At 61.5% G+C, this 53,570-nt stretch carries 40 protein-coding genes and 1 tRNA gene; 9 read left to right on the top strand and 32 right to left on the bottom strand.

Annotated features, from left to right (window positions below):
* Positions 1 to 117: 117 nt before the first annotated feature.
* Positions 118 to 194, bottom strand: a tRNA-Met gene (locus FGQ67_RS08080).
* A gap of 196 nt (positions 195 to 390) precedes the next feature.
* Between FGQ67_RS08080 and FGQ67_RS08085 the strand changes: the two genes are divergently transcribed.
* Positions 391 to 1,164, top strand: a complete 774-nt coding sequence (locus FGQ67_RS08085) for a type III pantothenate kinase (RefSeq protein ID WP_171025266.1) — start codon at positions 391 to 393, stop codon at positions 1,162 to 1,164.
* Between the two features lie 145 nt (positions 1,165 to 1,309).
* Here FGQ67_RS08085 and FGQ67_RS08090 read toward each other — a convergent pair whose 3' ends face one another.
* The 3 genes from FGQ67_RS08090 to FGQ67_RS08100 all read right to left on the bottom strand — a co-directional run bounded on the left by FGQ67_RS08090 (position 1,310) and on the right by FGQ67_RS08100 (position 4,602).
* Positions 1,310 to 2,011, bottom strand: a complete 702-nt coding sequence (locus FGQ67_RS08090) for a hypothetical protein (RefSeq protein WP_138341227.1) — start codon at positions 2,009 to 2,011, stop codon at positions 1,310 to 1,312.
* The gene (gene folP / locus FGQ67_RS08095; protein WP_138341229.1) at positions 2,012 to 3,754 is read right to left on the bottom strand and encodes a dihydropteroate synthase; all 1,743 of its coding nucleotides are present in this window, start codon (positions 3,752 to 3,754) and stop codon (positions 2,012 to 2,014) included. It lies immediately after the preceding gene.
* Positions 3,755 to 3,849: 95 nt separating this feature from the next.
* On the bottom strand, positions 3,850 to 4,602 hold the full coding sequence (locus FGQ67_RS08100) for an NAD-dependent protein deacylase (RefSeq protein ID WP_138341231.1): 753 nt from the start codon (positions 4,600 to 4,602) through the stop codon (positions 3,850 to 3,852).
* Positions 4,603 to 4,737: 135 nt separating this feature from the next.
* Here FGQ67_RS08100 and FGQ67_RS08105 point away from each other — a divergent pair, with 135 nt between their 5' ends.
* Positions 4,738 to 5,556: an exodeoxyribonuclease III gene (locus FGQ67_RS08105; RefSeq protein ID WP_138341233.1), complete on the top strand. Its 819-nt coding sequence runs from the start codon at positions 4,738 to 4,740 to the stop codon at positions 5,554 to 5,556.
* Between the two features lie 164 nt (positions 5,557 to 5,720).
* On the opposite strand, the gene FGQ67_RS08110 is transcribed toward FGQ67_RS08105, so the two are convergent.
* From FGQ67_RS08110 to FGQ67_RS08120, 3 genes are read right to left on the bottom strand one after another with little or no spacing between them, the layout of a single operon-like run.
* A complete protein-coding gene (locus FGQ67_RS08110; RefSeq protein WP_138341235.1) occupies positions 5,721 to 6,434 on the bottom strand; it encodes a DUF6580 family putative transport protein in 714 nt (237 codons plus the stop codon).
* 4 nt (positions 6,435 to 6,438) lie between these two features.
* A complete protein-coding gene (locus tag FGQ67_RS08115) occupies positions 6,439 to 8,082 on the bottom strand; it encodes an ABC transporter ATP-binding protein (RefSeq protein ID WP_138341237.1) in 1,644 nt (547 codons plus the stop codon).
* Positions 8,082 to 8,969 carry an energy-coupling factor transporter transmembrane component T gene (locus FGQ67_RS08120; RefSeq protein WP_249934431.1) on the bottom strand — a complete coding sequence of 296 codons (888 nt, stop codon included), beginning with the start codon at positions 8,967 to 8,969 and terminating at the stop codon, positions 8,082 to 8,084. Before FGQ67_RS08120 ends, FGQ67_RS08115 begins: the two co-directional genes overlap by 1 nt.
* Before the next feature lie 199 nt (positions 8,970 to 9,168).
* On the opposite strand from FGQ67_RS08120, the gene glmU reads away from it, so the two are divergent.
* The 6 genes from glmU to gltA all read left to right on the top strand — a co-directional run bounded on the left by glmU (position 9,169) and on the right by gltA (position 16,933).
* Complete coding sequence (glmU, locus tag FGQ67_RS08125) at positions 9,169 to 10,581, top strand: bifunctional UDP-N-acetylglucosamine diphosphorylase/glucosamine-1-phosphate N-acetyltransferase GlmU (protein WP_138341239.1); 1,413 nt, start codon at positions 9,169 to 9,171, stop codon at positions 10,579 to 10,581.
* A gap of 191 nt (positions 10,582 to 10,772) precedes the next feature.
* Positions 10,773 to 11,759, top strand: a complete 987-nt coding sequence (locus tag FGQ67_RS08130) for a ribose-phosphate diphosphokinase (protein WP_022094252.1) — start codon at positions 10,773 to 10,775, stop codon at positions 11,757 to 11,759.
* Between the two features lie 455 nt (positions 11,760 to 12,214).
* The gene (locus tag FGQ67_RS08135; protein ID WP_138341241.1) at positions 12,215 to 13,342 is read left to right on the top strand and encodes a PDDEXK family nuclease; all 1,128 of its coding nucleotides are present in this window, start codon (positions 12,215 to 12,217) and stop codon (positions 13,340 to 13,342) included.
* 348 nt (positions 13,343 to 13,690) lie between these two features.
* Positions 13,691 to 14,320, top strand: a complete 630-nt coding sequence (gene pth / locus FGQ67_RS08140; RefSeq protein ID WP_171025267.1) for an aminoacyl-tRNA hydrolase — start codon at positions 13,691 to 13,693, stop codon at positions 14,318 to 14,320.
* A 373-nt stretch (positions 14,321 to 14,693) separates the two neighbouring features.
* Positions 14,694 to 15,533 (top strand): sulfide/dihydroorotate dehydrogenase-like FAD/NAD-binding protein, encoded by an 840-nt coding sequence (locus FGQ67_RS08145; protein WP_006235793.1) that lies wholly within the window; start codon positions 14,694 to 14,696, stop codon positions 15,531 to 15,533.
* Positions 15,524 to 16,933, top strand: coding sequence for an NADPH-dependent glutamate synthase (gltA, locus tag FGQ67_RS08150; protein ID WP_022094914.1), 1,410 nt, complete (start codon positions 15,524 to 15,526; stop codon positions 16,931 to 16,933). Before FGQ67_RS08145 ends, gltA begins: the two co-directional genes overlap by 10 nt.
* Positions 16,934 to 17,060: 127 nt before the next feature.
* Here gltA and FGQ67_RS08155 read toward each other — a convergent pair whose 3' ends face one another.
* The 11 genes from FGQ67_RS08155 to purF form a co-directional block, all read right to left on the bottom strand.
* On the bottom strand, positions 17,061 to 17,684 hold the full coding sequence (locus FGQ67_RS08155; RefSeq protein WP_138341243.1) for a cytidylate kinase-like family protein: 624 nt from the start codon (positions 17,682 to 17,684) through the stop codon (positions 17,061 to 17,063).
* 48 nt (positions 17,685 to 17,732) lie between these two features.
* The gene (locus tag FGQ67_RS08160) at positions 17,733 to 18,371 is read right to left on the bottom strand and encodes an amino acid ABC transporter permease (protein WP_055285379.1); all 639 of its coding nucleotides are present in this window, start codon (positions 18,369 to 18,371) and stop codon (positions 17,733 to 17,735) included.
* A 3-nt stretch (positions 18,372 to 18,374) separates the two neighbouring features.
* Positions 18,375 to 19,121 (bottom strand): amino acid ABC transporter permease, encoded by a 747-nt coding sequence (locus tag FGQ67_RS08165; protein ID WP_035136546.1) that lies wholly within the window; start codon positions 19,119 to 19,121, stop codon positions 18,375 to 18,377.
* A 25-nt stretch (positions 19,122 to 19,146) separates the two neighbouring features.
* Positions 19,147 to 20,016, bottom strand: coding sequence for a transporter substrate-binding domain-containing protein (locus tag FGQ67_RS08170; protein WP_233540533.1), 870 nt, complete (start codon positions 20,014 to 20,016; stop codon positions 19,147 to 19,149).
* 15 nt (positions 20,017 to 20,031) lie between these two features.
* Positions 20,032 to 20,763 carry an amino acid ABC transporter ATP-binding protein gene (locus FGQ67_RS08175; protein WP_022094215.1) on the bottom strand — a complete coding sequence of 244 codons (732 nt, stop codon included), beginning with the start codon at positions 20,761 to 20,763 and terminating at the stop codon, positions 20,032 to 20,034.
* Positions 20,764 to 21,038: 275 nt separating this feature from the next.
* Positions 21,039 to 21,482 (bottom strand): GatB/YqeY domain-containing protein, encoded by a 444-nt coding sequence (locus FGQ67_RS08180; RefSeq protein WP_138341245.1) that lies wholly within the window; start codon positions 21,480 to 21,482, stop codon positions 21,039 to 21,041.
* A 54-nt stretch (positions 21,483 to 21,536) separates the two neighbouring features.
* On the bottom strand, positions 21,537 to 22,757 hold the full coding sequence (locus tag FGQ67_RS08185) for a peptidylprolyl isomerase (RefSeq protein WP_138341247.1): 1,221 nt from the start codon (positions 22,755 to 22,757) through the stop codon (positions 21,537 to 21,539).
* Positions 22,758 to 22,892: 135 nt separating this feature from the next.
* Complete coding sequence (locus tag FGQ67_RS08190; RefSeq protein ID WP_138341249.1) at positions 22,893 to 23,357, bottom strand: PTS sugar transporter subunit IIA; 465 nt, start codon at positions 23,355 to 23,357, stop codon at positions 22,893 to 22,895.
* A gap of 152 nt (positions 23,358 to 23,509) precedes the next feature.
* Positions 23,510 to 24,211: a phosphoribosylglycinamide formyltransferase gene (gene purN / locus FGQ67_RS08195; protein WP_138341251.1), complete on the bottom strand. Its 702-nt coding sequence runs from the start codon at positions 24,209 to 24,211 to the stop codon at positions 23,510 to 23,512.
* Positions 24,201 to 25,304 (bottom strand): phosphoribosylformylglycinamidine cyclo-ligase, encoded by a 1,104-nt coding sequence (gene purM, locus FGQ67_RS08200; protein WP_138341253.1) that lies wholly within the window; start codon positions 25,302 to 25,304, stop codon positions 24,201 to 24,203. The genes purN and purM overlap by 11 nt, the downstream gene beginning before the upstream one ends.
* A 156-nt stretch (positions 25,305 to 25,460) precedes the next feature.
* On the bottom strand, positions 25,461 to 27,131 hold the full coding sequence (gene purF / locus FGQ67_RS08205) for an amidophosphoribosyltransferase (protein WP_138341255.1): 1,671 nt from the start codon (positions 27,129 to 27,131) through the stop codon (positions 25,461 to 25,463).
* Between the two features lie 294 nt (positions 27,132 to 27,425).
* Between purF and FGQ67_RS08210 the strand changes: the two genes are divergently transcribed.
* Positions 27,426 to 28,655: a putative ABC transporter permease gene (locus tag FGQ67_RS08210; protein ID WP_138341257.1), complete on the top strand. Its 1,230-nt coding sequence runs from the start codon at positions 27,426 to 27,428 to the stop codon at positions 28,653 to 28,655.
* 92 nt (positions 28,656 to 28,747) lie between these two features.
* Here the strand turns inward: FGQ67_RS08210 and FGQ67_RS08215 are convergent, their stop codons facing one another.
* The 14 genes from FGQ67_RS08215 to dnaB form a co-directional block, all read right to left on the bottom strand.
* Complete coding sequence (locus FGQ67_RS08215) at positions 28,748 to 29,167, bottom strand: molybdenum cofactor biosynthesis protein MoaE (RefSeq protein ID WP_138341259.1); 420 nt, start codon at positions 29,165 to 29,167, stop codon at positions 28,748 to 28,750.
* A 60-nt stretch (positions 29,168 to 29,227) separates the two neighbouring features.
* Positions 29,228 to 30,226: a class B sortase gene (locus tag FGQ67_RS08220; protein ID WP_138341261.1), complete on the bottom strand. Its 999-nt coding sequence runs from the start codon at positions 30,224 to 30,226 to the stop codon at positions 29,228 to 29,230.
* Between the two features lie 35 nt (positions 30,227 to 30,261).
* The gene (gene purE / locus FGQ67_RS08225) at positions 30,262 to 30,726 is read right to left on the bottom strand and encodes a 5-(carboxyamino)imidazole ribonucleotide mutase (protein ID WP_006235810.1); all 465 of its coding nucleotides are present in this window, start codon (positions 30,724 to 30,726) and stop codon (positions 30,262 to 30,264) included.
* 273 nt (positions 30,727 to 30,999) lie between these two features.
* Positions 31,000 to 37,338 (bottom strand): discoidin domain-containing protein, encoded by a 6,339-nt coding sequence (locus tag FGQ67_RS08230; RefSeq protein ID WP_138341263.1) that lies wholly within the window; start codon positions 37,336 to 37,338, stop codon positions 31,000 to 31,002.
* Between the two features lie 595 nt (positions 37,339 to 37,933).
* Positions 37,934 to 39,253, bottom strand: a complete 1,320-nt coding sequence (locus FGQ67_RS08235) for an IS256 family transposase (RefSeq protein ID WP_249934432.1) — start codon at positions 39,251 to 39,253, stop codon at positions 37,934 to 37,936.
* A 211-nt stretch (positions 39,254 to 39,464) separates the two neighbouring features.
* Positions 39,465 to 39,935 carry an IS200/IS605 family transposase gene (gene tnpA, locus FGQ67_RS08240; RefSeq protein WP_138341265.1) on the bottom strand — a complete coding sequence of 157 codons (471 nt, stop codon included), beginning with the start codon at positions 39,933 to 39,935 and terminating at the stop codon, positions 39,465 to 39,467.
* Positions 39,936 to 40,629: 694 nt separating this feature from the next.
* Positions 40,630 to 43,944, bottom strand: a complete 3,315-nt coding sequence (gene carB / locus FGQ67_RS08245; RefSeq protein ID WP_138341267.1) for a carbamoyl-phosphate synthase large subunit — start codon at positions 43,942 to 43,944, stop codon at positions 40,630 to 40,632.
* Position 43,945: 1 nt separating this feature from the next.
* Positions 43,946 to 45,376, bottom strand: coding sequence for a glutamine-hydrolyzing carbamoyl-phosphate synthase small subunit (gene carA / locus FGQ67_RS08250; RefSeq protein WP_138341269.1), 1,431 nt, complete (start codon positions 45,374 to 45,376; stop codon positions 43,946 to 43,948).
* 208 nt (positions 45,377 to 45,584) lie between these two features.
* Positions 45,585 to 46,550 (bottom strand): hypothetical protein, encoded by a 966-nt coding sequence (locus FGQ67_RS08255; protein ID WP_138341271.1) that lies wholly within the window; start codon positions 46,548 to 46,550, stop codon positions 45,585 to 45,587.
* 19 nt (positions 46,551 to 46,569) lie between these two features.
* Positions 46,570 to 48,342: an ABC transporter ATP-binding protein gene (locus tag FGQ67_RS08260; protein WP_138341273.1), complete on the bottom strand. Its 1,773-nt coding sequence runs from the start codon at positions 48,340 to 48,342 to the stop codon at positions 46,570 to 46,572.
* Positions 48,343 to 48,424: 82 nt separating this feature from the next.
* Positions 48,425 to 49,120: an NUDIX domain-containing protein gene (locus FGQ67_RS08265; RefSeq protein ID WP_171025269.1), complete on the bottom strand. Its 696-nt coding sequence runs from the start codon at positions 49,118 to 49,120 to the stop codon at positions 48,425 to 48,427.
* A gap of 21 nt (positions 49,121 to 49,141) precedes the next feature.
* Positions 49,142 to 50,446: a phosphoribosylamine--glycine ligase gene (gene purD, locus FGQ67_RS08270; protein WP_138341275.1), complete on the bottom strand. Its 1,305-nt coding sequence runs from the start codon at positions 50,444 to 50,446 to the stop codon at positions 49,142 to 49,144.
* A 118-nt stretch (positions 50,447 to 50,564) separates the two neighbouring features.
* On the bottom strand, positions 50,565 to 51,851 hold the full coding sequence (locus FGQ67_RS08275) for an adenylosuccinate synthase (protein ID WP_138341277.1): 1,287 nt from the start codon (positions 51,849 to 51,851) through the stop codon (positions 50,565 to 50,567).
* A gap of 93 nt (positions 51,852 to 51,944) precedes the next feature.
* Positions 51,945 to 53,342 carry a replicative DNA helicase gene (gene dnaB / locus FGQ67_RS08280; RefSeq protein ID WP_006235827.1) on the bottom strand — a complete coding sequence of 466 codons (1,398 nt, stop codon included), beginning with the start codon at positions 53,340 to 53,342 and terminating at the stop codon, positions 51,945 to 51,947.
* Between the last annotated feature and the right edge of the window lie 228 nt (positions 53,343 to 53,570).

Here is a 53,570-nt window from a genome sequence, read left to right on the forward strand (position 1 = left end):
TAAAGCCGTTTGTCTCCACCCGCGTAGCGGGTGGTTTAAAGCTGGCCGCTGCGCGGCCAGCAGACTAAAGTCTTGAACAAAAAAGCTCGCCGGCTAGGCCGACGAGCTGCAAGTTCTTGGTCGCGGGGGCAGGATTTGAACCTACGACCTCCGGGTTATGAGCCCGGCGAGCTACCAGACTGCTCCACCCCGCAATGTCTGGGCGCCTCATGTGCGCAAGAAAGAATATTACGCGGGAGTTCGGTAAGCGGCAAGGAAAATCTCGTAGAGCATAATTCCTTCATATTTAAACCCCTCAGCCCCTATCACCGTAAACGAATCGCAGCCGAGCGCCGTCGACGGCACGTATACAATGGTGCGCGTCCTTTTATGCCGACACTGGGAGTAGACATGCTGCTCGCTATCGATATGGGAAATACGCAGACGGCCATGGGCCTGTTTGACGGAGACGAGCTGGTGCAGTCGTGGCGCATGCCCACCGACCGCTCCTATACCGCCGACGAGATCCACGTGCGCCTGATGGGCTTCTTTAAGATGTACGACCTCTCGCTCGGCGCGGTCGACGCGATCGCCTTTGCCGGCGTGGTGCCGCAGCTCTCGCGCGAATGGCACGCCGTGGCCGACCGCATTGCCGCGGACGCCATCGTCATCGGGCCGCAGACGGCCGCGGTGACCAAGCTGCGCGCGGCGCGTCCCCAAGCCGTAGGCGCCGATCGCGTCGCTAACGCCGTTGCGGCCGAAACTTTCTACGGCGCGCCGGCAATCGTGGTGGACTTTGGCACCGCGACCAATATCGACGTCATCGATGAGGACGGTTATTACATTGGCGGAGCGATCGCGCCGGGCATTCGCATCTCCATGGACGCGCTTGCCGCCCGTGCCGCCAAGCTCGCCAGCGTGCCGCTCGAGGCGCCCGAGCACGCCATCGGCCGCGATACCGAGGAGTGCATCAAGGTCGGCGCCGTAACGGGCGCCGCTGCCATGGCCGAGGGCCTGGTCGCGCGCATGAAGCGCGAGCTGGGCCGCGAGGATGCCACCGTTATCGCCACGGGCGGTCTCGCCAGCATCGTCGCCGATTCGACCGATGCCTTCGACGTGGTCGACGGACAGCTCACCATCAAGGGTATCTGCGAAATCTACCGCCGCATGCAGGAGCTGGGATAGAGCAGGGGCTTAAGTCAAGCACGCCCGATGCCACAGTCCCCGCAAACGTTCGCCAAGCCCATTCCCCAGACAGGCGAAACCCTCCCCGGCACAGGCCGAAGAGGGCTTCGTTGTCATCGTTATCTTTGAGCGCGGGCGCCTCGCGTTACAGTCCGCGAATGCGCACGGCCTCGGGCGGAAACTCCTGCTCGCCGGCATCGGTCTTAATGGTCGCGCGACCCCAGATGTCCAGGCCCGCAAACACACCGACCGCAAGCGGCAAGCCGTTGGGCGACACCGCCGCAACTTGGCGGCCCAGCAGCGGCACCATGTCGAAGTACTCGCCCAACACGGGGGCCAGCGGACCGGCAGCGCCCTGCGGCGTGTTGGCAACAACCGCCCAGGTGTCCACACGGGTCAGCACGGCGGCGGCCAACTCCTCGACCAGCGCTTCGTCAGCCACGTCCACACCAAGCTCGCTCAGCGCCGAACGCTCAATATCCACCGTCACGGCACCGAACATGCCTGCGGCACCGGCGCCACCGTTGACGGAGACGCGTGCAAACGACGTCTCAAACGCAGGCGCACCGCACACGATATCGCTCGGCCACTGGATACCCACCTTACCGGCAAGGCCCAACCCCGGCGTCGAAGCCGTGCCCACGAGCGCGTCCATCATGCCCATCGCGGCCACAAACGGCAGGCCGTGGAAGGCATGCATGTTCACATCCGGGCGCACGACCAGCGAAAACGTCAACGACGCCTCGCCCGCGCTCCAAGCGCACCAGCCCGCGGACGCACCCTCACGGCCCGCGTCACGCGCGGCGTCGAGCTCGGTACCGGCGGCAACAGCATTCATCTCGATCATCTACATACGCCCCAATTCGCCCACGATATGGCCCACGCGGTCCTCGGGCTCCTTGACCTCGACGCCGTTGTAGCGGAAGAACCGCGCCGGGTCGTGCATCAAGTCCTCAAGCGGCACCAGCACAAAATCGCGCTCGCCGATCAGTGGATGCGGCAGGCGCAGCTTTTTGCCGCCGTGGGTCTCGCCGTCCATCCACAGCAGGTCCAGGTCGATGGTGCGCGGACCGTTGGCCTTGGCCTTTTTGGAGCGGTCGCGCCCCAGCTCGGCCTCGATCTTCATGAGCTCGTCGAGCAGCACCAACGGCGCCAGCTCGGTCTTGATCTCGATGACGGCGTTGGCAAACGCGTCCTGGCGCGTCTCGTAGGCAGGCTCGCTCTCGTAGATCTTGGAGGAGTTGGACACGCAGGTGAGTGGAATCTCGGCGATCATCTCGCGTGCGGCGCGGATGTTGTCGCAGCGATGCCCCAGGTTGGAGCCCACGGCCACAAACGCGCGGCGCGGCTGTGGCTTGGCAACCGCCCAGTAGCCGTTCAGGAACTGCGCAAAACCCGCGGCGTCGTGCACGCGCACGATGTTGGCACCGGCCTGGATGGCGCCCAGGCACACGCCAAACGTAGCGGCATCGCGCTCGGCGGCCTCGGTCACGCCCGAGACGGCGCCCACAAAGCGCTTGCGCGACACGGCGCACATGAGCGGATAGCCCAGTGACGCCATCTTGGCAGTCTCGCGCTGGATGACGATGTCTTCGTTAGCCGACTTACCAAAGCCCGGGCCAGGATCGATGCAGATGCGGTCGCGCGACACGCCGGCATGGATGAGCGTGCGGGCCTGGTCGGACAGAAAGCCCATAACGCGGCGCATGATGGGCGCCGAATCGGGCAGGGTGAAGCGGCGGAGCTGCGAGGTGGGCACGTAGGCTTCCTCGCGGCGGGCGCTGCGGCGCATCATGGCGGCCAGGCGGTCATTGGACTCCGATGCGGCCTCGGTGGCTGCGGGCGCGGCCCCGGGCGCGGGCGCGACGGTCTCGGCGGCAGTAGCCTGCTCGGCGGCCGGCGTCTCCTGCTCGCTTGAAGGCTCGGACGTGGGCTCCGGTTCGCCAAACGGCAACGAGGGCTGCACCACGCCGCCCGGAAGCTTGGCCTCCGGCTTAGGCTCGCCTAGCAACTTGCCGCGACGGCGGCGAGCCGGCTTCTCGGCCTCACGCGCGGCCTCGGCAGCCGCCTCGCGCGCCTTCTCGGCAACAAACGCCGCTGCCGAGGTATCGAGCTGCACCGTTGCGTGCGTGCGTGCGGGCGCGGCGACCTCGCCGGCATGCATCACGATGACGCCGCAAGTGCTCGTCTTAACAAACTCGACCATCTTGGGATCGGTGAAGCCGGTCACGTCGTTGACGATCGAGGCGCCGCAGCGCACGGCCGCCTTGGCAACCGCCACATGACGCGTGTCGATCGAGACGATGGCGCCCTCCTTGGCCAGCGCGCGCACCACGGGCAGCACGCGGCGAGCTTCCTCGTCGGGGTTGACCGGGGTAAAACCAGGGCGCGTGGACTCACCGCCCACGTCGATGATGTCGGCGCCGGCATCGAGCATCGCCAGGCCGTACTCGATAGCGGCATCGGGGTCGAAGTGCTCCCCGCCGTCGCTAAACGAATCGGGCGTCACGTTGAGGACGCCCATGATGCGCGGACGGTCAAAGCTGAGCTCGTACTTTCCGCACCGCCATGTCTTGCTGTCGTTCGCCATGAACATCCTCCTAAAATACCCACGCCGCCGAGCTTGGGGAGCTGGCGGCGGGGTCGCTTTGCACTCAGTCTTTCTATTGTATCCGCGCGCGCGGGCTAGAACGCAAACGCGGCCGCGATGTCGCAAGAAATCAGCAGGTCGGCATTTGCATCCTGATCGGTGGGAGCAAGATTGCAAATGGCCAGCGTATCGCCGGTAAAGTATCGCGTGAGGCCTGCCGCCGGATACACCACGAGCGAGGTCCCGCCCACAATGAGGGCGTCGGCAGCGGCGATGGCGGCGACGGCGCCGGTCAGCACATGCTCGTCGAGCGGCTCTTCGTAGAGCACTACATCGGGCTTGATGCGACCGCCGCACGCGGGGCACGCGGGCACGCCTGCGGCATCTTCGTGCTCGCGCGAGCAAATCCACTCGGCGCTATAGACCGCGCCGCACGACTGGCAAATGTTGCGATGGACCGATCCGTGCAGCTCGAACACGCGCTGTGAGCCGGCCATCTGATGCAGGCCGTCGATATTTTGCGTCACTACGGCGTCGAGCTTGCCGGCGCGCTCCAGCTCGGCCAGCTTGGTGTGGCAGCGGTTGGGCTTAGCGTTAAGCGCGATCATCTTGGTGCGGTAAAAGTCGAAGAACTCCGCAGGATGCGCCTCGTAAAAGCTATGCGACAACATGGTCTCGGGCGGGTAGGCAAACCGCTGGTGATACAGGCCGTCCACGCTGCGGAAATCGGGGATGCCACTTGCCGTGGAAACACCAGCGCCGCCAAAGAAGACCACGCGCTTGTGGGTGTCAAACAGATCCGCCAGCGCGGCGGAGGCCTGCCTGGGGTCCGATATTGCCTGCGTCATATGAGTCCTCCGTCCTTGTTAGTCGGGCAGCGTTGGGCGACGTCCCAGCATGCGTCCTTTAAGTCAGCATGCGCGGAGCCCACCCCGCCCCTGTTGCGCTAATCTTAAGCCTGCCAACCCCGTCGAAAGGACACCATGCCTCAGACTTACACCTTTGCCTCGTGGAACGTCAACGGCCTGCGCGCCGTGCTCAAAAAGGACCCGAGCTTTATCCAGATCGCGCAAGAACTCGACGTCGATATCCTGGCGCTGCAAGAGACCAAGTTGCAAGAAGGCCAGGTCGATATTGACCTGCCCGGCTATCACCAAACCTGGAGCTACGCCGAGCGTAAAGGCTATTCGGGCACTGCGGTCTTTAGCCGCCAGGAACCGCTGCGCGTGCTGCACGCCGACGCGCTGCTACCCTACGCCGGCGAGGGCGAGGCGGCCGAGCTCGTCGCCCAAGCCGCAACCGAGGGCCGCGTCTGCGCGCTGGAGTTCGACAAGTTCTGGTTTGTGGATGTCTACACTCCCAACGCGCAAAACGAACTCGCCCGCATCGACGTGCGCATGGCCTGGGACGATGCCTACCGCGGCTTTTTGAACGCGCTCGAGCGCGAGACCGGCAAGCCCGTCGTAACCTGCGGCGACTTTAACGTGGCGCACGAGGAGATCGACCTTAAGAACCCCAAGTCCAACCGCGGCAACGCCGGCTTTTCGGACGAGGAGCGCGGCAAGTTCACCGAGCTGCTCAACGCCGGGTTTACCGATACCTGGCGCGCGGCAAACCCCGACGTCGGGGGCGTCTACAGCTGGTGGAGCTACCGCTTTAATGCCCGCAAGAACAACGCCGGCTGGCGCATCGATTATTTCCTGGTGAGCGACGCAATCGCCGGCAATGTGTGCGACGCCGGTATCCGCGACGACATCTTCGGCAGCGACCACTGCCCCGTCACCCTCACGCTAGAGCTCTAGCCCCAAGTAATTCCTCTAGGGGACAGAGGAAAACAGATCATGTGACCCCTCTCCCACTATAAGGTGCGGTGGATTAGTTCCTGTTTGGGCAGCAAATAGCCAAAAACGAGAACTATTCCACCGCAAGTTCGTGAGGGAACGCGAAATGCCTTACAGTAAATGCCCTACAGTCCGTATTTCACGACGACACGGTTAATGCGACGGCACCAAGGCTTGTACAAGGCGGCCAAAAACACGCAGGTCGCAAGGCCGTGCGTAATATCGAACGGCACTGCCGTGGCAAGACGAGCCACGGCACCCGCCCACGTGAGCGGCTGCACAAAACCGATGATGTCATAGGCGTTGATCACCACGCCGTACAGCAAACCCGAAGCAAAGCCGTAGGTCAGTAGCGCCGGCATGCGCACGGTGCCATCGGCGCGGTCGAATGCACCCGTATACGCCAGCGCACCGCCAACGTATCCCACGAGCCCCCAAGCATACATCTGCCACGGCGTCCACATGCCCTGCCCAAAAAAGAAATTGCTGGTCAGCGCTGCCAACGCGCCGACCATAAAACCATTGCGACGGCCAAGTGTCGCACCCGCGATAATGGCGATGGCGCTCACGGGCTTAAAGTCGGGAATGGGGCCAAACAGGATGCGCCCCGCCGCGGCCAGCGCCGCCAGCACCAGCGTGGGCATGATTTGGCGCAGGCCTGGACGTGATGTCTCATAGCCCGCAAAGAACAGTGCGAGCACGAGTGCCACAACAACCAGCATGGCAAGCGCCGCCTGCTCAATGCCCGCCAGTAACGCCGCAGTCATCACTGCCGGCACCGCCAGGAGCAGCGGAATCTCCATTTTTGTGAGTAGGCGCGAGGCGCGATGATCCGTCATCCCATCACGCCCTGTAGAACACGTTGTCGGCAAAGAAATCTGCCGGGGGCTCCATGCAGGCGATCTCGCCGTCGAACATCATGGCGACGTCGTCGGACACCTGCTCGGCAAAGTCCAAGTCGTGCGCGGCCATGATGACGGTGCCGCCGGCCTGCGCATGCTCGCGCAGGGCCCGGGCGATAATGCAGCGACTTGCCAGATCAAGGCCCTTGGTGGGCTCATCAAGCAGCAGCAGCTCCGGACCAATCAACAGCAGCTTTGCCAACGCAAGCAGCTGGCGCTGACCGCCCGAAAGATCGTACGGGTGACGCGCCTCCAAGCCGTCCAGTCCCAGTTGCGCCGCACGCTCCCGCGCCAAGTTCTCGTCATATCCGCAGGTCGAAGCCCATTCCATCAGCTCGTCACGCACCGTTTCGGCGACCAGCAATGCCTTGGGATTCTGTGGCAGCAGTGCCGCCGAGGCCGTCCCACGCACCATGCGGCCACGCTGCAGCTTAGCCGTCTTGGCCAGCACCGAGAGCATCGTCGACTTGCCGCAGCCGTTTCCGCCCACGACCGCATGCACCGCGCCGGCTGAAAACGTCACATCGAGCCCGCGCAGCACCCAACCGCCCGCGCGATCGTAGCGAAACCAGCCTTCCGACAGGGTGGTAGCCGACCCGCCGTGCATTTTTTGGAGTATTCTGCTTCCATCCGTGCGCGGGAAGGCTTCCGAGCCGTTCTTGAGCGACGTTTGCGCCACAAATTCGGACGATTTGTCCAATTCCGAACTTTTTTTCGCACTCGATACGTCCCTGGGCGGCTCGAGAGAGCCCAAATTGTCCTCACGCCTGCTGAATACTCCGTTTTTTACACATCGGATGGCACCCCACCCCAACATGTCATCGGAAAACAGCGATTCTCGGCGTCCCAAAGGAGCCATATCCGCCACGTCGCGCACGCGACCGTCCTCAATCCGGTACGCACACGTCGCATACTCGAGCATCGGCCGCGGTTGATGCGTAGCCACAACAACCGTGCAGCCCAGCTCACGGTTCACGCGAAACAGCGCGTGCAGAAAATTCTTCTCGGCAACGGGATCGAGCTGAGACGTGGGCTCGTCGAGTAGCAGCACACGCGGACGCAGCGCCAAGACGGCGGCAAGCGACAGCAGCTGCTTGCGGCCACCCGAAAGCGTATCGGTATCACGATGAAGCCAGTCCTCCAGACCAAAGAAATAGCTGGTCTCGGCAACACGGCGGCGCATCTCGTCGCGCGACACACCCAGATTCTCTAGGCCAAACGCCATCTCGTGCCACACAGTCTCGCACACAATCTGGTTCTCGGGATCCTGGAACACGTAGCCCACGCGCTCCGCAGACGCGCGCACGTCCATGTCGGCAACGTTCTCGCCCAGCACGCGCGCATCGCCAGTGCGCTCGCCCGCCGGAGCGATCTCGGGCTTGAGAAGCGACAGCAGCGTCGACTTGCCCGACCCGGTACCACCCACCAGCAGCGCAAATGCACCTTGGGGAACAGACCAGTCGAGCCCCTCGAGCACCGCAGCATCAGCCCCGGGGTAGGTAAAGCTCAGGCCCCGTACCTCAATCGCAGGCACATCGGAGCCGCACGCCCCGCCCGTTACCGAGCAGCTATCCAACCGAGCCATCAGCCGAACCTCTTCTCATCGATCGCATGCAACACGCAGGGCAGCATCATCCGGGCAGCGTACACGACATAGCCCAGCCACGGCGCCGGCACCGATAGTTGCGGGTAAAACGAATACTGCGTTGTCGCGGTCCATGCCACCGCCACCGCAGCGGCACCAAACACCGCAAGCCCAACCAGCGCGGCAACATCGCCGCGACCCAGCCGATACCGCGCGTACGTCGTGCGACGTGTCGCGGCGCCCCATCCACGGGAGCGCATGGCGTCCGCGCGCTCCAGCGAATCTTCCATGCCCCAGCCCATCAACACGCTCGATGCCCGTAGGCGCGAACGCACGGGATCGGCCGGCGCGCGACCCGGCACATCAATCGCATCCTGCACCGCCAGTACCGTACGACCGCGGCGTAAAAACTGCGGGATAAGCCGCATGCACATCGAGATCATGAGCGCGAGCACCGGCGCGGCGTTGCCCAAAAGCGCAAGTACCTTGTCGTATTCGAGCATCGACGCCGCGGCCTCAAACCACAGCACGCTCGCCACGAACAGCCCGCCCATGCACAGGCCGTAAACCATGCTCTCTAGATACACCGCACGCATGCCAATACGAAACAGCTCCGTCGAGCCCGATGCACTAAACAGCGGATTGAGCACCGCGATAATCAAAATCACCGGCAGCTGCCAGCGAAGCGCCCCCAACGTGCGCGCAGCACCGCGCGTCGCAAGCCCGTACGCCAGCCCGCCCGCAAGCGACAGCGCGATCAGCACCGGTTGCATCGAGAACATGGTGAGCCCCAGCGTCAGTACCATGTAGAGGGCCGGCACCGCCGGATGCGACATCGAGAATGCCGCGACGGGCTCGCCGCCAAACTCTTCTCGTATGTTGTCCACGGGCACCCCCGTCCCCTAGCTCAAACGACGGCTCCGTAGCACCGCCAACGCCGCACGCAAGCAGCGCAAACGCCACACCAGCGACGCAAGCCTCAACCGCCGCAAACCAATCGTTACGCGCTCATCATATGCCTGCGGTATCATATTGCGCCGTGTATCGTTTCCAAACACACGTCTCTATAACGTAACAGGAGATCACATGGACGCAACCGCAATTATCCTCGCTGCCGGCGAGGGCACCCGCATGAAGTCGAACCACTGCAAGGTTTCGCACAAGATCCTGGGCAAGCCCATGGTCCAGTGGATCGTCGACGCCACCATCAAGGCCGGCTGCAGCCGCGTCGTGGTCGTCATCGGCAGCCACGCCGACGAAATGCGCGCCCTGATCGACGGCGCCTACGCCAACAGCGCCACCAAGGTCGAGTGCGTCGAGCAGACCGAGCGCCTGGGCACCGGCCACGCCGTGAAGGTCGCACTCGAGGCCTGCGGCATCACGCAAGGCCCGGTCGTCGTGCTCAACGGCGACTTGCCGCTCATCACCGCCGACACCGTCGCCAAGTTCGCGCAAACCGTCGCCACCGGCGAGCTCGCCTGCACCGTCATGACCATGACCCCGCCCGATCCTTTCGGCTACGGCCGCATCAAGCTGGGCGCCGATGGTCAGATCGAGCGCATCATCGAGCAGAAGGACTGCACGCCCGAGCAGGCCGCCACGCTGCTGGAGTGCAACGCCGGCTGCTACGCCTTCGACGGCGCGCAGCTCGCCGCCCACATCGACGAGATCGGCAACGACAACGCGCAGTCCGAGTACTACCTGCCCGACATGCTCGAGATTCTCAAAGGCCACGGCCAGGCAGTCTCCATCTTCCACTGCGATGACTACCGCGACGGCCTGGGCGTCAACAGCCGCATCCAGCTCGCGCAGCTCACCGCCATCGCGCGCGACCGCATCAACGAGCACTGGATGGCCGAGGGCGTCACCTTCATCGATCCCACGCAGGCCTGGATCGGCCCCGATGCCGTCATCGGCCGAGACACCATCGTGTGGCCGCAGACGCACCTGATCGGCCACGTCACCGTGGGCGAGGAGTGCCAGCTCGGCCCCAACAGCCGCCTCACCGACACTACCGTCGGCAGCGGCTGCACCATCGATGAGACTATCGCCATCGAGGCCGTCATCGAGAACGGCGTCGACTGCGGCCCGCGCGCCTACCTGCGCCCGGGTACCCACATGCTCGACGGCTCCAAGGCCGGCACGCACGTGGAGATCAAGAAGTCCACGATCGGTGAGGGCTCCAAGGTGCCGCACCTGTCCTACATCGGCGACACCACCATGGGCTCCGGCGTCAACGTAGGCGCGGGCTCTATCACCTGCAACTACGACGGCGTCCACAAGCACAAGACCGTCATCGGCAAGGATGCCTTCATCGGTTCTGACACCATGATGGTCGCGCCCGCCCAGATTGGCGACGGTGCGCTCGTGGCCGCCGGCTCCGTCATCACCGAGCCGGTCCCGGCTGACGCACTCGGCCTGGGTCGTGCCCGTCAGGTAAACATTGAGGGCTGGGCTGCCGATTATCGCCGCCGTCTGCACGAGGACGACGAGGTATAACGTTTTACCAAGCATCTAAGGAGCTGTTCCCATGGGGGCGGCTCCTTTTTCTATCGTGACCTGCGCAACCGGATGAGTGGTCGGTTCGTGTCCGTTGACGGTAAAGACGTTATCAAGACCCGATAAACCCCGCCGCGCGGTTACAATGCAACAAGGCATCTATATGGCATTCGATATAAAGGAGAAGGGTAATGCCGATTAATGATCCCGAGAAGTCGGAGAATATGCGCAAGTCCATCCGCGTGTATTCCGGTTCCTCCAACCGTCCCCTCGCTCAGAAGATTGCTGAGTACCTTGGGGTCGAGCTTTCGGGCCTTACGCTAAAGCAGTTCGCCAATGGTGAGATTTACGCCCGCTACGACGAGACCGTCCGCGGCGCCGACGTCTTCCTGATTCAGTCCGTGGCCGGCGGCAACGTCAACGACATGCTCATGGAGCTGCTCATCGCCACCGACGCTGCCAAGCGCGCATCCGCCCGCTCCATCACCGCCGTTATCACCCACTACGGCTATGCCCGCCAGGACCGCAAGGCCGGCCCGCGCGAGCCCATCACCGCCCGCCTCGTCGCCAACCTACTCGAGCGCGCCGGCGTCAACCGCATCATTACCCTCGACCTGCACCAGGGTCAGATCCAGGGCTTCTTTGATATCCCGGTTAACCACCTGTCCGCGCTGCCGCTGTTTGGCCAGTACTACAACGACATGCACTTCGACACCGATAACCTGGTTGTCGTCTCCCCCGACGTGGGTCGTGCCAAGGCCGCCAAGAAGCTGTCCGACATGCTCGGCTGCGACCTGGCCATCGCCCACAAGGGCCGTCCGCGCCACAACGCCGCCGAGGTCATGGGCATCATCGGTGACATCAAGGGCAAGACCTGCATCATCAACGACGACATGATCGACACCGCTGGCACCCTGTGCGCCAACGTCAAGGAGCTCAAGGCTATGGGCGCTGGCGACATCTACGTCTGCGCCACCCACGGCATCTTCTCCGGTCCGGCCATCGAGCGTCTGAACGACGCCCCGATTGTCGAGTGCCTCGTCACCGACGCCATTCCCGTCGAGGTCGGCGGCAAGATCAAGACCATCTCGGTCGCCGAGGAGTTCGCTCAGGCCATCTCCGCCGTTTACCACGAGGAGCCCGTCTCCACGCTCGTCGGCGGCGACTTCGCGCTGTAATCCAGCGTGCATCTCATCATCTTTGGTGTTTTTAAAGGGTCGGAAGCTCGCTTCCGACCCTTTTTCTACCCCTCGACAACTTGCTATGGACAGTTAGTTCAGATTTGTATTTATTTAGGCATTCGTTTGGGTCATTTAATACGTCGAAAGCTCTCTTGCCGGCATAATTCCGCTCGATCCCTCCGCCTATGGATCTCTTCACCATGCCATTGGCCCCATTTTGCCCACCGATTCCTTCAACAACGGCAATACACCCCGGTCGCCTTATACAAATCTGAACTAACTGCCCAACACCCACCTCAGTAGATGCCTCCAAGGCCAGCACATCGCTCCATTCTCCACTTTTTCAAGGAATTCCACATGATCACGCTACCGCCCGCGGCGCGCGACACCCCTTTGAGCGAAAAGAACGATACGGCAATATCGTTTCGCCAACGGATTAGTACCTTATAGCTATGACGACCGTGATTTCACATCTCTCCGCCCTCCGCGCAATTCGCCGCGCTCGACGGGCGTACTCCGCCCTTCCCTGGGACGCCATCGATGACGAGCAACAGACACAAGCCCTCGAAGGTTGCGTTCCCAACAAGGACGCCATAGACTTTGCGGCCCTTGCAATACTTGACGCCTGGAGCGAAGACGACCCCGAGTGTCTAGATCTCTTTGTTGCGGGCGGCAACAACAGACGGCCCGACGGACGGCTCCTCCAGCACACCATCACCGCCCCTCTTCCCCAAGGTGCGATCATGCACATTGAATCCGACATCTACGCAACGTCTCCCGCCATGACGGCCATGCTTTGTTCCAAAAATGAATCAGTTGCCAAAACCTTAATGCTTCTCATGGAGCTGCTCGGAACCTACTCACTTCCGCCCGAGGCAACTTACCCCATCGCCTACGACGACACGTGGCCCAAGGCCAACAGCTTCGAAGCGATGGACGACCTCGATTGCCAGGGCGACCAACCGACACCCGAAAAGCCAGCCGAAACACGCTACGAACAGGCACACTATAGATGCGAACCCGCTACAACCATCGAAGAGCTCGAGGCAGTCGCACGGTTTGCCAAAAGTAGTTCCTACGCCTCGTTTCGTACGGCTGTCAAACTCGCCCGGGCCGGATCCGCATCCCCAGCGGAATCATTGATGTTCGCCGTCCTGGGCGCGCCCATGCGCTTTGGCGGATTCGGGTGTTGCAGTTTGCCCATGGGAGGCCTGCTGCTCAACTATCGTGTCGATTTCGACACCCTTGCGGTCAACATGTCCTCGGGCATCCCCTACGCCATCTGCGACTTATATTGCCCGGCCGCCGGAGTCGACAACGAATACAACGGAATTGGACATGAGTTTCAAAACGCCCGCATCCACGATGGCAATCGCAACAATGGCCTTAAAGCCATGGGTATCCACGTCCTGGTTATCAATCGTGACCAAATGAAGGACCTTGTTGCACTCGAAGCCTTCGCCCAGACGACGCATCGACTTGCGGGGGTTCGATTCCGCTACCGCATCAAGGGTTATCGCAAGCGTCAGGCTGCCTGGCTCAACGCCCTGCGGGCCGGAATCGGCCTCGCGCCGGTCTAAAAGACTTTTACCCAGTGTTACCTAGCATGGCTGGACAGTTAGTTCAGATTTGTATAAAAAGACGGCTAATATCGAGGTAGTTTGCCGCCATCCCGGCGCCAGTCACCTCATTTGAAGACTCGAAAGATCTGAAATAGCGCAAAATGTGCTCCCCAAAGCGCCGTGGCAGTTCCGCGGTCCCAATTTTGACAGTCAAAGACCTCTTGGTTTATACAAATCTGAACTAACTGTCCACCCCGGCTTCTGACGACTGCCTAAACGCCCTCATACAGCCTCAATCACCCGCCATTTGACAGCAGCAACGGGGTCGCTCACCATAGCAGGCGACAAATCAACGAAAGGATGAACATGGCAGCTGCACAGCCGCTTAAGATTCGCATGGTTGCCGGACTTGGCAACCCTGGCGATGAGTATGCCGAGACCCGCCACAACGCTGGCTTCAAAGCGATCGACGAGTTGGCCCGTCAGGCCGGCGTCACGTACTGGAAAAACCAGGCCGGCGCCGAGGTCGCGCTCATCAACATCAACGATCCCGAGGAAGAGGGCGGTAAGCGCCAGATTGTACTGGTCAAGCCGCAGTCGTATATGAATACCTCGGGTGGCCCCATCTCCAAGCTCTGCCGCGAGTACAAGATCAAGGCCGAGGAGCTGCTCGTAATCCACGACGAGCTCGACATTCCCGCCGGCGACGTACGTGTTAAGGTGGGCGGTGGCCACGCCGGTCACAACGGCCTGCGCTCCATCATCGACAAGATGGGCAGCCGCGACTTCAGCCGCATCCGCACCGGCATCGGCAACCCTCCCGGCAAGATGGCCGTCGCCGACTACGTGCTTAAGCAGCTGCGCGCCCGCGAGGCCGAGGATTTCCAGGACACCTGCGCCCGCGCCGCAGATGCCGCCGGTCTGGCAATCGTGCACGGCGTGATCTATGCCCGCGACCACGTCAACGGCGCCGCCTCCGCCAACGGCAAGCACTAAAACCTATCATTTAGGGATAGGTTTATTTTGGCAGGTTTTAACTGCGGAAACGCCGCAGCGGCCGCATCGCAATAAACCGCGCACCGCCATACACACATAGCACCCCAAAGGGGGCCGACCTCATTGCAACCCGAGGCTGGCCCCTTTGCCGTTTTACCCGATAAAACCTGCCAAAATAAACCTCTCCCCCTTTGGTAGGCCAAAGTGGATAAACCCTGCTCCCAACCGCCGAAGACACACGTAAGTGACATGTCCATGAGGGTATAATTTGCACCGTATGTCTGCACAACGCCTGTGCACGTACGGTTTTATTCGGGCTACCGTCCATTTCCGTGGAGGCACGGTTCGGCGGCCCTAACAAGAGAGGGGTTCTATGTATAAGATCCTGGAGAAGACGCAGTTCTCGGAGAAGGTGTTCAAGTTCCGCATCGAGGCGCCCGCAATCGCCAAGCATGCGCACGCTGGACAGTTCCTCATGGTCCGCGCCAACGAGACGGGCGAGCGCGTCCCGTTTACCCTGGCCGGCTGGAACGGTGACGAGGGCTGGGTCGAGTTCATCTTCATGGTGATCGGCAAGACCACCGAGATGCTTTCCACCTACGAGGCCGGCGAGTCGCTGCGCGACGTCGTGGGCCCGCTGGGCGTTCCCACCGAGATGGCCGAGGGCCCCTGCGCCGTCATTGGCGGCGGCGTCGGCCTGGCAATTGCCTTCCCGGTCGCCAAGCACCTGGTCGAGACCGGTCACGAAGTTCACGCCATCATGGGCGCCCGCACCAAGGACCTCCTGCTCATGGAGGACCAGTTCCGCGAGCTCCTCGACGAGGACCACATCCACATCACCACCGACGACGGCTCCTACGGCGAGCAGGGCGTTGTTACCGCTCCGCTGGAGCGCCTGCTGCAGGACAAGGCCGTGAGCCAGGTCTTCTGCGTCGGCCCCGTTCCGATGATGAAGTTCTCGACCCTCACTGCCCAGAAGTACGACACCCCCATCACCGCGTCCCTCAACCCCATCATGGTTGACGGCACCGGCATGTGCGGCTGCTGCCGCGTCGAGGTGGGCGGCGTGACCAAGTTCGCTTGCGTCGACGGCCCCGACTTCGATGCCACCCTGGTCGACTGGGATGACCTTCGTGCCCGCCAGGCCGCTTACCGTTCCGAAGAGGGCGAGTCCCTCAAGGCCTATGAGGAAAAGAGCTGCGCATGCCACTAGTTAACGGTCGTTTCGTTGCCGATATGAAGTCGCCCCGCACCCCCGATAACGAGGAGCCGGCTGCCGAGCGCGCCTGCGACTTCCGCCCCGTCGACAAGGGCTTCACCGAGGAGATGGCGCTGGCCGAGGCCGAGCGCTGCCTCAACTGCAAGAAGCCGTTCTGTGTTGAGGGCTGCCCCGTCAACATCAACATCCCCCGCTTTATCGAGCAGATCCGCGCGAAGGACTTCGGCGGCGCTCTCGATACCATCCGCGAGGACTCCATGCTTCCCGCCATCTGCGGCCGCGTCTGCCCGCAGGAGAACCAGTGCGAGGGTAAGTGCATCCGTGGTAAGAAGTCCGAGCCCGTGGCCATCGGCCAGCTCGAGCGCTTCCTGGGTGACCGCCCCGAGCTCGCCTCCACGCCCAAGATGGCCCCCAAGAACGGCAAGAAGGTCGCCGTCGTCGGTTCCGGCCCGTCCGGCATCACCTGCGCCGGCGAGCTCGCCCGCAACGGCTTTGACGTCACCGTCTTCGAGGCCTTCTTTACCGGCGGCGGCGTGCTGGTCTACGGCATCCCCGAGTTCCGCCTGCCCAAGGCAGTCGTCAAGCGCGAGATCGACGGCTTGGAGGACATGGGCGTCAAGTTTGAGTACAACTCCGTCGTGGGCAACATGGCCACGGCCGAGGAGCTGTTCGAGCAGGGCTTCGACGCCATCTACGTGGCGACCGGCGCTGGCCTGCCCAAGTTCCTCAACGTCCCCGGCGAGAACCTGCCCAACGTCTTCTTCGCGAACGAGTACCTCACCCGCGTGAACCTGATGAAGGCCAACAAGTTCCCCGAGTACGACACCCCCACCAAGCACGGCAAGAACGTCGTCGTCTTTGGCGGCGGCAACGTGGCTATGGACGCCGTCCGTACCGCCAAGCGCCTGGGCGCCGAGCATGCCATCATCGCCTACCGTCGTACCGAGGACGAGATGCCCTGCCGTCGCGCCGAGCTGCACCATGCTAAGGCCGAAGGCGTCGAGGTTCTGCCGCTCGTCTCCCCGCTCGAGTTTGTCGCTGGCGAGGACGGCTCCGTGTGCGCCGTCAAGGTCCAGAAGATGGAACTCGGCGAGCCTGACGAGTCCGGCCGTCGTCGCCCGGTGCCCATCGAGGGCGCCATCGAGGAGATCCCCTGCGACGTCGCAATCTCGGCTATCGGCACCAACGCCAACCCCTTCGCAAAGAAGATCGGCGGCAAGATGGAGCTCAACAAGTGGGGCTACATCGTCGCCGACGAGGAGACCGGCCAGACCACCGATCCCCGCATCTGGGCTGGCGGCGACATCGTCACCGGTGCCGCTACGGTCATTCTGGCGATGGGCGCCGGCAAGAAGGCCGCCGCTTCCATCACCAAGAGCCTGCTGGGCGAGTAGTCACCCTCAGCGTTAGCCATCAAACGGCAAAGTCCCCGTCGAGCACACGCCCGGCGGGGACTTTTTCTATGCCAGTCGACCGACCACCGCAAAGGTGCTTGTCCCCTTTGTGGTGGTTATTGATCGGCTAGCCTTCGAGCTGCGCTACCTTGTAGCGGTAGGCAGCGGCGATGACATCTTTGCAGCCCTCGCGGCCCAGCTTGGCGCGGTTGACGACGATGTCCTTGCCACTCGTCATCTTCCACTTTCCGGCGCTGTAGCGCTTATAGAACGCCTCGCGCGCCTTCTGCTGCTGCTTGACCAGCTTGGCGCCCTTCTTTTTGTTAAGGCCGCGCTTCTTGCGCACGATCTCGACGCGGTCCTCAAAGGGTGCGGTCACCAACACGGCAATGTGGTTGGGATTGTTACGCAGCAGGTAATCGGACAGACGGCCTTCGATAATGCAGCTCTCGGTCTCGCCCAGATCCAAAATCACCTGGCTCATCTTTTGGAACAACTTGTCCGAGTACGAACGCGCATCGTAGCGGTCGGGCAGAAACGCCATGTTCTCCACAGCCAGGCGCTCGTCATAGGCGGCCATCTTATCGAGCGACTCACCCGCGCGCAGCGACGCACGCACCAGCAGCTCGTTATCGTACAGCGGAATCCCCAACTCGTTGGCAAGCATGCGACCAATCTCGTGCCCCTCGGCGCCAAAGTCGCGCGCGATGGTAATGACCACAGGATTCTTCTTGTTCTCCAGATCGCTCATCGCGATTCCTTTCTCTATGTGGCAAAGGGGCTGTCCCTTTGCCACATTCTACGCTGCCACAATACGACGTTGATAAGCTCGGACCAGCAACGAGATACCAAAGTTGAGCACAAAGTACATCGCAAATACCAGGCCGTAGAGCATAAGCACCTGCGAGAGGTCGATCGCATGGGCCATCACGACGTTTGCCGTGTACATGAGCTCGGCCACGTTAATGCCCGAAAGATACGAGCTGTCCTTAATGACGGTCGTGCACTGGCTAAACAGCGCCGGAATAATCGTCTTAAACGTCTGCGGCAGAATGATGTAGCGCATGGTGGCAAAGAAGCCGAAGCCCTGGCTCTGCGCTGCCTCAAACTGGCCGCGCGGAATCGAGTTGAGGCCGCCGCGCACAATCTCGGCCATAACAGCGCTGGTAAACAGCGTAAAGGCGATGGTCGAAATCACAATGTCCAAACCCTGCACCGTAAAGTAGATAAACAGGATCCACAGCAGGTTTGGCGTGCAACGGAACAGCTCGATATAGGCGCTCACCAAAATACGGAACGGGCGGGGCGCATAGCTTTTAACGAGCGCCAGCACCGTGCCAAAGATGAGCGAGAAAAAGATCGACAGCGCCGAGATCTCGATCGTCTTAACAAAGCCGCCCCAGATGTAGAGCAGGTTGGTCGCGTTGAAGATTTCCATGCGCTAGGCCTCCTCTACGTTATCGAGCCCCAGCTCGGCCAGGCTCACGCCGCGCGGACGCTCCTTGGAGCGGCGCTCGAGCCACTGCACCAGCATGGCGAGCGGAAAGCAGATGATGAAGTACATAAGGCAGCAGACGATGTATCCCTGCAGGTAACCGTACAGACTCACAAAGTTGTCGGAACGGTACATAAGGTCGCCGCCGGCCACAAGCGCCAGCACCGACGTGTTCTTAACCAGGTTGAGCGCCTGGTTACACAGCGGCGGCAGAATGATCTTGAATGTCTGGGGCAGCACGATGTACCAGTACGCCTGCGCACGGGTAAAGCCCTGGCTCTGGGCCGCCTCCATCTGACCGCGCGGAACCGCCTCGATGCCAGTGCGAATGACCTCCGAAATGTAGGCCGCGTGATACAGGCCCACACCCAAGAAGCCCAGCACGAACGGCGCGATACGCACCGGCTGATCGGCACCGGTTATGGCCTGCAAAAACTGCGGACCGGCCATGTACATAAAGAGCACCTGCACGGGCAACGGAGTGTTCTGGTAAAACTCCACATACACGCGGCTTATGGCGCGCAGCACACGCGAGCGAGTGGTAGAGAACACGCCCAGCAGCGTGCCCAGCACCAGCGACAGCAGCAGACCGGCAACGACCACTTGCAGCGTCACGCCAAAGCCCTCCCAGAAGGGCCCCATGTTTTGAAATGTCGTCGACCAACGGTCGGCGTCAAATAATCCTTCGAGCATTTGATTCCTTCCTTGGACGATGCGCCTATACAAGACCCCAGGTCTTGACCTCTTGGTCGAGCCAACCATCGGCCAGGCGATCGCAAATCACCTGGTCGACCACAGCCGAAAGGTCGCAGCCCTTCTTGGTCGCCACGCCGTAGCCCTGCTCGCCAAACTTGACCTCGGGCTGCAGCAGCTCAACGGTCTCGTTCATGTAACCGGCCAGCGTGGAGCGGTCCATGGCAAAGACGTCGATATTGCCGGCGTCGAGCGAACTCTTGATGATGGGGTAGCCGCTAAAGGCCCTAAACTCGGGCTTGCAGCTAAAGCCGTTGTCCTTGATCATCTGCTCAATCAGGCCCTGCGTGGTGGCACCCTGGCTCACGCCGATGACCTTGCCGTCCAGGTCCTCAATCGAGGTAAAGCCCGAACGCTTCTTGACCATGAGTCCCACGTAGTCGGTGCGGTACGGCGTCGAGAAATCCCAGCTCTTCTTGCGCTCGTCGGTGATGGTGTAGGTCGCCGCGACCACGTCGAGCTGGCCGTTATCGATCAGCGGGCCGCGCGTCTTGGGCGTTACGTCGGTAAACTCGACAAGCTCCTGGGCGCGGGCCTCCTTGTAGCTCACACCAAAGACGGCAGCGGCGATCTGGTAGCACAGGTCGACCTCCATGCCCTCAAAGCGGCCCTTGGCGGTATCGTAATAGCCGTAGCCGGGAACGTCCTTCTTGACGCCGGCGTTCAGGTGGCCGCGCGATTTGATGGCCGCGAGCTTGGAACCCTTATCGGAGCCCTCGCCGCTGGTGGAGTTGCCGCAGCCGGTGAGCGCGGTGCCCGTCAATGCGAGCATGCCGGCCCCCGCCAGCTGCAAAAAGTGACGGCGCGATACGGCCGCCCTCGTCATATCCGTCATGTCCATCACCCGCGCCTAGTGCAGAATCTTGGACAGGAACTCGCGGCAGCGCGGGTTCTCGGGGTTATCGAAGAAGTGCTCGGGCGTACCCTCCTCCAGGATGCGGCCGTCCTCCATAAAGATGACGCGGTCGGCCACCTGGCGCGCAAAGCCCATCTCGTGCGTCACGCAGATCATGGTGATATCCTCCTGCGCGAGCTCAATCATAACGTCCAGGACTTCCTGGACCATCTCGGGGTCGAGCGCCGAGGTCGGCTCGTCAAACAGGATGATGGGCTGCTTGGTGCACAGGGCACGGGCGATGGCGATGCGCTGCTGCTGACCGCCCGAGAGATTCTGCGGATACTCGCCGGCCTTATGTGCCATGCCGACGCGCTTGAGCGCGGCGATGGCAATCTCGGTCGCCTCCTCCTTGCTCTTCTTTTGCAGCTTGATGGGCGCGAGCGTCAGGTTGCCCAGCACCGTCATGTTGGGATACAGGTTGAACTGCTGAAACACCATGGAGCTGTACTTGCGAGCCATCTCCAGGTGGTTCTTTTTGGTGAGTGGCGTACCGTCGATGACAACCTCGCCCGACGTGGGCTCCTCAAGATAATCGACACAGCGGATGAGCGTCGACTTACCCGAGCCGGAAGGCCCGATCATTACGAGCTTCTCGCCGCGCTTGACGGTGAGGTTGATATCTTTGAGCACATGCAGGTCGCCAAAGTACTTGTTGAGATGCTTAATCTCGATCATGTCTGCCATGAATGTCCCTTCCCTGCGTTTACACGAGTTGCACTATTGTACGGAAAGAAGCACGTTTCCGCAGCCCACACTACATTCCCGTAAAGAACCCGCAACCTTCCACCCACTCATTGGGGACAGGCTTAAATGAGTACCTGCTCATTGGGCACTCATTTAAGCCTGTCCCCAATGAGCGCCCAATGACCAGCCAGGGGAGGCGCCCTTCATCGGCCGACAAAAAAGGGCGCGACCGCAATGGTCACGCCCCTCAGCATCGGCTATGTGTCGGTCAGCCCTTAAGACAGCTTTGCTCCGACGATCTTTGCCGCGGCCGGCTTATCGAAGTTGCCGCCGGTGGCCTTGCCGAGTGCTCCCATGACCTGGCCCATCTGCTTCTTGGAAGTAGCGCCCAGCTCGGCGATAACCTGCTCGATCAGGGCCTCGAGCTCCTCGCCCGAAACCTGTGCGGGCAGCAGGCTCTCCAGAATCTTGACCTGCTCGGTCAGGTTGTCGGTACGCTCCTGGTCGGTGCCGGCCTTGATGGACATCTCCAACGTCTCGCTCGTCTGCTTGATCAGACGCTTGATCATGCTGTTGACGTCTTCCTCGGTCACATCGCGGCGCTCGTTAACCTCGATATTCTTCACCTCGGCCTTGACCTGGCGAATGATGGACAGGCGAACCTTGTCCTTGGCCTTCATGGCCGCGATCATTTCCTTCTGCAGCTCTTCGTTGGTCATCTGCAAATCCTCTCTGATAGCGTGGGCGGCACTCGCGCGAGCACCGCCCCATGATTACTCAGTCGTCGACGAATCGTCGGTCGAGCTCTTGGTGACGCCCTTCAGGCTCACGTTATAGGGTACGTCCTTGGGCATGGGGTTGACGGTAATGTCGGCGTCCTTCTTGTACTGCTCCAGCCACTCGCTGTATGCAGTGCTGGCCGCCTGCGTCTTCACCACATTAGAAACGTACTTCTTGATGTCCTTGGGTACCTGGTTGATGTCATCAACCTGATTATCGACATGGAAGTAGTCGGTGCACTTGATGATGTGGTAGCCATAGGTCGACTCGACGACTTCGCTCACGTCGCCCTTGTTGAGCCCCTCGAGCGCCGTCTGGTAGCTGTCGACGAAAGTGGTGAGCTTATCCCAGCCCACATCGCCCTTCTTCTCCTTGGAACCGGTGTCCTCGGAGTACTGCTCAACGGCGTCCTCAAAGCTCAGCTCACCGGAGTTGATCTTGTCCAGGCACTCCTGTGCCTTGGCCTTGGCGGCAGCCTTGTCCTCGTCGGAAGCGTCGGAATCAACCTTGATCAGGATGTTCGACGAGCGGCGGGCGTCGTTGTAGCTGGACAGGTTCTCGTTGATGTAATAGACAATCTCGCTGTCCTTGGGCTTGCTCGTGGGCGCGACGGCATCCTTGAGTTTCTGTTGCGCCAGACTCTCCTTGAGCGAGTCCTTGTAGGTGTCCTCGGTATAGCCGTAGGTCTTGAGGGTCTTCTTAAAGGCCTTGGCACCGCCTGCGCTCTTGCACGCGTCCTTCCAAGCCTTCTCGACCTCCTCGTCCGACACCGTCACGCCGTTCTCCTTCTGTGCCTGTTGAAGCAGAATCTGCTGCGTGTAGGAGTCGATGAGTTGCTTGCGGTACTTCTTGGGCGTGAGGTCGTTGTCAACCAGATACTGCGCCCAATCCTTATCCTTGGTGTAGCCGTAGGACGTGCGCATGCTCATGATCTGCTTGGTCACGGTGTCCTCGGTGAGGTTGGTGCCGTTGATAGTTGCAGCAACACCGCCGGTCAGCTTGTAGCCCGAGGTGTCCTCGGCCTGCGACATAAGGCCGGAGCACGCCATCGCCGAGACGGAAAGCAGCATCGCCAGCACGCCGATGACCACCAGGACGATCTTGACGGTCTTAGACACGTACGTCTTGCGCTGCTTCTTGCGAGAGCTGGAGGCAGCGCGGGCCTGCTGCTCGGGCGTCGGCGCGGCCTCGGAGTTCTTTTTCTTATTTGCCATAGTTGGCCTTTCGCATAACGAATCGAACAAACGCCATTGTGTCACAACGCGGACCCCGCGGCACACCTGGCACATGGGGGACAAGTTAATCTGCACCATTTTGGTGCAAAGGGGACAGCTCTGGCAGCCGGCACCTTAGAAGTGGCGGCGGATGGCGTCGACCATGCCCTGGGGCGTGATCTGGCCGAGCACGTCGGCTGCGTCATCGGCGTCCATAAAGATGTTCATGAGCGCCTGCAGGGCCTCGACCTGGCCGCCCGGCTCGGCAATACCCAAATTGATGACGATCTGCGCCGGCACCGGAGCGCCCATGCCAGCCATAGCGTTAAATGTCACGGGCGTGGCGGGCTTCACCACCGCGATATAGGGCTTGGCCACAAAACCCGGGTCGGTATGCGGAATGGCCATGTTTGCCGCCGGCATGGCAAGGCCCGTGGGATAGGCATCCTCGCGCGTGCGAACGGCGTCGAGCCAACCGGACGCAATGTAGCCGCGCGGGGCAAGCTCGCCCTCAAGCCGCGCGAATACCTCATCCGGCGTCGCACACTCCCAATCAAAAAACACCAGCTCAGGCGTAAACAGCGCTTCGTTATCCGCCATGCGCTCACCTCTCTCATCTAGTCACCTGCGACGTTCTTGAATGGCCAGTCGTTAAAGAACGTCCCCAATGACTACCTAAAACAAAAGGTGGCCACGCGCGCCTTGGCGCCAATGACCACCCTGACTACTCGGCTAAATTGTACTGTGCACCGCTAGCCGCGGGGTGCATCAATTGCGACCTTGCCGCTCTCCAGCACGTGGACACGGCCGTCGGCGAGCATCTGAACAACCTCGGGATACAGCACGTGCTCAATCGCGTGGATGTGCTCCTCGAGCGTGTCGACATCCCAACCTTCCTCGACAGCCAGCGCGCGCTGGGCGATGATGGGACCGTTGTCGTAGATCTCGTTGGCAAAATGCACGGTCACGCCAGTTACCTTGACGCCGCGCGCAAAGGCGTCGTCAATCGCATGCGCACCGGTAAAGCTCGGCAGCAGCGCCGGATGCAAGTTGACCACGCGGTTGGGAAACGCCGCCAGCAGCGGCGTGTGCACCATGCGCATGTAGCCGGCCATGACCACATACTCGCAGCCGCGCTCGAGAAGCTCGTGCGCGATGATCTCGTCGGCGGCAATAGGGTCGGCATAGACATCCTTGGACAGTGTGAGCGTCTGGATGCCCGCGCGCTCAGCGCGCTGCAAACCCTTAGCCGAAGGACGGCTCGACACCACAAGCTCAATCGAAGCGTTGAGCTTGCCGGCAGCGATCAGATCGATCAGCGCCTGCAGGTTGGTACCCGAACCGCTGATGAGCACACCGATCTTGAGCGGCTCGGCCGTATCGGTGCCAGTCGGACGGGTATAGGGCACAAAATCCAGGCCCTCGGCAGCAGTCATCTGCTCGTTAGCGCTCATCGGAGTACACGACCTTACCGGAACCCTCGACGCACTCGCCCACGCGGAACGGCTTCTCGCCCAGCGCGACCAGAGCCTCGGTCACCGCGGCCTCGTCCTCGGGGGCGACGATCAGGCACAGGCCAACGCCCATGTTGAAGGTCTTGCATGCCTCGTTGGGCGCGAGCTCGGCCTGGCGCGACACGTAGGTGATGACGGGCGGAACGTCCCAACCCATCTCGGCGCCGTTGCGGGTGACCACGGCGTCGACGTCGTCGGCAAGCGCGCGGTTGAGGTTCTCGGTAATACCGCCGCCAGTGATGTGGGCGATAGCGTGCACGTTGGCACCACCGCGGAGCAGCTCCAGAATCGGCTTGACGTAGATGCGCGTGGGAGCCAGCAGGGCGTCGGCCAGCGAAGCACCGCCGAGCTCCTCGAGCGGACGGCTCAGCTCCTCGGCCTTAGCGGCGGCCTCGGGCGTGCCCGGCTTAATGCCGTCGACGCCGATGACCTTGCGCACGAGCGAGTAGCCGTTGGAATGCACGCCGGTGGAGGGCAGGCCCAGAATCACGTCGCCGGGACAGACATTCGCGGGATCGAGCATCTTGGGACGGTCGACGACGCCCACGGTAAAGCCGGCAAGGTCGTAGTCGGCCGGAGCCATGACGCCCGGGTGCTCGGCCATCTCGCCGCCCACGAGCGCGCAGCCCGCGAGCTTGCAGCCATCGGCCACACCCTTGATGATCTTTGCCATGTGCTCGGCCTCAATGTGGCCGATGGCAACGTAGTCCAGGAAGAACAGCGGCTCGGCGCCCGAAGCCAGAATATCGTTGACGCACATGGCGACCAGGTCCTGGCCCACCGTCTCGTGACGGTCCATGATCTGAGCGAGCACGAGTTTGGTGCCCACGCCGTCGGTACCGCTGATCAGAATCGGGTCTTCCATATCCTTAAGCGCGGCGGCCGAGAACAGGCCACCGAAGCCGCCGATACCGCCGATGACCTCGGGGCGGTTGGTGTCCTTGACCATCTGCTTAATGGCGTCGACGGCGCGGCCGCCCTCGGCGGTATCGACGCCGGCATCCTCATACGTCACATGCTTGCTGTCGCTCATCTGAGCCTTCCTCTCCCACTACCGTCCGCCGCGCGGGCGCCAAACGGTGCTCATAGTTGCGTTCATTTCGGCGTGTGCCATAACAGCACACGCCGTCATATCAACAAAACAGCAGGTAAAACCTACCAAAATAAACCTGTCCCTACATTGCAGGTTTTAGGCCTCGCCGTGCTCCTCTTCCCAGCTGCGGTCGTCGTATTTCTCGACCACGGCGTCGTCGTCAACGTGCAGCGGTTTGTCCAGGTTGCGAGGCTTAAAGCCCTCCATGAACTTGTCGCGGCCAAAGCTCTCGGGAATCGCCACGGGGTAGCGGCCGGTAAAGCACGCATCGCAGTAACCGCCCTTGGGCATGACCTTAAGCAGGCCCTCGACCGAAAGGAAAGCCAGCGAATCGGCGCCAATGTACTCGCAAATCTCGTCGACCGTTTTGTTGGCGCTGATAAGCTGCGACTGCACGTCAGTATCGATACCGTAGAAGCACGGCCAGATGACCTCGGGCGAGTTGATGCGGATATGAATCTCCTTGGCGCCAGCGTTGCGCAGCATCTTGACGAGCTGCACCATGGTGGTGCCGCGCACGATGGAGTCGTCGATGACGACCAGGCGCTTGCCCTCGATGTTGTCGCGCAGCGGGTTAAGCTTCATGCGCACGCCCATGGCGCGCAACTCCTGCGTAGGCTCGATAAACGTACGGCCCACGTAACGGTTCTTGATGAGGCCCTCGCCAAAGGGAATGCCGCTCTCGTGCGAATAGCCCTCCGCAGGCGGCAGGCCGGAGTCGGGCACGCCGATGACCAGGTCGGCCTCGACGGGCTCTTCGTGTGCCAGCTGACGACCCATGTCGTAACGGCAGGCATAGACGCTCTTGCCGTTCATGATGGAGTCGGGGCGGGCAAAGTAGACCTGCTCAAAGATGCAGTTTGCGGGCTCTTCGGCTGCAGGCACGCCCTGCTCGGATACCAGACCCTCGGCGCTGATGCGCAAGATCTCGCCGGGACGGACGTCACGGACGTACTCGGCACCCACGATGTCGAGTGCGCAGGTCTCGGAAGCAACGACCCAGCCGCCGGCGCGCGTGACATGGACGGCGGAGTCGACCGTCGTGGCGCCGTCTTGCGAGGGCAGCTGCGAAACGGATGCGGCATCGGCCTGGTCCAGACCCTCGTCCACCAGCTTGCCCAGCACGAGCGGGCGAATGCCGTGCGGATCGCGGAATGCGTAGAGCGCCTGCTCGTTGATGAGCGTCATGGCGTAGCCGCCGCGCACAAGCTCCATGGTCTTGCGAATGCCCTCGCGCAGGTGGCCCGTACGATGGGTAAAGTAGCCGATAAGCTTGGTCGCGACCTCGGAATCCGAATTGGAGAGGAACGGCACGCCCAGCTCGATCAGCTGGCGGCGCAGCTCGTCGGTGTTGACCAGAGTGCCGTTGTGAGCAAGCGCGATAATGACGCTGTTGATGGTGGAGAGATGCGGCTGCGAGGCTTCCCAGCTCTTGGCACCGGCAGTGCCATAGCGCACGTGGCCCACGGCCAGCTGGCCGGAGAGCGTCGACAGGTCGGCGTTGGAGAACACGCGGTCGAGCAGGCCCAGATCCTTGCGGACCATAACCGTGCCGCCATCACCCACGGCGATTCCCGCCGATTCCTGGCCGCGATGCTGCAGCGCGCGCAGACCAAAGTACGTCAGTCGAGCCACATCGCGATCGGGTGCCCACACACCAAAAATGCCGCATTCCTCATGCAGCTGGTCGGAGTCCGGATCATAAGTCGACATGGTCTTCACCTGTCCCGCGGCACGCTCGGCCGCGCGGATGGTTTCTTGAGACATGGCATCCCCTCAGAGCCTCGTTATTTGGCGTTACCTGCCCTATTATACGCACGGCAAGACAAGCACTCCCGCGCATGAACAGCGCTTTTTAAAAGCCCACCGAGCTTATAATCCGTTTTGCAGCCAAACATTTTATTGGGCAACCGCCTCGGGGCCGACGATCCCGCATACTTCCGTTGCGACGCGTCTCGCCCGCCGTTGGGGCTTGCATTGTTGCAATTGGGACGTTCGTCCTGTCTTTTGGCAGGTCGGCGGCGTATCCTTGTACCTACAGCAAAACGAGAAAGGTTATGTATGGATCGAAACGAACTCGACCCCAGCGTCCCCAGCGCCACGGAGGTCAAGAAGATCCCACTCATCATTAAGGTATACGCCGTCCTATGCATCCTGTCCGGCGTGGGCACGCTCCCTTCGGTCGGCGCCTTTATGTGGCAGGTCATCACCGCGCTCATCAACGGCAACGCCGCCGCCAAGCTCGGCGACAACACGCTCGTCGCGGTCGGCCTTATCGTCGCCGGCATCATGCTCTCTGCGGCAAGCGCCGTCATCCTGATCATCTTTGGCCTGGACCTTATCAAAAACCAGCGCCGCAACGCCGCTCGCCTGTCCTACATCCTTATTGCATTCACCGTCGTCGAGCTTTTGGTTGACGTGATGCTCCAGGGCATCGGGCCCTTCTTGCTTCGCCCTGCCATCCAGCTCGGCATCCTCGTCGCGCTTTCGGCCACCGTCGACCCCACGCTGCGCCAGGAGCGCGAGCTGCAGCGCCGCCTGCAGGAGATGCTCGATCGCGACGCCGCAGCCGAGGGCATGCTCGGGCGCGATGAAACCGGCGAAGGCTACATCAAGCTCAACTACTTCAACCTGTTCTGGGTATTCTTTGTCTGCTGCATACTCGGCCTGATCGCCGAGGACATCTGGCACATGACGGTCGACGACCCGGGCGTCTTCCAGAACCGCGCCGGCATGCTGTTTGGCCCCTTCAGCCCCATCTACGGATTTGGCGCCGTACTCATGACCATGGTGCTCAACCGCTTCTACAAAAAGAACCCCATCATTATCTTTTTGGTGAGCGCGCTGCTCGGTGCAAGCTTTGAGGTGTTCGTGGGCTGGTTTATGCAGACCTCGTTTGGCGTGGTCTCGTGGAGCTACTCGCATATGAAGCTCTTTGGCATGCCCGATCCGCTCGCCGTCCTTACCGGCGGACGTACCTGCACGGGCTTCGCCTGCCTGTGGGGCCTGGGTGGCCTCATCTGGATCAAGCTGCTGCTGCCGAGGCTGCTCAAGCTCATCAACATGATTCCGTGGAAGAGTCGCTACTCGGCTACCGTCATCTTCACCATCATTATGCTGGTCGACGGCGTCATGACGCTGCAATCGCTCGATTATTGGTACCAGCGCGTCAACGGCACGGAGCCGGATATTCCCGTCGCGCAGTTCTACGGCAAGTATTTCGATAACGACTACATGGAGAACCGCTTCCAGAGCATGACCATGAGCCCCAAGGATGCGACGCGCGTGTAGCGTCCACCGCACCCAAAACGCAAAATGCCCCCCCCGGTATCACACGTACCGGCGGGCATTTTTATAAACGAGTCTTCTATCGACGCAAGCCTCTACGCCTCGTGCTCGACCTCACTCACGCATTCGTTCTTGATGGTGCCAACGAGCGCCTGCAGCGCATCGACCACGTGCGGGCGAATGTCCCCGCCGATGAGCACGAGCATGATGTCGTCGCCTACGGCAAGCTCACCGCTCGCCAGCCACACGCGCACATAGCCGATACCCGGCATCGCGCGCGTGGCCTCGATAGCAGCCTGCACCTTGCTGGCGTCGTAGCCAAACACCATGCCGCCCACCTTGTGGCCCGGCGCCACGCCATCGGTCTCGACACCGCGCGCCTCGGCCTTGGGCGTCGCGCGCACCACACCGTTATGTGTCAGATACATACCGCACGCAGGTGCCGACGAATCGGCCTTGGCCTCGCGCAGCCAAGCATCAATCGAAGGCATCGTTTTGCCGTTCTCAAGCATCATTTCTCCCTCTACTGTCAGCGAGTAGCCAATTTAGGACGGGTTTTGCTACCCCTGGATAATCTATTCCTCAACCGGCGTGAGCACCATGACGGCACGCGTGTTGCTCAGCGATAGCGAACGACAGGTCACAAGCGTTACGACCTTAGTTGCCGAGGCGGCGCGGTCGCCCGCATCGCTTGCCACTGCCGATGCCCCGTCGAGCATTTCGGACAGATAACTCGTCAGCCCATCGTCGCCCTCAAAATTGGTCGCGCGCGCCTTGGCATACGTGTCCTCGACAACTTTGGTCGCCAGTGGTCGCAGCTTATACGTCGCATCGCGCGTGATGTAGTACACATATTCAATGCTATCGAACGTCGCCTGATCAGTAGTGTCCGAAATCACGTTGAACATCGACCCGTCATTCATGTGGTGGCCGTAGATCGTGGTCTGCTGGTCAACCATTCCCGGCGCGGTGTCATCGCTATCCAAGAAAATGGCACCGGACGCGTTAGATGTACCGTCAAACAGCGTGTTGAGGTACTTGGAGTTGTTGTTGGTCTGCACCACGGGATAGTTGATGTTGGTGCCGGGCGCGTAAATCCAACCCACAACCTCGGGATTCGTCTGGACAAGTGCATCAAAGTCGATAATCGGCACGCCGCTGGCGTCCTTGTCGCTTATATATTGCTTCTCGATTTTCTGATACGAATCGCTCGCCTGCTTATAGCCAATCTGAGCATTAATAAAGATAGCGGCGGCAGCGACAATCAGACCGATGCCCACGATGATGAGCAGAATGGGAATAATGGAGCGGCGCTTTTTGCGCGGCGGCTCGGTGTAATCCGACGGCGCGGCATGCGATGAAGACCGGGGCGGTTTTTTAGCGGTGCTATAAGACGAAGGACGATATGCGGCCGGCGCGTCCTGTCGACGATGCGTCGCCGGTGTCACGGGACGCGGCACGCGCTGCTGCTGAGGAGAGGATGTCCGACCCTGCTGTGCCGCACGGGCAGCACCCGGCTTCGACGGATCGGGAATCTGAGAAGCCTTGAATCGTTTTCCCTGATAGTCGGACATGGCTCTCCTTATACTGCGGTGAAACGGCGGAACGCCTAGGCGTCGGCCATCTCCTGCTTCATCTTCTCGATAACCTTGCGGTACTCGGGGTCGCATGCGCCCAGAATCTGCGTGGCGTAAATGGCGGCGTTCTTGGCGCCATTGATGGCAACGCAGGCCACGGGCACACCCGAAGGCATCTGCACCATCGACAGCAGCGAATCCATGCCGCCCAGGTCACTCGTCTTCATAGGCACGCCGATGACCGGCAGCGGCGTAAAGGCAGCCACGACACCACCCAGGTGAGCGGCCTTGCCGGCGGCGGCGATAATCACTTTGATACCGCGATCGGCAGCAGTCGAGGCCCACTCGTGAACCTTCGCCGGCGTGCGGTGTGCACTCGCGATCACGAGCTCATAGGGCACGCCCAGTGCCTCGAGCTCGGCGGTGCAACCTTCCATAACGCCCAGATCGGACTTGGAGCCCATGATGATCCCGACAACCGGCTTTTGATCTGCCATAAACAAAGACCTCCTGTTGAGAACGGCGACGCGGCGGATCCGCGACCCTTAACTACTGAGAGTAGTATAGCTGCTCCCGTCCCTGCGGTCTTTGTGGCGGCGGCTGAGCCTTTCCCTCGGGAACTGGGCTTCGCGAAGTTTCCCGAGGGAAAGGCTCAGCCGCCACCCTGCGACCTACCGGGGATTGCCATGACGTACGTTGGCTGAAATAAAAAAGCGTGCCCACCGTCCTTGGGTGGGACGGCGGGCACGTTTGCTTAGTTGTCGCTGGGACTACTCAGCCTTATTGCGACGGTGGAAGAAGGCACCGATCGCAGCGATGATGGCTCCAAGGCCACCGACAGTCGCGACAGTTGCCGCCGTTTGATCGCCAGTAACGGGGATCGCCGAACCGTTCTTCTTGCCGCCCTGGGCCTTGTCGCCTGCGGGCTTGCCCGCCTGGCTGCCGCCGTTCGAGCCATTGCCGGAACCCTGGTTGCCCGAACCGCCCTGGTTGCCGGAGTCGGCATCCTTAAGGCCCTCGATGGCCAGCTTGAGCTGGTCATAAGCCGCCTGGAGCTGGGTGTCGGAAGCATTCTCATCACCCAAGACATCCTCGGCGTAGGTAATGGCATCCGTCAGGGCCTTGACGGACTCGGCCGTCTTTCCCTTGGTGTCAGTCTCCTTCGCCTGCTTGACCAGGGCCTTGAGCTGTTTCTTGGTCGGGTTCTCAACTGGGGTCACCGGGGTCTTCTCGAGCGCGTCACGGGCATCCTCGAGCGCCTTGAGTGCCTGGTCGACCTCGTCCTGCGTGGCGTTCTCGTCGCTCAGGATGGCGCGGGCGCTCGCCAAGGCGTTCTGGAACGCGGTCCAGGAAGCCTCGGTGTAGTCACTGGCCTTAAGGTCGCCGGCTGCAACCTCGGCATCAACCTTTTCAATCGCGGCAGTGAGGTCGTCCTTCGCCACCGGATCGGGAACGGCCGCACCGTAGAACTTGAGTTCCGCCATGCTGCAGTAGGCGTCAACGCTGCCACCGCCGGCGTGGAGCACCTTGACGGTCACGTAGCGACCGCGCGCGGCACCAAAGCTCATCTGCTTCCAGTCGCCACGGTCGGTGAGCACGCGGCCGTCGTTGTCGAAGGTAAACGTACCCATCGACGCGGCGGTGCCCATCTCATAACCGTCGGCGGTGTCGGAGACCAGCACCTCGGCCTCAAAGATATCGCCGTTCGTGCCGCCGTCCTGGCGCGGCAGGAACGTGACGTCGGTGAGATCGTAGTCGCGGCCCAGGTCGACGGTCAGGTGCTGGGGCATACCGGTCTTATAAGCATAGTCGCTGTGCCAGAGCGTCTGCTCATCGCCGTCAAGAGCGTTGACGGCGTTGCTGCCCTCATAGTCGGCCTCGCTCGAGAAGCCGGTCACCTTGACGTTCTCGCGGTTCTCGGGCGTGTTGATGAGCTTCTTCTCATCAACGGGGCGCATCTTGAGGCCGTCGATTGCCTTTTCGATCTTGGTCGTAGCGTCTGCGACATCCTTCTTGCTATAGCTGCCCTGGCCGCCGTCGAGAAGCTTCTGAGCCGCCTCGACCGCAGCGGTGAGAGCTGCATAAGAATCCTTGGTGTAGACGGACTCGCTGTAGCCCGCGGCCTTGGAAAGCGCCGCCATGAGCGCAGAGGTGTCGACACCAGCCTTGACCTCGACCTCATAGGATGCGGTCTTGGAGGGGTCGAGCACTGACGCCACCGTGATCGTTGCCTTGCCGGCCTTGTTGGCACGCAAGTAGTAGTTCACGCTATCGCCGGCCTGAACAGCGGAGACGCTCACCACAGAGGAGTCGGAGCTCTCGACCGTCACATAGGGGTAGCCGGCGCTCTCGGGCGTGGCCTTAGCGTCGACGAGCGTAACGTCGCCCTCAAAGAACTCGGTCTGGTTCTTGCCCAGCTCGATACCCTCGATGGCCTCGACACCCTGCGTGTAGTTGAAGTTGATCTCGCGCAGTGTGAGCATCTGGTCACCCGATGCCTCAAGCGGCGTGATCTCGACCTTAGTCGCCTTCTTGCCCTTGTTCTCGGCAGAGAGGCCAAAGGCGTAGCGAGCCTGGAAGGAATCGTACTCCCCACCCGCGAACTCCTGGGTCGAGCCATCCTCGAACGTCACGACGGCCTTGATCTTCTGCACGGTGCCGTTACCGCCGTCGCGGTTGACGACCTCAACGGCATCGAGCTTCGATGGTGTCTTAAAGGCAAATGTCATCGTGGTGGGAAGCTTCACGTAACTCGGAAGCTTGCCCTCGCTGTCCCAGTTGCCGCTCCAGTTCCACAGGAACTCAAAGCCGTTGTCGCCCTCATCGTTATCGAACAGCGCGTTATAGCTCTTCTGCTGAATAAGCTTCTCGACGTTGGAACCGTCGTCGGTCGTGAGCTCGTCGTTGGTCATCGTGATGTTGAAGGCATCCTGACCGTACTCGGCAACCGTGGGCTGCGGAACGTCCGGCATCGTCACGGTACCGTCACTCGTAAACTCGAGCGCATCGCACGCCGGACCGATGAGCCAAGACGTCGAGGGCAGTTCAACCTTGCCGGCCGTCTTGGCCTTGAGTTTGAAGCTCGCCACCGCGCCAGTGCCGTTGTAGAGCTTGCCGTCGCCGCGGTTGGCAAAGGCGAGGTTGATGGTCTGTGTGCCGTCCGCGAACTGGACCTTCTCGCGCGACAGGTTCTCCATGCCGGCGGTCGAACCATCCTGCGAGATGCTCTCGGACACAAACTCAAACTGGTCACTCTTAAAGTTGACGAGCGCGCCCAGGGCGTTGACGTTCTTGGCGTCGGCCGCATAGACATCGACGGTGATCTCATCGCCGGCATCGACCTCGGTCTTGCTCGGAATCACCGCGAGCTTGCCGGCGACCTTGCCTTTCTGCTTGGTGCCGCCATCAAGCCCCGCCATGGTAAACGAGTAGTCGTAGACATCATAGACCCCGTTGCCGTTGAGATCGGCAAAGTGGTCGCGAATCTGCGAGTCGAACGTCGAGGTATCGGGCTCGCGGTTCTCGAGACCCAGATAATTCTTCATGTTGGAAAAGTCGCCATCGGAGATCGTTGCCTTGTTGAGGTTGGAACCCACAGCAAAGCCGTCCGTACCATCGGCCTTGTAGATGGCGATCTCGGACGCGGAGAAGAAGTTACCAACCGAAGCGAGCGGCGTCATACGCACGTAGCGTGCGGCCACGGCGCCGTCGAACGTCACCGTTTTGCAGGCGGCGGAGCGCTCCCAATCGACCTCCTGGCTCGTCCAATGGACACCGTCGAGACTCGTCTCGATGCGCATCTTGGTCACAGTGCCGTTGCCGGCGTCGGTACGCGGATAGTACTCGAGCTTGTCGAGCTTGTAGGCGCGGCCGTAGTCGACGGTGAGCGCCTTGCCCAGGTCGTTGCCGCCGGAGTGGAAGCCGCCGTCGCTCGTCTGGAACTCATGGTCGAAGGCGAGATCGGCCTTATGGCTGCCGTAGATCGAGCCCTCCCAGGTGATCTTCTCGGCCTCGGGCACGTTCCGCCATGGGTCGAGGGCGGAGTTCGCCGCGAGCACATCGCTCCAACGGGAGTAGCCCTCGGCGTTGCGCGAACGGATCTGGTAGGTGTGCTTGCTATTGTAGGCAAGATCGGTATGCGTGAATTCCGCTGCATCGCCCACGGCGAACACGGTGCCATCGACCTTAAGGTCGTAGGAGGTAGCACCATCGACCTTTCCCCAGGTGAGCTTAATGCTCGTGGGAGTCGTGGCGTCCTCGGGGGCAGCAAGGTTCGCTGGTGCGGAGAGGTTCTCGTTGAGGCGGTCGGCCGCGAGCGTGGCGTCGGCGTTCACGAAACCGCCCAGCTCGAGCGTCTGCTCCGCTGCAGCGACATCGGTCTTCGCAAACTTGACGTAGACCTTGGGGTTCGTGGTGATCTTAGTGTCGTTGAAGCTCTCGCCCTTCTCGGCCTCGGTGCTGTCCGCATCGCTGCCGTAGTGGTTGAGGTTGGGGCTTTCGTTGTAGAAGTAGACCGCTTGGCCAGCCTCGGGGGTCGCGGCGTCGAAAGCCTCCTGTGAGTCGACCTCGGTCACGTTGAGCGCAGTGCCGCCATTCTTGGCGATGACGCTCGCAGGCTTGGCGGACACGTTGGCCACAAAGGTCGTGGTACGGTTGGAATCGTAACCACTATAGCTGCCCTGGGACGCCGCAGCGGTAAAGGTTGCGGTGCCGCCCGTAGCCTTGGAGCTAAAGACGGTACTCACATGGTCACCGTAAGAGATATTGTCGATCGTGCCGTAGGCATTGTCCTCAGTCGTTTTGTTCTCGATGGAGGAGCCGTCGTCCTCGTACTGCGTGAAGCTGCCCTCACCCTCGGTGGCGAAGAACTCGACGATACGCTGGCTGCGGTCAGTGCCCTTGGTGTTGGTCTCGGTCACAGCCTCGGGGTTGTTGTTCTCGGCATACATCGGCACGATGGAATTGGCCTTTACAAAGAGCGGCAGCTTCCAGAGCGGAGCATCGTAGTTGTTGAGGACCTGGCCGCCGCGGTACTGCTTACCCGAGAAGTAGTCGATCCAGATGGTGGGATTATCATCGGTGCCGTAGTTGGGAAGGTAGATGCCGTTGCGAACGTCATTGCCCTTGTCATCTGCCTGGGTATCCTGATACACCGGCGCAACCAGGAAATTCTCACCGAACATATACTGGTACTGCGTCGAAGTGCTCGCGGCGTACTCGGAGTTGTCGGAGAGCAGCATGGCGCGGATCATGGGCAGGCCGGTATCGCCGTTACCCGTATCGATGTTGGCCGCCGAAGCCGCACTCGTGTAGATATAGGGCATGAGCTGCGCTTTGAGCTTGAGGTAGAAGCGCGAGATGCCCGTGTAGGGATCGCCGTGCGTCATGGGCGACTTGCGGTAGGTGCCCCAACCGTCCATGTCGAGCATAGAGGGCGTGAACGTCTTCCACTGGTAGTCGCGTGCCGAGATGATGGGGTCGCCGCCAAAGATGCCGTCCATGTCGGAGCCGATGTTGGGGTTGCCCGAAAGACTCTGACCGATATACGTGGGGATATGGAAGCGGATGTACTCCCAGTTGCCGCCGTACTGGTCGCCGGTCCAGATGCCGCCAAAGCGCTGCGTGCCGGCCCAACCATCGAGCGTAATGATGTTGGGGCGCTTGTTGGCGCCGGTCGTCACCGTGTCATAAGCCGTCTTGATGCCGTTAAGACCAAAAGAGTAGCCAGAGCCAACCCAGGCGACGTCGGTCTTGAGGGTAGTGATGCCTCCCGTCTTGACCTCGGCGTCGAAGTCGCGAAGCAGGTGCCACGGAGTCTCGGAGTTGCTATCGGGCTCAAGGTTGGACTGGGTCCACAGGCCCGTGCTCACGCCCTTGGAGTTAGCGTACTCGGTGAACTTCTTAAGGTTGTCGACGTTGGCGCGCACGGCGTTGAGGCGCTCGGCAGAACTCGTTCCGTCGGAGTTGACGCCGCCGGTCTTGTAGTAACCGTTCTGGCCATAGCCGGCACCGTAGCCGTCGTTCGGCAGGAACCAGCCGAGCGGCATGTCGTTGTCCTCGTAGTCATCGATAACCTGCCGGGCAGAGAACTGGCGGTCGAAATCGGTCGCCTTCATGTTCTCGGTATCGACCGTAGGACCTTCACCGTTGAGCGTCTCGGACGCAAGCGTGCCGTCGAGCTTGTAGCCCGTCGCCATGCCAGACTCGTACTTAACGTCGCCCTTCTCGCTCGAGGACTTGCTGCCCTTGGTCTCCCACTTCTTCTGACCCGAAGTCGTTGACCAGCCATCACGGTTATAGGCATTCAGATGACCCAGGTAGAAACCGTATTCGGGCAGCAGCACCGGATTACCGGTTACCTTGTAGTAGTCCTGCAGCATCTCGGTTGCCACGTTCGAGGCGCCATCGTTGGTCGCCACGAAGTAGTAGGCATCGAACTCATTCTCGCTGTGCGAAGTCGTGACCGTCGATGCATCCGTAGAACCGAAGTCGTAGGAACCTTCTGCGAACGTGTTTCGGAGCACGCCGTAGCCGTCACTCGTCCAATAGAACGGGTTGGGCGAAGCAACGCCGCCATCGGTCCAGTTGTTGGTGTTGGAGATGGCGATGGTCTGGTTGGTGTGCAGGAAGCGGCCGTTCTGAGTACCGCCGCCAAAGAAGTTCTCGGACTTCGCCTTGGCGAGCGTCTGGACGGTGCCCTTCTTATCAAGGTCGAGGGACGCGGACTCGGAGACCACGACACGGTCGCCCGACTTGATGCTCATCTTGCCAGTCGCCTTGTCCAGAATCACGGTCGCCTTTCCACCGGCGATCTCGATAGTGTCACCCTTGTCGACAACCGTCGCGCTCGGCTTGCTGTAGGTATCCGAGGTGTCGGGCTGGGCCTGAATCTTAGCCGTGTGGGACTTGCTACGCGGCGTGGCATACTCAGAGAACTCGCCTTTGGGGTCGACATTGTAACGGAAAATGCCGTCCTCTAGAAATGTGATACGGCCCTTGATGCCGTCGGCGAAATCGATGTCGACGACGTTCGAGGCGGACTGAGACACGGTCGCCGAATCGACGCCCTTAAGCGGCGTGGCAATCGCCTGCTGGGGGCTAGCGAACACGAGAGTCGCCGCTGTTGCGACGAGGACCGCGCTTCCCTTCACCCACCGTTTCGTAAAAATGGAATTCCTACGCACCTGGACTCCTTCCCTCCGACATGCGGAAGTGTCGCGGACGCGCGCCCCGCAGCATGGGCGAACGCATCAACGGGGGGGTGTTCGGTACATTCCGTACAATTGGCCCACCCGTTACCAAGGGGTCAACTGGTAGTAACCAGATAGCCACCTATAAGGTTGAATCAGCATACATGAGCAGTTGCGCAAATTAAGTTTGGAATTCTCCCAGCGGTATAAAAATGAACGTAGATGGCGAAGTGGGTCTAACCAACCATACCAATTGGTTCTCCAGCCAGATACCACTTAAGCATAGTTTTACTTGTTTAACTGGTATTACATAACCAATACCTTTCCTCGGAAAACGGGCTTCGCGAATTATCCTGAGGGAAAGTCGTATCAGCCACCCCGCGACCCACCGGGAATTACCATGACGTACTTTGGCTGTTTTTGGTTGGAATGGAAGGTTGACGGAGGGTGGTGGGGTCGCGCGCGCAGACGTGGTGTAAGAGTGTCCTGAGGTCCGTCGCTGCAAGTCCCGATGTTACTCCTTCTTGAGGCCGCGCTTCTCGACTATCTCGTCCACTATCTCCCTGGCGCGCCGCCCGAGCGCGCGGCGCCTCCCCTCTGTCGGGGCCGGCCTGTCCGCGGGCTCGGCGAAGCCCTCGGCGGCCGAGGCCTCGGAGAACACGCGCTGCTGGGACCACTGCCCCTCGGTCTCCATGAGGCTCGCGCACGTCAGGCGCAGCATCGACTCCCTCGAGGGGAAGGACTGCACGACCCTGTAGCGGCGCTTGATCTCGCGGTTGGCGCGCTCCTGGACGTTGTTGGTGCGGAGCTTGGCCCAGTGCGCCCTGGGGAAGGCCGTGAACGCCAGCGCGGAGTCCTCGGCCTGCTCGAAGACCTCGCCGGCCCTGGCGGACACCGACGCCACCCAGGGCGCCGCCTCGGCCCACACGCGGCGCGCGAGGTCGGGGTCGTCCTGGTAGACCGCGGCGTGCACGAGGTCCCTGACGGCCGCCTTGGAGTCCTCGGGCCTGCCCGAGCAGGCGCTCTGGAGGTTGCGCTGCAGGTGCGTCACGCAGCGCTGCCAGGCGCAGCCCTGGAACAGGCGCGAGACGGCGGCCACGAGCCCGGCGTGGCTGTCGGAGACCACGAGGCGGACGCCGGCCAGCCCGCGCTCGCGCAGCCCGCCGAGGAATGCCGCCCAGGAGTCCTCGCTCTCGGTGTCGACCACGTCGCAGCCCAGGAAGTGCTTGCGCCCGTCGGCGCCCAGCCCGATCGCGGTCACGACGCCCTGCGAGACGACCGACGAGCCGACCCTGCAGCTCATGTAGGTGGCGTCGAGCCACAGGTAGCGGCACGGCGTGCCCGACAGGTCGCGGCTGCGGAACTCCGCCACCTCGGCGTCGAGGTCGGAGCAGAGGCTCGAGACCTCCGAGCTCGACAGCGAGGATATGCCCAGCTTGGACGCCACGCGCTCGACCTTGCGGGTGGACACGCCGCACACGTACATCTCCTGCACGATGGCGGCCACCGAGGTGTCGACGCGCGACCATCGCGCGAGCATGCCCTCGGGGTAGTAGGTGCCGTGCCTGAGCTTGGGTATCTCGAGCTCCACGTCACCCACGGCGGTCTTGAGCGACCTGGGGCGGTAGCCGTTGCGGCTGTTCTCCCTGCCGTCGCTGCGCTCGTTGCGGCTCGCGCCGCACATCTGCTGGGCCTCGGAGTCCATCAGCGCGTTCATCACGCCGCCCAGCACCCTGCACGCGAACTCGCGCGCGTCGCCGCACTCCTGCCAAAGCCTCGCCGCCTCGAGGGCCTCGTCGCGGCCGAGGCGCAGTACACTCTCTTCTTGGGGCATCGCCTTTCCTTCCATTCGTCACCTTCATTACTCCAACGACGAATTCTAGGCGGTGTCCCCTCCCTTTCAAGAAATCAAAACCACCCCTAAAAGGGGTGGTTTGCTCTTAGGGTATAACCCTTGGATTTCCGGCACGCGTCTAAAGGCGCCGGCCCTCACGGGGTTCGGGCCGCACTGCAGATTGACCCGTGGCGGGCCGGTCAAACCGGCGCTATTTACGCCCCGGCCCCCTGCCGAAGGGGTCCTCGTACTCCTTGACGCTCAGCCGGTCGAGCGCGATGTCGGCCTTCTCCTGCTCCCGGATGTACTTCGCGATCGTGGCCTCGTTCAGGCCGACCGTGGACACGCAGTGGCCCTCGGCCCAGAACTTCCTGTTGCCGAACTTGTACTTCATGTTCGCGTGCCTGTCGAATACCATCAGCGAGCTCTTCCCCTTCAGGTAGCCCATCACGCTCGATACGCTGTACTTCGGCGGTATCGCCAGCAGCATGTGGACGTGGTCAGGCATCAGGTGCCCCTCGATGATCTCTATCCCCTTGTACTGGCAGAGCTTCCTGAAGATCTCCCCAAGGTCGGACCTTATTTGGTTGTAGATGACTTTGCGCCTATACTTCGGCGTGAACACGACGTGGTACTTGCACATCCACTTCGTGTGCGACAGGCTGTAGGCCTTCTGGGCCATACGCCACCACCGCCCTCTCGACTCGGATTCCTTGCGGCCTGAACAATCGCAAGTGTCCGGCGAGGGGGCGGCTTTGTAAAGCCGTTTGGCCCCACCCGCATAGCGGGTGGTTTCTGATGCGGCGCGCTGCGCGCCCCGCACAGGCTAAAGCCTCTAAGGGAAGAGGCGGGGCATGCCCCGCCTCTTACACCACATCTCTGCGCGCTACCGGTGGTGGACAGTTAGTTCAGATACGTATTATTTGGCCGTGCCAATTGGCATTAATGGATTGGTTTGGAGCCACTTTGGACCCAATAATGGGCTATTCTCGCCCTTGAGCGAGCGCCTCTGTCGGCCCAGAAGGCCAAAAACGGCTCATTTGACCCCAAATCGACCTTCGTCAGCCTTTAAAAAAATACGTATCTGAACTAACTGTCCAGGGACATGTCTCCCCCATAGCAAAAAGTCTCTTGGCGAATGAAAATTCGCCAAGAGACCCCATACAAAACGTGGGCTCTGTCGTTCGAATGAACGACAGAGCCCACGCTCACTTTTTATTCAGCCCTAGTCATCGCGCAAAGCCCCTTCGGCAGCACACGGTGCAGCCGAGTCACCGCAGACCGGGGCGGGAGGCGGACCTTTCTCTCGGAAAACTTCGCGAAGCCCAGTTTCCGAGAGAAAGCGTCCGATCCCGCCCCGGGCGACGGGATGAGTCTTACACCGTGTACTGCGGCAGGTCCTGCAGGGCGATGACGTCCATGCCCATGTCGTTGGCGCTGCCGTGACCCTGCTCGTCCTCGCGCACGGCCTCGATGGCACTCACGTATGTGTTGGCCGCGGACATCGCCGTCACGCAGGTCACGCCGCGACGCACCGCCTCGGTACGTAACAGATAGCCGTCGCCACGCGAACCCGGGCCGTACGGCGTGTTAATGATCACCGCAATCTTGCCATCGGCGATGAGGTCGCCGATGTTGGGGCACTCGCCGTCGTGCGGGCCGCTGATCTTCTCCACGACTTCGCACGTCACGTTGCCTCCGCGCAGCACGCGCGCCGTACCCTCGGTGGAGCAGATATCAAAGCCCAGGTAGCGCAGGATGCGGGCGACCGAAAGGATGTGACGCTTGTCGCGGTCGCACACGCTGATGAACACCTTGCCAGCGCTCGGGTCGGGCAGCTTGTAGTCGATCGCCAGCTGCGTCTTGGCATATGCCTCGGGATAGCTCTTGGCGATACCCATGACCTCGCCCGTCGACTTCATCTCGGGCCCCAGAATAACGTCGGCGCCCGGGAAACGGCCCCAGGGCATAACGGCTTCCTTCATGCAGAACCAGTCCAGCTGACGCTCGTCGCTCGGCAGGCCCAAGCTCGCGATGGAATCGCCCGCCATGATGCGCGCCGCGCACTTGGCCAGCGGCACGCCGGTGGCCTTGGAGATAAACGGCACGGTACGGCTGGCACGCGGGTTGGCCTCGATCACGTAGACGGTCTCGCCCTTGATGGCATACTGCACGTTAACCAGGCCGCGGACTCCCAGCGCCATCGCGATGCGGCGCGTAGTCTCGCGAAGCTTTGCCTGCAGGCTCTCGCTAAAGCTGAACGGCGGAATGCAGGTCGCAGAGTCGCCGGAGTGAATACCGGCCTCCTCGATATGCTCCAGAATGCCGCCGATGTAGACCTCTTCGCCATCGCACAGGGCGTCAACATCGGACTCAATCGCACCCTCCAAGAAGCGGTCCAGATACACCGGGTAGTCGGGGCTAATGCGCGCAGCCTCGGCCATGTAATCGCGCAGATGCTCGGCATCGTAGGCGATCATCATGCCGCGGCCGCCCAACACGTAGCTCGGACGCACCAGCAGCGGGTAGCCGATGTGCGCGGCAACGGCCTCGGCCTCCTCAAACGAGGTGGCCTGGCCCGCCGGCGGGTACATGATGCCCAGCTTGTCGAGCAGAGCGGCGAAGCGCTCGCGGTCCTCGGCAAAGTCGATGGCATCGGGCTTGGTGCCCATAATGTTCACGCCGCTCTCCTCGAGCATGCGCGCCAGCTTAAGCGGGGTCTGGCCGCCAAGCGTCACCACGACGCCATCGGGGCGCTCAACGTCGATAACATCCATGACGTCCTCGTAGGTGAGCGGCTCAAAGTACAGGCGGTCGGACGTGTCATAGTCGGTCGAGACGGTCTCGGGATTGCAGTTGACCATGATGGTCTCGAAGCCGCGGGCCGCCAGCGCGTAGCTCGCGTGCACGCAGCAGTAATCGAACTCGATACCCTGGCCAATGCGGTTGGGGCCGGCGCCCAGAATCATCGCCTTGGGCTTGTCCGCCGGCGTGGTCTCGTCGGGAGCCACGCACTTCTTGGCATCCGGGCTCGTGCGGTAGATGTTCTCGTACGTCTTGTAATGGTACTCCGTGGCGCTCGAGAACTCCGCAGCGCAGGTATCGACCGTCTTCATGCTGGGAACCACGCCCAGACCCTTGCGATAGGCGCGCACAAAGCGCTCGTCCGAGCCGGTCAGCGCGGCGATCTCGGCGTCGCTCGTGCCGTACTGCTTAAGCAGGCGCATCGCGTCGGCGTCGATATCCTCCACACGCAGGCCACGGATGCTCTCCTGGACCTGCACCATATCGTTGATACGGTTGAGGTACCACGGATCGATACCGCAGATGGCATGGATGCGAGCGATGTCCCAGCCACGGCGCAGGGCCTCGACCACAAAGAAGATGCGATGCTCGGTCGGGGTTGCCACGGCCTGAGCAAGCTCGTCGTCGCTCAGCTTATCGGCACCCTCTTTGCCACCGGCGCAAATGCCCTGGTGGCCATCCTCCAGCGAGCGCATAGCCTTGCCAAAGGCCTCCTCGAAGGTGCGGCCAATCGCCATAATCTCGCCCACGGCCTTCATGCGCGTGGTGAGCGTGGGGTCGGTACCCTTGAACTTCTCGAAGGCAAAGCGCGGCACCTTAACGACGCAGTAGTCGATCGTGGGCTCAAAGCAGGCGGGCGTGGCCTTGGTGATGTCGTTGACGATCTCGTCGAGCGTATAGCCCACAGCCAGGCGCGCGGCGGCCTTAGCGATGGGGAAACCCGTGGCCTTGGAGGCCAGCGCGGACGAGCGGCTCACGCGCGGATTCATCTCGATGACGATCAAGCGACCGGTGTTGGGGTTCACGGCAAACTGCACGTTGGAGCCACCGGTCTCGACGCCGATCTTCTCCAGAATGGCGAGCGAGGCCACGCGCATGCGCTGATACTCAAGGTCGGAGAGCGTCTGCGCCGGCGCCACGGTGATGGAGTCGCCGGTGTGTACGCCCATGGGGTCGAGATTCTCGATGGAGCACACGATAATGCCGTTGCCGGCGTGGTCGCGCATGACCTCCATCTCATACTCTTTCCAACCCTCGATGGACTCCTCGACCAGCACCTCGTGGGCGGGCGAGAGTTCCAGGCCCTGGCTCACGATGGAGACGAGCTCCTCGTGGGTGTGAGCGATGCCGCCGCCGGCGCCGCCGAGGGTAAAGCTCGGGCGCAGTACGCAGGGATAGCCCACGCGCTCGGCGATGGCCTCGGCGTCGGCCACGCTGTAGGCATAGCCCGAGCGCGCAACCTCCAGGCCGATCTCGGCCATGGCCTCGTTAAAGAGCTTGCGATCCTCACCGCGCTCAATGGCGGCAAGGTCGCAGCCGATCATCTCGACGCCATACTTGTCGAGCGTACCGTCCTTTGCCAGCTCAACGGCGGCGTTCAGGCCGGTCTGGCCGCCCAGCGTGGGCAGCAGCGCGTCCGGGCGCTCTTTCTTGATTACGCGCTCGATAAACTCGGCGGTGATGGGCTCGACATAGGTGCGATCGGCAAGACCCGGGTCGGTCATGATGGTCGCCGGGTTGGAGTTGACCAGGATGACCTCAAAGCCATCCTCCTTGAGCACCTTGCAGGCCTGGGCGCCAGAGTAGTCGAACTCACAGGCCTGGCCAATGACGATGGGGCCCGAACCAATAACGAGGATACGCTTGATGTCAGTACGTTTCGGCATGTTAGTTCTCCTCGGTCTCAGTCTCGGCGAAATTCCAGCCAGCCAGGCGGTCCTTCGCGGTGTCGATGTCCAGGTAGTTCTCCTCGCCGTCCATGAGTCGCGTAAAGGCGGTAAAGAGATAGTGGGCATCGGTGGGGCCAGGCGAGGCCTCGGGGTGATACTGGACCGAGAAGCACGGGGCGTCGAGCAGCTGGATGCCCTCGGCGGTGCCGTCGTTGAGGTTCACATGTGTTAGGCGAATGCGGCCAAAGCGCTTGTTCATCACGACCGGCGCGATTCCGCGGCGCACCCAGACCCGCAGATCTCCATCGGCCGCATGCTCGGTCTCGCCGCCGGAAAGCTCGGGGACAAGCTTGCCCAAGCTGGGGAACAGCAGGCCAAAGCCATGGTTTTGCGCGGTGATCTCCACGCGACGGCTTACCAGGTTCATGACCGGCTGGTTGCCACCGCGGTGACCGAACTTAAGCTTTTCCATCTGGGCACCGCAGGCCAGGCTGATCATCTGGTGACCAAGACAAATACCAAAGACCGGCACCTTGCAGATCAGCTGCTGCACCTGCTCGTAGGTCTCCACCACGGCGTCAGGGTCGCCGGGGCCGTTGGACAAAAAGACGCCATCGGGATTCATGTCGAGCACCTCACTCGCAGGCGTATCCCACGGCACGACAGTAAGGTCGCAGCCGGCGCGGACGAGGCCCTCCAGAATGCCGCGCTTGACGCCGCAGTCGTAGGCGACCACTTTGTGACGGGCAGGAGCGGCAACCGCAAGTGCAAAGTCATGCGTGGCAGGCAGGTCGGCGGCCACAAACTCGTGAGGCGCGGGGCAACTTACGGTCTTCACCAGGTTCTCGCCTACCAGCGTGGGCGCTGCGGCCAGACGCTCGGCAAGCTCGTCGACGTCGAAGATCTCGGTCGAGATAATGCCCATCTTGGAACCATTGTCGCGCAGATGGCGTACCAGAGCGCGGGTGTCGACACCCTCGATAGCGACGATGCCGTGAGCGCGCAGGTACTCCGGCACGCTGACGGCCGAGCGCCAGTTAGAAGGCGTGGCGCACATGTCGCGAACGATCATGCCGCGCATAGCCGGAGCGCTCGTAGGGCGCACGTCGTCGCCGGGGAAGGCCGACTGGACGTCGGTCTCGTCGATACCGTAGTTGCCGATCTGCGGATAGGTCATGGTTACGATTTGGCCGGCATAACTCGGGTCGGTCATGACCTCAAAGTAGCCCTCGAGCGAGGTGTTGAAGCAGACTTCGCCGGTCGCGGTGCCCTCGGCGCCGCATGCACGTCCATAAAAAATGGTCCCATCCTCAAGATACAGGATGCAGGGACCGCAGGTGCCCTTGCTGGTTTTGGCCAGCATGCGCTGGCAAAGCTCGCTGGGCGCGAAGGTGCGGGCGGCAGCGCCCGCGGTATGGTTGTTCGCCATAATTCTCCTTCCCGGTCTCACAGGACCGGCTTAAAGGTGTGTAGTTAGGCCTCGCGGTATTGTAACCGCAAGCATGCCTCATGGCGTTAATTTCATCGAAATGTTTACGAAATGATAATTATGACTTTCTATGCATAATGATTTTTTAATCCCCGTCCCAGAAAAATCATCCCGCGTGGGCTTGTGGCTCACGCGGGATGATGGCCTCTTACTTTTTCTTGTCCTGTTCCAGCAGATCGGACGGTGAGCGATCGGGCTTGCCGCCGCGGAAAATCTCGCGGCCATGCAGACGATGTTCCAGGTCACGTTCGTCCTTTTCCTCGTCAATCTTGGTCTGGCTCACCACCTGGTCCTCAATCAACGACGACACCGAGTTCACCTGTTTTTGAATGCGCTCGGCGATGGTGTCATCCATACTCACGATGCGCATCTTCCAGTCGATATTCGTGGCGTTGGATGAGCTCTTGGTCCACACGAACGTCAGGATGGCGCTCTGGTGGCCCTGGGCGGGAAACATGCCAAAGAAGGAATCGTGCTGAATGTTGCTATCCTCGTCGATATAGGCGTGAACGTTATACACCACGCGGTCGATTTTATCGTTAAGCAGCGCGTTGGTCGCAAGCGCCGCGGCCTGAATCTGCCCGTTGGACAGCAGCTCGAGCTCGTTGGCAGACGATGTGTCCAACACCGTCACCTCGACCGTGCCCGTACGCTCATCGGCTTCATCGACGGTAAAGTCGAGCGGGAACTGCGTAAAGCCGTTGCCCCACTCAAGGCCGCCCTTCAGCGCCGTCGAAACGGTATCGACCGAAACGCTCTCGGACAGGTTGGCGGTGTTCAGACGACGCATCACGCCGTAGCCAACCTGCATGCCCACGATCAGCACCAAAATACCAATGACCACGGCCATCGCGGTCTTCGTAATGGTATGGCTCACCTGCGAACCCGAAGGATCGTCCTCGGACAGCGGGTCGATATGTTTTGCCTGGCTCGCGCGGTCCTCGCTGCGCAGCTGCGCTAGCGCAGCTTTGTCACCGCGCTTGGCCGCAGCCTCCTTCTCACGCATGCGCTCGGTTCGCTTTTTGGCAAGCGTGGGATCCAAGACACCGGATGCATCGATTTCGGAGAATAACTCCGTCACTTCTTCCGGAGTCAAAGGGTTCTTGTCAGCCATAAACTTCCTGTCATATCAATCAGTCGAGCTCGTGCGCACGCGCACCTTCGAACTGCATTCGATAGTAACGGGCATAGGTGCCGCCACGGGCGAGAAGCTGTTCATGCGTGCCACGTTCCACAACGCGACCATGCTCAACGGTCGCAATCTCGTCAGCATGCTTAATGGTCGAAAGACGGTGGGCGATGATGATTGTGGTACGGCCGCGTGCCAGCTCTTCGAGCGACTCCTGGACCGCCTCCTCGCTCTCGTTATCCAAAGCACTCGTCGCCTCGTCCAAGATCAGGATCTTGGGGTTCTTGAGAAACACGCGTGCGATGGCAACACGCTGCTTCTGTCCGCCCGAAAGACGGCTGCCACGCTCGCCCACCACGGTGTCGTAGCCCTGTGGAAGCGACTCGATAAAGGCATCGATGTTGGCGCGACGGGCGGCCTCGGCGATCTCTTCCGCTGTAGCGCCCGGCTTGCCGTAGGCGATGTTCTCGCCAATCGTACCGTCAAACAGATAGACATCCTGCTGCACCAGGCCGATGGCACGGCGCAGGCTCTGCTGCGTCACATCGCGCACGTCTTGGCCGTCGATGCTAATGGATCCGGCAGCCACGTCATAAAAGCGCGGCAGCAGCGAACAGGTCGTGGACTTGCCACCGCCCGAAGGGCCAACCAAAGCGATGGTCTGCCCGGGCTTGATGGACAGGTCCATATGGTCGATAACGGGACGCTCGTCGGCATCGCCCTCGCCCAGCTCAACATCCTCGTAGTTAAAGCACACGTCGTGATACTCCACGGCGCCGGCAGTCACCTGCAAATCCGTGGCGCCCGGCTTGTCCTGGATATCCGGCGCGGTCGAGAGCACCTCGTCCATACGCTTAAAGCCGGCGATAGCCTTCTGATACGTTTCGGCCGAATTGACGAGTGTCTCGAGCGGCGTGCAGAACAGCGAAATGTAGAGCGCGAAGGTCGCCATATCGACCGCCTGCAGCTGTCCCTGGGCGACCAGCCAGCCGCCCAGCAGCACCACGATCACATAGAGCACACCCGAGAGCAGGCCATACGTCGCGGTATAGACGCCCATGGCGTGATACATGTTCTCCTTGGACGAAAGATAGCGATTGTTGGAGGCGCGGAACTTGAAGCGTTCGGTCTCCTCATTGGCAAAGCTCTTGACCACGCGCATGCCCGCCAGCGAATCCTGCAGCTGCGCATTGATGCCGCTGATTTTTTTGCGGTTGTCGCTAAAGACCTCGCGCATGCGCATGTTCTGCCAAAACATGATGACCGCAAACGCCGCCGTCACCACGGCCATGGCGAGCGCCAGCACCGGGGCGATGGTAAAGAGAATCACAAACGAGCCGATAATCTCGATGCCGCAGATGATGATCCACTCGGGCACGTGGTGCGCCGCCTCGCAGATATCGAACAGGTCGTTGACCACGCGGCTCATCATGTCGCCCGAGCTGTTGCGGTCGAAGTACGCAAAGCTAAAGCGCTCATACTGGTCGAACAGGTCCTCGCGCATCTTGGACTCCATGCGCGCGCCCATCACGTGACCCCAATAGCTCACAAAGTAGCGGCAGGCGCAGCGGACGGCATACATCAACACCAAGCCCACCGCGATCATGCCGAGCGCCTGCATAATGGCAGCCTGACCCTGAGTAAACAGCCCACCGGTCAAATTGCGCAGAATAATGGGAAACGCAAGGTCAATGGCAGCAAGCACCAGAGCACAAACAGTATCAGCAACAAAAAGCCCCATCTGGGGCTTGTAATAAGACAAAAACCTTTTCAGCATGTGATCCTCAAAGAAATATCAGCAACGTAAGGCCCTGGGACAAAGCAATCAGTAGTACTTGTCCCAGGGCTATCCCCACTCGTTACAGTTCGGCTCCGCCCAACCTATGTGCGATGCTATCGCAGGCCAAGGCGCCTACGACGGTCTTGGCGTCTTCGATCTTGCCGTCGAGCACGGCGTCGATCAGCTCGTGCAGCGGCACCAGGTCCACGTTGACGAACTCGTCATCATCGGGGTTGGGCGCATCAAACTCGAGCTTGGTGGCTAGGTAGATATGAATGATCTCATCGCAAAAACCGCAGGACGTGACAATCGACGTCAAAAAGCGAATACGACCAGCCCTAAAGCCCGTCTCCTCGTGCAGCTCGCGCTTAGCGCAATCGAGCGGATCTTCGCCCGGATCAAGCTTGCCGGCGGGAATCTCGACCGTCACGCGGTCGATGGCGGTGCGGTACTGACGCACCAGTACGATCTTGCCGCTCTCGGTCAGCGCCACAACGGCCGCCGCACCCGGATGGCGAACGATATCGCGGGCGCTGCGGTGACCGTTGGGCAGCTCAACCTCAAGACGGTGGACGTCGAGGATCTTGCCCTTCCAGGCGCACTCCTCCGAAAGAATCTTCTCGTGCAGCTCGGCATCGTGCGGGTCGTCGTCGCCCAGCACCAGTGCCGGCTCGTCAGCGACCTCGCCACCAGGCTCGCCCTCGGCGTGCCCATACACGCGGCTGTCCTCTTCGACGATCTGCGCGTCCACGAGCTCTTCGTTCTTCTCGTCCATCCGTCTCATTCCTCTCGGATTTTAGGCATCCCAGGCGTCGCGACCGCGCAGCGCGCGCAGGCCGATGTCGCGACGCAGGGTCTTGCCCTCAAAATCAATCTTCTCGCAGGCCTCGTAGGCAAGGTTGCGAGCGTTCTCGAACGTGTCGCCCAGAGCGGTCACGGCAAGCACGCGGCCACCATTGGTCACGAGCTGGCCGTCCACCACGGCAGTGCCCGCGTGGTACACGGTCACGTTCTCCATGGCCTCGGCATCGGCGATACCGGTGATGACCTTGCCCTTCTCGTAGCTGCCGGGATAGCCCGCGCTCGTCAGGACAACGGCCACGGCCCACTCGTCACGCCAGTCGAGCTCAATCTGATCGAGCTCGCAGTTGGCGCAGGCAAGCATGACCTCAACCAGGTCGTTCTTAAGGCGCGGGAGCACGACCTGCGTCTCGGGGTCGCCAAAGCGGGCGTTGAACTCCAGTACCTTGGGGCCGGCGGGGGTGAGCATAAAGCCGCCATACAGGCATCCGCGGTAGTCGATACCCTCGGCAGCGAGCTCGGCCACGGTCTGCTCCATGACCTTCACCATGGTGGCGTGCTCCTCGTCAGTCACGATGGGCACCGGGCTGTAGACGCCCATGCCGCCGGTGTTGGGGCCCTTGTCGCCCTCGAGCGCGCGCTTGTGGTCCTGCGAGGTAGCCATGGGGCGCACGGTCTTGCCGTCAGTAAAGGCCAGCAGCGAGCACTCGGGACCAACGAGCATCTCCTCGATAACCACGGTGTTGCCGGCATCGCCAAAGGTGCCGCCAAAGCACTCACGCACAGCCTCCTCAGCCTGCGAAAGCTCGGTTGCCACAATAACGCCCTTGCCTGCGGCAAGGCCGTCAGCCTTCACGACCAGCGGAGCGCCCTGCTCGCGCACGTAGGCGAGAGCCGAGGCCTCATCGGTAAACGAGCCGTAGGCGGCCGTCGGGATGTTCGCACGCTCCATGAGCTGCTTGGAGAACAGCTTGGAGCCCTCCATCTGGGCACCCTCGGCGCCCGGGCCAAAGCACGGGATACCCGCCGCGCGGACGGCGTCGGCCACGCCCGCCACGAGCGGAGCCTCGGGGCCAATCACCACGAGTCCGCATCCATGGCTCTGGGCAAACGCCGCCACGGCCGCAGGATCGCAGTCGTCGAGAACAACGTTCTCGCCGCAGCTCGCGGTGCCGCCGTTGCCCGGCGCGATGTAGAGCTTGCCGGCGCGCGGTGATGCTGCGAGCTTGGCTGCCAAAGCATGCTCACGGCCGCCGCTGCCCAACAACAGGATGTCGATGGTTTGAGTGTCCGCCTTCAAGGGTGCCTCCTCTATGGATGAATGGCCCGCTCCGCGCGAGCCCCTTGCAAGCAAATATACCCCTCGGCCGCCCGTCCGGGCTGCAAAGGGGTATATCGCAATAACCAAATAGTCCCGATTACTTCCAGAATCGGTTGATGATCTGCTCGCGACCAGCGCCAACGCCAATGAACGTCACGCGGGTGTGTGCCAGATCCTCGATAAACGCCACGTAGTCCTGAGCCTCCTGCGGCAGCTCGTCAAAGCTGCGACAACCGGTGATGTCGCACTTCCAGCCAGGGAGCTCCTCGTAGATGGGCTTGGCATGCTCAAAGCGCACCTGATGCTCGGGCACGCTGGTGTAGCGCTCGCCATCGACGTCGTAGGCCACGCACACCTTGATGGTGTCGAAGGCCGAAAGCACGTCGAGCTTGGTCACGGCGATGTCGGTGAGGCCGTTGACGCGCGAGGCATAGTTGGCGATAGGGCCGTCAAACCAGCCGCAACGACGACGGCGACCGGTGGTCACGCCGTACTCATAGCCCTCCTCGGTCAGCGTGTGGCCAGCCTCGGACTCATAGGAAAGCTCGGTGGGCATGGGGCCCGAACCGACGCGGGTGATATAGGCCTTCATGACGCCCAGCACGCGGTCGACATTCTTCATACCGACGCCGGAGCCGGTAATGGCGCCGCCGGCGGTGCAGTTGGAAGACGTCACGTACGGATAGGTGCCGTGGTCGATGTCGAGCAGCGTCGCCTGGGCGCCCTCAAACAGCAGGTCCTTGCCCTCTTCGATCATGTTGTTGAGCAGCAGACTCGTCTCAGTGATGTAGGGACGCAGGCGCTCGGCCATCGGCAGGTACTCGTCGCAAATCTGGTCCACGGTGTAGGTGGGCAGGTTGTAGATGAGCTCGAGCTCGGGGTTCACGCGGGCGAGAACGGTCTCCAGCTTGTCGCGGAACAGTGCCTCGTCCAGCATGTCCTGCATGCGCAGGCCAATGCGGGCCATCTTGTCCTGATAGCACGGACCGATGCCGCGCTTGGTGGTACCGATGTTCTTCTTGCCGAGCTTCTGCTCAAAGGCGCCATCCAGATCGATGTGGTACGGCATGATGACATGCGCGTTGCCACTAATCTTGAGGTTCTTGGTGGTGATGCCGTCGGCCTCGAACATGTCGATCTCCTCAAGAACAACCTTGGGGTTGACGACGCAGCCGTTACCGATCACCGACACGTGGTCGGAATACATGATGCCGGAGGGCACCTGGTGCAGGCCGTACTTCTTGCCGTTGACGACGATGGTGTGACCGGCGTTGTTGCCGCCCGAGTAGCGCACGACGGCATCGAAGTCGCCGGCGACCAGATCGCAAATCTTACCCTTGCCCTCATCGCCCCACTGGGCACCGACCAAAACGGTTGACGGCATGTTTACTCCTTACATTCATGGACTGTCTACGCGCCACGCCGGGGCGCAGAAGCACAAAACATTCCCAGTATACCCGTGCAACGGGCGCCTGTCCTACTCCTCGGCATGTGCCCCATCAAGCTCATAGAACTTGGTGGATGCCGGCAGGAACATCAGGTCGACGTCGCCGATCGGGCCCGAACGGTTCTTGGCCACGACGATACGCGTAACGCCCTCGTCGGGTCGATCGTCGCGCGAGGCTTCGGCCTCGTCGGCGGAGCGGTCCAAGAACATAACGATATCGGCGTCCTGCTCGATGGAGCCCGATTCACGAAGGTCGGAAAGCTGCGGGCGCTTGCCGGTACGGGATTCGACCTGACGCGAGAGCTGCGACAGCGCGATGAGCGGGATCTTGAGCTCCTTGGCCATGATCTTCAGACCACGCGACATCTCCGAAACCTCGACGGTACGGCTCTCGGAGCGGCGTCCCGGCGGAGGACTCACCAGCTGCAGGTAGTCCAGGATGATGATTGCCTTCTCCTTGTTATGGAGCATGCGGCGGCTCTTGGCGCGAATCTCGGTCACTGTGGTGCCGGGCGTATCGTCAATCAGAATATCGAGCTTGGACAAGGTCTGCGTGGCCTCGTTGATATTGGCCCACTGCTCGGGGCTAATGCGGCCCATGCGGAAGTCACTGATCGAGATCATGGCGTAGGCGCAAATCAGACGCTGGGCAATTTCCTTGCCCGACATCTCCAGCGAGAAGAAGCCGACGGTATAACCAGCAGCGGCAGCGTTAAGTGCCAGGTTCAGAGCGAACGACGTCTTACCTACAGCAGGGCGGGCGCCGATAATGATGAGCTGACCCTCACGGAAACCCATGAGCATGCGGTCGAGCGACGGGAAGCCCGTGGGCACGCCCGCCGCCTGGCCACCGGCTTGGCACACTTCCTCGGCCTCGTTATAGGCCTCGACCATAAACTCGGTCAACGTCTTGTAACTCGACTTGACCTCGCGCGCCGTAACCTTGAGCAGCTTGCTCTCGGCCAGCTCGACAACCTCTTTGGTGTCGGTGGGGGCATTATATGCCAGCGCGTTGATCTCGTTGGTGGCGCCGATCAGCTCACGCAGCATCGAATCGCGGCGAACGATGGCGGCATGATGCTGCCAGTTGACGAGCGACAGGGTCTGACCCATCAACTCCAAAATGTACGCTTCGCCGCCCACGGCATCGAGCTTGTTGATGCTTCGCAGGTAATCGATCAGCGAGATGGAGTCGATGGGAATGCGGCTGTTGTACATATCGACCATCGCGGTATAGATGGTCTTATGAATGGGCCGGTAGAAGTCATCGGGCTGCAGCTCGACCTGGGCTTCTTCGACCACCTCGGGCGATAGCAGCATAGCGGCCAGCACATTGGCCTCTGCATCTTGGTTTTGGGGAAGACCCAACTTTGAGCCGCGGTCCTCGACCGTCAGCCCGGTCTCCCTATCGTCATATGCCATGAGCATCCTTATTCATATCGCTTGCGAGCATCCATAGTATCAGCTACGGTCCCAAAACGCGCCGCGCGCCGCCAATCATCACCGAACCAAACGGATGAACGGTCCTGTATATAGGACTTCGACGCAACGTTCACCATGACACTCACTCAGCGCAAAAAATCAGAACCACCCTTAAAAAGGGTGGTTTGCTCTTAGGGTATAACCCACGGGCCCCGGGCTCGCGTCTAAAGGCGC

Source organism: Collinsella aerofaciens (genome assembly GCF_005845035.1).
GTDB classification, from domain to species: domain Bacteria; phylum Actinomycetota; class Coriobacteriia; order Coriobacteriales; family Coriobacteriaceae; genus Collinsella; species Collinsella aerofaciens_I.

Excerpts from the sequence above, each read along its gene's own strand:
- FGQ67_RS08085 (WP_171025266.1), top strand. The coding sequence starts at position 391 with ATGCTGCTCGCTATCGATATGGGAAATACGCAGACGGCCATGGGCCTG.
- FGQ67_RS08090 (WP_138341227.1), bottom strand. The coding sequence starts at position 2,011 with ATGATCGAGATGAATGCTGTTGCCGCCGGTACCGAGCTCGACGCCGCG.
- folP (WP_138341229.1), bottom strand. The coding sequence starts at position 3,754 with ATGGCGAACGACAGCAAGACATGGCGGTGCGGAAAGTACGAGCTCAGC.
- FGQ67_RS08100 (WP_138341231.1), bottom strand. The coding sequence starts at position 4,602 with ATGACGCAGGCAATATCGGACCCCAGGCAGGCCTCCGCCGCGCTGGCG.
- FGQ67_RS08105 (WP_138341233.1), top strand. The coding sequence starts at position 4,738 with ATGCCTCAGACTTACACCTTTGCCTCGTGGAACGTCAACGGCCTGCGC.
- FGQ67_RS08110 (WP_138341235.1), bottom strand. The coding sequence starts at position 6,434 with ATGACGGATCATCGCGCCTCGCGCCTACTCACAAAAATGGAGATTCCG.
- FGQ67_RS08115 (WP_138341237.1), bottom strand. The coding sequence starts at position 8,082 with ATGGCTCGGTTGGATAGCTGCTCGGTAACGGGCGGGGCGTGCGGCTCC.
- glmU (WP_138341239.1), top strand. The coding sequence starts at position 9,169 with ATGGACGCAACCGCAATTATCCTCGCTGCCGGCGAGGGCACCCGCATG.
- FGQ67_RS08130 (WP_022094252.1), top strand. The coding sequence starts at position 10,773 with ATGCCGATTAATGATCCCGAGAAGTCGGAGAATATGCGCAAGTCCATC.
- FGQ67_RS08135 (WP_138341241.1), top strand. The coding sequence starts at position 12,215 with ATGACGACCGTGATTTCACATCTCTCCGCCCTCCGCGCAATTCGCCGC.
- pth (WP_171025267.1), top strand. The coding sequence starts at position 13,691 with ATGGCAGCTGCACAGCCGCTTAAGATTCGCATGGTTGCCGGACTTGGC.
- FGQ67_RS08145 (WP_006235793.1), top strand. The coding sequence starts at position 14,694 with ATGTATAAGATCCTGGAGAAGACGCAGTTCTCGGAGAAGGTGTTCAAG.
- gltA (WP_022094914.1), top strand. The coding sequence starts at position 15,524 with ATGCCACTAGTTAACGGTCGTTTCGTTGCCGATATGAAGTCGCCCCGC.
- FGQ67_RS08155 (WP_138341243.1), bottom strand. The coding sequence starts at position 17,684 with ATGAGCGATCTGGAGAACAAGAAGAATCCTGTGGTCATTACCATCGCG.
- FGQ67_RS08160 (WP_055285379.1), bottom strand. The coding sequence starts at position 18,371 with ATGGAAATCTTCAACGCGACCAACCTGCTCTACATCTGGGGCGGCTTT.
- FGQ67_RS08165 (WP_035136546.1), bottom strand. The coding sequence starts at position 19,121 with ATGCTCGAAGGATTATTTGACGCCGACCGTTGGTCGACGACATTTCAA.
- FGQ67_RS08170 (WP_233540533.1), bottom strand. The coding sequence starts at position 20,016 with ATGACGGATATGACGAGGGCGGCCGTATCGCGCCGTCACTTTTTGCAG.
- FGQ67_RS08175 (WP_022094215.1), bottom strand. The coding sequence starts at position 20,763 with ATGGCAGACATGATCGAGATTAAGCATCTCAACAAGTACTTTGGCGAC.
- FGQ67_RS08180 (WP_138341245.1), bottom strand. The coding sequence starts at position 21,482 with ATGACCAACGAAGAGCTGCAGAAGGAAATGATCGCGGCCATGAAGGCC.
- FGQ67_RS08185 (WP_138341247.1), bottom strand. The coding sequence starts at position 22,757 with ATGGCAAATAAGAAAAAGAACTCCGAGGCCGCGCCGACGCCCGAGCAG.
- FGQ67_RS08190 (WP_138341249.1), bottom strand. The coding sequence starts at position 23,357 with ATGGCGGATAACGAAGCGCTGTTTACGCCTGAGCTGGTGTTTTTTGAT.
- purN (WP_138341251.1), bottom strand. The coding sequence starts at position 24,211 with ATGAGCGCTAACGAGCAGATGACTGCTGCCGAGGGCCTGGATTTTGTG.
- purM (WP_138341253.1), bottom strand. The coding sequence starts at position 25,304 with ATGAGCGACAGCAAGCATGTGACGTATGAGGATGCCGGCGTCGATACC.
- purF (WP_138341255.1), bottom strand. The coding sequence starts at position 27,131 with ATGTCTCAAGAAACCATCCGCGCGGCCGAGCGTGCCGCGGGACAGGTG.
- FGQ67_RS08210 (WP_138341257.1), top strand. The coding sequence starts at position 27,426 with ATGGATCGAAACGAACTCGACCCCAGCGTCCCCAGCGCCACGGAGGTC.
- FGQ67_RS08215 (WP_138341259.1), bottom strand. The coding sequence starts at position 29,167 with ATGATGCTTGAGAACGGCAAAACGATGCCTTCGATTGATGCTTGGCTG.
- FGQ67_RS08220 (WP_138341261.1), bottom strand. The coding sequence starts at position 30,226 with ATGTCCGACTATCAGGGAAAACGATTCAAGGCTTCTCAGATTCCCGAT.
- purE (WP_006235810.1), bottom strand. The coding sequence starts at position 30,726 with ATGGCAGATCAAAAGCCGGTTGTCGGGATCATCATGGGCTCCAAGTCC.
- FGQ67_RS08235 (WP_249934432.1), bottom strand. The coding sequence starts at position 39,253 with ATGCCCCAAGAAGAGAGTGTACTGCGCCTCGGCCGCGACGAGGCCCTC.
- tnpA (WP_138341265.1), bottom strand. The coding sequence starts at position 39,935 with ATGGCCCAGAAGGCCTACAGCCTGTCGCACACGAAGTGGATGTGCAAG.
- carB (WP_138341267.1), bottom strand. The coding sequence starts at position 43,944 with ATGCCGAAACGTACTGACATCAAGCGTATCCTCGTTATTGGTTCGGGC.
- carA (WP_138341269.1), bottom strand. The coding sequence starts at position 45,376 with ATGGCGAACAACCATACCGCGGGCGCTGCCGCCCGCACCTTCGCGCCC.
- FGQ67_RS08255 (WP_138341271.1), bottom strand. The coding sequence starts at position 46,550 with ATGGCTGACAAGAACCCTTTGACTCCGGAAGAAGTGACGGAGTTATTC.
- FGQ67_RS08260 (WP_138341273.1), bottom strand. The coding sequence starts at position 48,342 with ATGCTGAAAAGGTTTTTGTCTTATTACAAGCCCCAGATGGGGCTTTTT.
- FGQ67_RS08265 (WP_171025269.1), bottom strand. The coding sequence starts at position 49,120 with ATGGACGAGAAGAACGAAGAGCTCGTGGACGCGCAGATCGTCGAAGAG.
- FGQ67_RS08275 (WP_138341277.1), bottom strand. The coding sequence starts at position 51,851 with ATGCCGTCAACCGTTTTGGTCGGTGCCCAGTGGGGCGATGAGGGCAAG.
- dnaB (WP_006235827.1), bottom strand. The coding sequence starts at position 53,342 with ATGCTCATGGCATATGACGATAGGGAGACCGGGCTGACGGTCGAGGAC.